Source organism: Phytomonospora sp. NPDC050363, assembly GCF_040655735.1.
GTDB lineage: Bacteria > Actinomycetota > Actinomycetes > Mycobacteriales > Micromonosporaceae > Phytomonospora.
In genome coordinates this window covers 27295-83082 of the sequence record NZ_JBFAKK010000007.1, presented here as the reverse complement: position 1 = coordinate 83082, position 55788 = coordinate 27295, and the positions used below count along the sequence as shown (strand labels likewise).

The following is a 55788-nucleotide window of genomic DNA, read 5'->3' as shown; positions in this document are numbered from 1 at the left end:
ACGGCGACTTCGTGCCGATCACCTCCGAGGCCATGGCCGCCGCCGCTCCCGACGTCATCCTGGTCATGACCAAGGGACTGGAGTCCGTCGACGGCGTCGACGGCCTGCTCGCCCTGCCCGGCGTCGCGCAGACCCCGGCCGGACTCGACCGCCGCGTCGCGGTCATCGACGACGGCGTCCTGCTCAACTACGGCCCTCGCACCGACCAGGTGCTCGCCTCGCTCGTCGCCCAGATCCACGCGGGCGCCTGATGGCCGTGCTGACCCGGCCGACGCCGTCCACAAAGGAGCCGGCGAGACCGGCGCGCACCCGCGCGGGACGGGCCTTCGCCCTCACCGCCGGCATGGCCGCCGCGCTCATCGCCGTCGCCGCCCTCTCGGCGGTGGTCGGCGCCTATGAGGTCGCGCTGCCCGACCTCTTCGCCTCGGTCCTGCACCGCGTCGGCGTCGGCGGCCGCGAACTCGACCGCGTCGCCGAGAGCGTCCTGTGGGACATCCGCTTCCCGCGCGTGGTCCTCGCCGTCCTCGTCGGCGCCTCCCTCGGCTGCGCCGGCGCCCTGATGCAGGGCGTTTTCGGCAATCCCCTTGCCGACCCCGGCGTCATCGGCGTCTCCTCCGGCGCGGCCGTCGGCGCCGTCGGCGCGATCTCGCTCGGCCTGACCTTCTTCGGCAACTGGACGATCGCCTTCTGCGGCTTCGTCTCCGGGCTCATCACCGTCGGCGCGGTCTACCTCCTCTCCCGCGGCGGCGGACGCGTCGAGGTCGTCACCCTCATCCTCACCGGCATCGCCGTCAACGCCTTCGCCGGAGCCGCGATCGGCCTGCTCATGTACAGCGCCGACAACGGCGCCCTCACCGGCATCACCTTCTGGCAACTGGGATCGCTCGCGCAGGCGACCTGGCCGAAAGTCCTCGCCGTCCTGCCGTGCGCGGCGATCGGCCTGATCGTCGCGCCCCGCTACGCCCGCCGGCTCGACCTGCTCGCCCTCGGCGAGCGCCCGGCCAAGCACCTCGGCGTCAACGTCGAGCGGCTGCGGATCGTGCTGATCCTGGTGGTGGCGCTGCTGACGGCCGCGGCCGTCGCCGTCGCCGGGGTCATCGGCTTCGTCGGCCTGGTCGTGCCGCACCTGCTGCGCATGGCCGCCGGGCCCGGACATCGTTTCCTCATCCCGGGAAGCGCGCTCGGCGGCGCGCTGGTCCTGGTCGCCGCGGACCTGATCGCGCGCACCGCCGCCGCGCCGGCCGAACTCCCCCTCGGCGTGCTCACCGCGCTGCTGGGCAGCCCGTTCTTCTTCTGGCTGCTGCGCGCCACCCGACGCAGGCAGGGAGGCTGGGCGTGAAGCTGCGGCAGGCCCTCCGGCGGCGAGCGCGCACGATCCCCGAGCGGCCCGCGCCGGGCACCGCATACCTTGAGGCGAGCGGGATCTCGGTGTCGCTGGGCGGCCGCCCGGTCCTCCACGACGTGGACCTGACGGCCTACGCCGGTGAGGTCCTTGCCCTGGTCGGACCCAACGGCGCCGGGAAGTCGACGCTGCTCGCCGCGATCGCGTCCGATGTGGACGCCTCCGGCCGGATCCGCGTCGGCGGCCGCGACATCGCCGACTGGAGCGTCGCCGAACTGGCCCTCCACCGGGCCGTCCTCCCCCAGCACCCCGTGCTCTCCTTTCCCTTCACGGTCGCCGAAGTCGTCGCCATGGGCCGCGCGCCCTGGTCGGCGACGGCCGCCGCCGAACTCGACGAGATCGCCGTGGCCGAGGCGATGGAGCTGTGCGAGGTCGACGACTTCGGCCGGCGGCCCTTCGGCGAGCTGTCCGGCGGCGAACGCGCCCGCGTCGCGCTCGCCCGGGTGCTCGCGCAGCGCACGCCGCTGCTGATGCTCGACGAGCCGACCGCCGCGCTCGACCTGCGCCACCAGGAACTGGTGATGCGCGTGTGCCGCGCGCGGGCCGGCGCCGGCGACGCCGTCATCGTCGTTCTGCACGACCTCGGCCTCGCGGCGGCCTACTGTGATCGCGTCGCCCTCATGCACGACGGGCGTCTGGCGGCGTGCGGTCCGCCGCGCGAGGTCCTCGACGCCGGCCTGCTGTCGGAGGTCTACCGGCAGCCGGTCGACGTGCTGCCCTATCCCGGCCGCGACGAACTGCTCGTCGTCCCCCGCCGGGACCTGTCCGCCCGTCCATCCCCTCAACGAGTCAGGACCAGCCCATGACGATCCAGGCACCACCCGAGAACTTCTCCGCGAGAGTGCGCAAGGCGTCCTGGGCCAAACACCAGGGCGTCGCCGACGATCCCCCCGCCGAACCCACTGAGCCCGGGGTGCTCGGCGCGCTCTTCGAGGGCGAGTTGCACCTCGGCGACTACACCGCCTGGCACGCCCAGCAGTACTTCGTCTACGACGCACTGGATTCGGGCATCGAGGCGCTGGCCGGCGATCCGGTCACGGGACGGTTCTTCTTCCCGGGGCTGTCCCGGCTGTCCGCCTTCGCCGAGGACCTGGCGCTGCTGATCGGCCCGGACTGGCGCTCGTCGATCACCCCGCTGCCCACCACGCAGTCCTATGTGGACCGGCTGCGGGAGGTCGCGGCGTCCTGGCCGGCCGGGCTGGTCGCCCACCAGTACACGCGCTACCTCGGTGACATGTCGGGCGGGCAGGCCTTCCGTGCCGCCGCGAACGACCTCTACGGCTTCGACGACGGTCCCGGCGTGCGCTTCTACAACTTCGACGGGCTCGGCGATCTGGGCGAGTGGAAGGCCGCCTACCGGACGCTGCTCGACGAGCTGCCGATCGGCGAGGAGGAGCGGCAGCGCTTCATCGACGAGGTGCTGGCCGCCTACGACTTCAACGGCGCCGTGCTCGGTGAGCTGGCCGCGAACATGCGGAGGTCGGTGTGAGCAACCCCTTCGGTCCCGACGTGATCGCCGCGATCACCAGGCACATGAACCACGACCACGCCGCCGACACCCTGGTGATCTGCCGGGGTGAGGGCGGGCAGCCGACCGCGACGGCCGCGCGGATGGACACCTTCGACGGCCTCGGCGGCGACTACACGGTGACCGTCGACGGCGCGGAGGTCGGCATCCGGATCCCCTGGGAGCGCGAGCTCAGCGGGCGGCCCGAGGTGCGGCCGGAGATCGTGCGGCTGTACCACTCGTCGCGGGCGAAGCTGGGGCTGGTGGACGAGGGGGCGAGGCACTAGGAGGTGTCGGGTGATGCGCTCGGGTCGGCCACCGCGAGCGCGGCCTCCATGTCCTCGGCGTTCTGGAAACGCTCGTCGGGCTCGCGGCTCGCGGCCTTGGCGATGATCTGGCGCAGCTCGGTTGACACGGGCAGTTCCGAGACGTCGATGTCCTCGTTGACGAGTCTGTACAGCGTGGCGGTCGCGTTCTGCGCGTCCCAAGGGGCGCGGCCGGCGGCACAGAAGTAGAGCACAAGGCCGAGCGCGTGGATGTCGGTGCGATGATCCGGAGCCAGCCCGAGGATCACCTCCGGCGCCATGTAAGTGGGGGTGCCGATCACGTCGCCGGTGCTCGTGAGCGAATCACCCTCCTCCTGCCGTGCGATGCCGAAGTCGAAGATCACCGGACCACGCCGAGGATCGATGACGATGTTCGACGGCTTGAGGTCGATGCGGATCACCTTTTCGCGCTGCAGATAGGACAGCGTGGAAGCCAGCTGTCGTCCGACTCGGCGGACCGCGGCCTCGGGAAGGGGACCCTGCGTCCGCACGACCTCGGTGAGGTCCGGTCCGTCCATCAGCTCCATGATGATCGCCGCGCCGGCTCCATGCTCGTCGTCGACGGGTTCGATCGCGTCGTAAGTACGCACGATCTGCGGATGGTCGAGCTTCAGCGCGATCTGCGCCTCACGACGGAGTCTGGCGAGTGCGACGCTGTTCCCACGATCGAAGTACCGCAGGGTCTTCACCGCCACCGGCCGTTCGAGCTGCCGGTCATAGGCCCGGTAGACCGTGCCCATACCGCCCTGGCCGATGACGTCGTGAAGTTCGTAACGGTCGGCGAGGACCCGCGACGGCGGCAGTGCACCCGCCACGATTCCGGTGTCGGTGGTGATCGTCCCCGAAGGCGCCGAGGCCAGAAGAGCGGCGCGTTCGCCCTCGTTGCTCGCGGCGAGCCCGAAGAGTACGCGACGGACGTCGGCGGAGAGCTTGTAGATCGGACCGAGAGGGCGCCGCTGCCCTTCGATGATGGTCACCGTCGCGTCGGGGCGCCGCACGTACTCGATGACGCGATGCTGTTCGAGGTGTGCGAGCAACCGCGAGATGCCGCGTTGCGATGTCCGCAGAAGCGGATCGAGCTCGACGTCGACGCCGTCGTGAACCAGATCGCTCGATGCGAACGGCTCGCCCTCGCTGCGCAGCACCCAGTCCATGAGGTGGTAGGCGGCCAGCCTGCGCCGGTCGTGATCGATCTCCACGGTGAGCATGCGGCTGCGCCGAGACTGCTCGTGTTCGAGGTGCTCACCGACGATGGACTCCAGGTCGGCGTAGAAGGCCACCCGTTCCAGGTCGTGGTCGGCTACGCGGGCGACGGGGCGGTTCTCCTCCCAGGAGACGAAGGAGTTGAACTCCTGCAGTAGCCGCCGAGGTATGCCGCGGGCCTTGAACTGCAGGTAGTCGCGGAACTGCCTCAGCTCGGCGGAGTCCCCGACCTCATCGGCCACCACGGCTTCCAGCAGGCGGTCCACGGCGTCCCAGACACACGGACGTACAACCGCCAGCCGAAGATGCTCTCGTAAATGCTATTGCCGCGTGCCGCGTCGGCCACCGCACGATCATGGAGGTCTGGTCCGGCCACGACCAGGAAGTGCACGCCGGGCATGGTCAGCACGTTCTTGATCCCGCTGAGAATGCGCTCGATCACCTCCAGCCCGGAGTCGGCGTCGGTGAGTTTGTCGGCCTCGTCGAGAACGACCACGAGGCGCAGCCGCGCACGTGCCGGTTTGTGCCAGGGCCAGAGCCGCCGGAACCGGGATTTCGGCGCGAGTCCCGCCGACCCGTTGCGGTGCAGAAGCGACACGATCCGCATGATGTCGTGTTCGACGTCGGTCTCGGAATACGCGAGGAACTGCGCCTCGGTGGCGAAGGAACTGGTCCTCTTCGCCGACAGCGTCGCCTTGACGAACGGCGCCTTCGATCCTGCGGGTGACCGCGAACAGGAGACGGTCGATATCGGTCGACCTCGCGACGTTGAGCACGATGGGAACGACGATGTCGCCGGCCGTCGGCCCGTCCGGCAGCTGCTCCAGAGCGCGAAGGACGACCGTGGACTTGCCGACGCCACGAAAGCTCCTCGACGATCACCGTTCGGCCGTGTCGAGGAATCGTTCACGTGAACCTTCACCATACCGATCGGGAACCGCCTGCCGAGCCCACTGGCTTCGCCCGGAGCGACGCTCGCCGCCGCTCCGGACTCCTTCCCGCTCGGTCAGAAGCTCTGCCACGCGCAGTTGGCCGGGTCGGTGGACCACGTCGCCGACATCTTCATCGCCCGCGCTGTCTCCGGCCCGTACTTACCGTCGACTTTCGCGCCGACGTACCCCTGCACGTTGCGCAGGGCGCCCGCCGTCGCCGGGCCGAAGCTGCTGTCGACGGCGATGTTCTGCCCGTAGCAGTCGCGCAGGGCGAATTGCAGTGCGCGAACGGCGGAGCTGTAGTTGCCGCTCTGCATCCAGCAGAGGCGGTTCCCGTTCGTCGCCGCGGGCACGTACAGCGGGCCCGCGCCGGAGCTGGGGTAGTGCGCCGCGGCCTGGGTGCACTGCGGGGTCGCGGCGGCCGCCGGGCCGGCCGTCGACAGTGTCACGGCCATGGCGCACAGCAGCATCGCCGCGAGCGCCGTCGCACGAAGTCTCAGTCGCATCCTCTTCTTCCTTTCCCCGTTGGGTTTCAGGAGAAGACTCGCGCCCCGGTCCGCCTCCGGAAAGGGGTTTCGGTCAGCGCCGAAGGCCCGGGCCGGCGCGGACCCGGCGCCCGCCAAGGTCACCGAAAGCCTCTGAAAGCTTTGCTTTCCGGAGTCGCCCTCTGGACAACGGCTCCACCGAGGCGCAGTATGGTCGGATCCTCATACGTCCCATGTGGACAGGCGCCCCGGTCGGGTCAGGTCCGGGGCGCCTTATGCCGCCCGGGAACCGCCGGGCCTTCCGCCGGCGGTACCCGGAGTCGTTTCGGCCGTTCAGCCGGTGAGCAGGTTCAGGGCGCTCAGCCGCGTGAAGGCGGGGTTGGGCTTGAACACCGGCACCGAGTCCGGATCGACCCGCAGTTTCGGGAAGCGGTCCAACAGGATGTTCAGCGCGACCCGTCCCTCCAGCCTCGCCAGCGGTGCGCCGAGGCAGAAGTGGATCCCGCGCCCGAAGGCCAGGTGGGCGTTCGGATCGCGCAGCGGGTCGTAGCGGTGCGGGTCGGCGAACTGGCGCGGATCGCGCCCGGCCGCCGACAGCCACAGCGCGACCATGCTGTCCTTCGGCACGGTCACACCGCCCAGCTCGACGTCCACAGTGGTCACCCGCACCATGTGCGTGATCGGGCTGAGCACCCGCAGCGCCTCCTCGATCGCGGCCGGCACCAGCGAACGGTCCGACCGGACCCGGGCGAACTCCTCGGGATGCGCGTCGAGGCACAGGATCGTGTTCCCCAGCAGCATCGTGGTCGTGATGTGCCCGGCGACGAACAGCAGCATCACGAAGTTGGCCAGCTGCACCTCGTTGAGGCCCTGCCCGTCGACCTCGGCCTGCACCAGCCGCGTCAGCAGGTCCTCGCGCGGATTCACGCGGCGGTCGGCGGCGTGCTCGCGCAGGTAATCCACCACCTGGCCGTTCATGTCCTGGTAGCCGTCGCTGTACTGCTGGAGGGTCTCCTCGTCGAGGGAGAACTCCACCGGCGGGTCGACGGCCATGTCGGTCCAGGCGCGAAAGAGCCCGAGATCGCTCTTGGGCACGCCGAGCAGGTCGGCGATCACGATGACCGGCAGCGGATGCGCCAGCGTCTCGACGAACTCGAACCCGTCGCGGCCCGACACGCCGTCGAGCAACTCCTCCGTGATCCGGTGGATGCGCGGTTCGAGGTCGGCGACGACCTTCGGCGTGAACGCGCGGCTCGCGATCGCGCGCAGCTGCCGGTGCTTCGGCGGGTCCATCTGGGTCAGGTCCCCGTCGAAGGAGTCGGTGGGATAGTCGGGAATGATCCGCCCGATCTCGGCCGAGAAGCGTTCGTGGTCGGACAGCACCGTGACCACGTCGGCGTGCCGGTGGACGTGCCAGTACTTCTTCTCCTCGTCGAACTCGACGGCCTTCTCCGGGTCCTGCCCGCGCAGCCAGTCCTGCCCCGGGTGAAGCCCCCACGCCTCGGGAATCAACATGTCCAAGCCCCTCTGTGTGCCACGATGGCGCCGTCCGGCGTCACTGTGACCAGGTTCGCGGGCGCGGGTACAGAACGGTTTCAGGCGGCTTTCAGTCGCCGAGTCGCAACTGCCGCAGAGTGTGCCCGTTGCCCACCGGGTCAAGGGACTTCGTCGCCTGCTTGAACAGGTACTCGGCCCGCTCGTACGACAGCCGCCCACGGCCGGTGTGCGGGCACAGGTCGGCCTCCTCGCGCATGCGCGCCGGCCCGGGCCTGCGGTCGGCCAGGAACAGCGGCCCGCGCTCGCGGCCGACGATCAGCGCCGGCAGCAGCCGCGCGGTCCCCGAGCGCCAGTTCACCCAGGTCCCGCCGACGCGAGCGCGGCGGTCGTCGAGGTCGAGTGCCTCCACGTCGAGGGAGAGCACGGTCTTGACCGCCGCCCCCGACTCGCGCAGCAGCAGCCACAGTGTGCGCTCCCGCAGCGGCACGCCCGGCCGTTCCAGCAGCCCGCCGAGTCCGGCGGGGTCGATCGGCGCCGGCCGCGAGCGCGTCTCGGCGCGCCGGGGAAGCGCCGCCGAGGGGTCGGGGATCGAGGCCCACGCGGCGAAGGAGCGGACCGCCGCGCGGTGCCGGTTCCACGTGCGCGCCGCCGCCGTACCCCAGGCGGTGTCGAAGACGCGCGCGACGGCGCCGGCGTCGAGGCCGTCGAGGGGGAGGCCGTCGCCGAGCGCGAGCCGCAACCGTCGCAGGGTCTGCCCGTAGGAGCGCAGGGTGCCCGCGTCGAGGTCGCGGCGGGCGAGGAAGTCGGCGGCGGCACGGCCGAGCGTGGGCCCGTCGGCCTCTACGGGGAGGTCGGCGGCCCGGCGCGTGAGGAAGGCGCGCTCGGCCTCGTTGGCCGTCAGCGACGCGGCCCGCTCGAACTCGCGGCGGGCCTCGCCGGCGCGGCCGAGCCGCAGCAGCAGGTCGCCGCGGATCGCGGGCAGCAGGTGGTAGTCGCGCAGCGCGTGGTCGGCGGCCAGCTCGTCGACGATGGTCAGGCCCGCACCGGCGCCGTAGGCCATGCCCACCGCGACGGCCCGGTTGAGCCGCACGATCGGCGTCGGCACCTTGGCGACCAGCAGGTTGTACAGCGAGGCGATGCCCGCCCAGTCGGTGGCCGCGGCGGTGCGGGCCTGGGCGTGACTGACCGCGATCGCGGCCTGGAGGACGTACGGGCCCGGCGCGCCGCCCACGTCGCGGGCCCGCAGCATCGCCGCGAACCCCCGGCGGATGCGCAGCTGGTCCCACAGCCCGCGGTTCTGCTCGTGGAGCTGGACCGGCTCGCCGCCGGGACCGGTCCGCGCCGCCGAGCGCGACTCCTGCACCTCCATGAGCGCGACCAGGCCGTGCACCTCGGCCTCCTGCGGAGCCAGCTCGGCCAGCAGGTTGCCCAGTCGCAGGGCTTCCAGGGTCAGGCCCGGGCGCATGAGGTCGTCGCCGGAGGTCGCCGAGTAGCCCTCGTTGAAGACCAGGTAGATGACTTCCAGGACCGACGTCAGGCGCTCGGCGAGCTCGCCGGGGCCGGGGAGTTCGAAGGCCACCCCGGCCTCGGCGAGCGTGCGTTTGGCATCGGCGATGCGGCGGGCGACGACCGGTTCGGCGACGAGGAACGCGCGGGCGATCTCGGCGGCGGTGAGGCCGCCGAGAAGCCGCAGGGTCAGCGCGACCCGCGCGTCGGTGGGCAGGACGGGGTGGCAGGACATGAACATCAGGCGCAGGACGTCGTCCTGCTCCGGTTCGGGTTCGGCCTCCCGCTCCTGCTCGCGGGCGATGAGTTCGTGCTTGCGCTCAAGGTTCTGGGCGCGGCGGATGTGGTCGACGGCGCGGCGCTTGGCGATGGCCGTGAGCCAGGCGCCCGGGTTCTCCGGGACGCCCGACTCGGGCCACTGCTCGAGCGCCGCCACCAGCGCGTCCTGGGCCAGTTCCTCGGCGAGGCCGACGTCGTGGACCAGGCGCGTGAGCCCGGCGATGATCTTGGCTGACTCGAGCTTCCAGACCGCGTCGACCGTGCGGCCGACGTCCATCAGGGGCCGAAGACCTGCTGGACGAGGCCCTTGCCGTTGCCCACGATCCGCCAGAAGCGGGTGGCCAGTTCGATGGCCTCCTCCTTGGAGCGGACCTCGATGAGGGCGAAGCCGACCACGGCCTCCTTGGCCTCGGCGAAGGGGCCGTCGGTGACGGTGATCTCGCCGTCCTTCGAGGAGAGCAGGACGCCGCCGGGCTCAAGGCCGCCGGTGGCCAGCAGGGCACCGGAGGCGCTGAGCTCCTGGATGAAGGCGCCCATCTCGCGGCCCATCTGCTCGGTGAACTCGGCCTGGTCGTCGGTGGGGAGGGTCGTCATCAGGTAACGCATGTCGTGCTCCTTTTTCGGTTTCGCTTCGGTCGGTACGTCAACACGTCGAACAGCCTATGTGACAGGGAACGTGCACGTTCCCTGTCACATCGACGAATCGACGTGTGGACGAGAAGCGATAACCGAACGAAGCCCCGAAAGGCATCGACATGACCACGCTCACCGCCACCGCCGCTCCTTCGATCAAGACCCGCACCCTCCTGGGCGTCCTGTCCACCGCCGGTCCCGCCTGGATCGCCGTGTCGCTGACCCAAGCCGCGACCCGCGAGGGTTTCGACCTGACCCGCCACCCGCTCAGCGCACTGAGCACCGGCTCGCTGGGATGGCTTCAGATCACCAACTTCATCGTCGCCGGGTTGCTCATCGTCATCGGAGCGGTGGGCCTGCGCCGGGCACTGGCCGACGGGCCCGGCGCGAAGTGGGCGCCGAGGCTGGTCGCGGCGAACGGGATCGGCATGATCGCCGCCGGAATCTTCACGATGGACCCGGGCGGCGGCTTCCCGGTCGGCTCGCCGGAGACGCCGACCACGCTGAGCTGGCACGCGGCCGGGCACATGTTCGCCGGCACCTTCGCCTTCGTCGCGCTGATGGCCGCCTGCCTCGTGCTCGGCCGTGTCTACAGCCGCGCCGGACGACGCGGGCACGCCATCGCCTCGCGGATCGCCGGGGTCGCGGTCATCATCGGCAACGCCTGGGCCATGAGCGGACAGCCGGGCGCCTCGCTCGGCCTCGCGGTCGGCGTCTTCAGCGGGATGCTGTGGGTCGCCTACACCGCCGCCCGGCTGCGCCGCTAGCTTCCCGATCCTCTGAAAGGGGCTCCCATGACCACCATCGAGCAGTACACCGCCGCCCTCCCCGCCGACCAGCGCGAGATCACCGACCGGCTCCAGCGGCTCATCGAGAAGGCCCTCCCGGGCGCCGGCGCCGTCTGGCACGGGCACCCGGTGTGGCGGGCCGAGGGAGAGCCGGCCTGCTTCTTCAAGGCCTACCCGAAGTACGTGACCTTCGGGCTCTGGCGGGGAGCCGAGATCGGCGACGAGCGCCTGAGCCTCAACGCCCGGGGAATGGGCACGGTGAAGCTGGCGACCGCCGCCGATGTCGACGAGGAACTCTTCGCGAGCTGGCTCGCGAAGCTCTAAGGAACCACCAGAAGCGCCGGGTGATCTCACCCGGCGTTCTTCTGTGCGGGGACCTCGCAGCCGTCGTCGGAGCACTCGGGGGCGCCGGGAGCGCCGTCGAGGGTGACCAGGGTGGGGTGCGAGTCGGCCCAGGCGGTGGCCAGGGCCTGGGTGAAGGTCTCGGCGGGCTGGGCGCCGGAGATGCCGTACTTGCGGTCGATGACGAAGAACGGGACGCCCGACGCGCCGAGCGCGGCGGCCTCGCGCTCGTCGGCGCGGACCTCCTCGGCGAAGGCGTTCGAGTCGGCGAGGACCTCGCGTACGCGGGTCTCGTCGAGGCCGGCCTTGGTGGCGGCGGCGACGGTCCCCTCGACGTCGTTGACCGGCACGGCCTGGGCGAAGTTCGCGCGGTAGAAGGCGTCGAGGACTTCGAGCTGGCGGCCCTCGCGCTTGGCGAGGTGCAGCAGGCGGTGCTGGTCGAAGGTGTTGCCGTTCACACGGTCCGTGGTGTAGTCGAGGCCCTCGCCCGCGGCCGCGTCGGCGACGCCCTGCTCGGCGTTCTTCGCCTGGGCGGGGGACATGCCGTACTTGGCGGCGAGCATCTCGGACACCGCGACGCCGCCGTCGGAGGACGGCGCGTTCGCGTCGAGCTCGAAGGAGCGGTGGACGACCTCGACCTCGGCGGCGTTGGCGAAGGCGGCCAGGCCGCGCTCGAAACGGGCCTTGCCGATGTAGCACCAGGGGCAGACGATGTCGGACCAGATTTCTACGCGCATGAACCTTGGCAACCGCTCGGGCGGGACGGCTATTCCGGTGACGGAGTGTGATCGCCGACGCGGCGGGCGAGGATCGCGGCGGTGTCGGTGAGCAGGCCGTCGGCGACGCGGCGGTGCACGGGGGCGAGCGCCGACCAGACCCACCTGCCGACGCGGTTGCGGTAGGTCAGGGAGGTCGCCAGGGAGACCTCGTCGCCGTCGACGTGGACGAGGAGGTGGCCGGTGGCGAGGGGCCCGGCGGCGACCAGCCGGATCCAGCCCTCGCCCGACCCTGCCACGGCCCAGCCGGCGATGTCGCCCGGCGCGCGGCGGTCGAGGCGCAAGGCGAGCAGGGCGCGCCAGATGAACTGGCCGCCGCGACCGGCGACGTCCTCGAAGGCGGCGCGCGCCCACTCCGCCGGGGACCAGCGGGCCGGGTCGGGCGCGGTGAGGGTGAAGACGTCGAGGTAGTCCGGGTCGCCCGACAGGGCGCTGATCTCGGGGGGAATCGGGTGGCGCCGGCGCACGTTCATGACCGCAAGCTAACATACATACGTGAATGTTTGTAAGTTCGGAGGCCGCGTATGACCACGCCACCCCGCCGGACCCAGGCCGACCGTCGGGCGAGGAGCCGCGACGCCCTCCTCGAAGCCGCCGCGCGCGGCCTCTCCCGCCACGGCTACGCCGAACTGTCCCTCGCCGAGGTCGCCCGCGAGGCCGGCTACACACGCGGCGCGCTCTACCACCAGTTCGCCGGCAAGGAGGAACTCGCGCTCGCGGTCGTCGCATGGGTCGAGAAGACCTGGAACGACGAGGTCCGGGCCCTCGGCGAGCGCGCCGCCGACCCCGTCGGAGCGCTGCTGGCCGTCGCGCGCGGGCACGCCGTCTACTGCCGCCGGGACGTCGCGGGGGTGATGATGACCCTCGGCATCGAGTTCGCCGGGCGCGACCACCCGGTCGGGAAGGCGCTCGGCCGGATATTCGAGCGGCTGGAGCGCGAGTGCGCCGAGCGCGTCGAGCGGGCCCGCGCGACCGGCGCGATCCCCGAGGGGCCGCCCGCGCGGGTCATCGCCGCCGCCTACCTGGGCGCGCTACAGGGCGTCGCGATGGAACTGGCCGGCCAGGCGCCCCACGACGAGGTGCTCGCCGAGCGGGCGGTGCGGGGAGTGCTGGGCCTTCCGCCGGTCTAGTCGCCGTAGACCAGGTGCTTGCGCGCGAAGGCCAGCGACTCCGCCAGGTCCGCCTCGCGGCGGGCGCGGCTGCCGACCTTGCGCGTCGACACCTCGACGGCGATGGTCCCGCGGAACCCGATCTCGCCGAGGTGCTTCAGCACCTCCGCGCACGGCTGCGTCCCCCGGCCGGGCACGGCGTGTTCGTCGCGGCCGGGGCCGCTGCCGTCGCCTAGGTGCAGGTGGGCCAGCGCGCCGCCCATGCGGGTGAGCAGGGCGAAGGCGTCGGTGCTCGACGCCGCGCAGTGCGACAGGTCGAGCGTGTAGTCGGGGAAGCCCTCGATCGTCGGGTCCCAGTGGGGCGCGTACGGCACGAACTTGCGCCCGGCCATCTTCACCGGGTACATGTTCTCCACGGCGAAGCGGATGGGCGCGAAGCGCTCGGCCATCCGCGCGAGGCCTTCGGCGAAGTTCTGCGCGTAGCCGCGCTGCCAGGCGAAAGGCGGGTGGATGATCACCGTCGAGGCCCCGAGCCGCTCGGCCATGATCGCGCTGCGGCGCAGGCGCTCCCACGGGTCGGGGCTCCACACGCGCTGCGTCATGAGCAGACAGGGAGCGTGCACGGAGCCGACCTTCACGCCGTAGTGCTTCGAGAGCCGGGCGAGGGTGTCGGCGTCCTGGCTGACGGCGTCGGTGAAGACCATCACCTCAACACCGTCGTAGCCCAGCTCGGCGGCCATTTCGAAGCCGACGGCGGTGGGTTCGGGGTAGACCGAGGACGTGGACAGCAGGATTGGCGCACCGTTAGCGGACGACACCCGACAAGGGTAGTCCGCGTTTGCCAGAGTGACATCGCCGGTGGTGTCAGTGGCGCACAAAAAGGGACGCACCGGTCGGTGCGCCCCTTCCAACGGCCTTCCCGACGGACCTCGGGTCACTCGTCGGCGGCCTGCTTCTCCTCGGTCTTGTCCTCGGTCTTGGCGTTGCGCTTGGCGGCCTGCTCGCGGATCCGCTCCAGCATCGCGGCCTTGCTGTCGGCGGCGTCCTCGCGGCCGGTCTTGTCGGCCAGACCCCCCTTGAGGTCCTTCTTCGACATCTTCTTGCGCTGTCCGCCCTGACCGAGCATGTCGTCGCGTCCCCTGGCCATGGTGTTCTCCCGTCCGTCGGTCCATGCGGCGAGACGTCTCGTCTCGCCGTCGTCGAGTATGCCGCGCTTGATCGTCTCCTGTCAAGACGATACGTCTCGTTCCGTTTGTTGCTATGGTGAAGCCGTGACCGTCAAACGACCCGCCCGGCGCAGTGAGCGCTCCCGACAGGCGATCTTGAGCGCCGCGACCGAACTCGTCGCCGAAGTCGGCTTCCCCAAGCTCACCATTGAGGCGATCGCGGCCCGCGCCGGGGTCGGCAAGCAGACCATCTACCGGTGGTGGCCCTCGAAGGGCGCGGTCGTCTTCGACGCGATGCTCTCCCAGATGGCCGAGGACGGCGACCTCTCCCTCCCCGACAGCGGCGACCTCGCCACCGACCTGCGCCTGCTCCTGCGCCAGACCGTCGCGGAGATGGGCGCCCCGGGATTCCAGGCCTCCGGCCGCGCGATGACCACCGAGATCCAGTCCGACCCGGCGCTGGCCACCGAGTACCGCGAGCGCCTCCTCGGCCCGAACCTGGAGGCGACCAAGCGGCGGCTGCGCTCGGCGCAGGAGGCCGGGCAGGTCGCCGCCGACGTCGACCTGGACGTCGCCGTCGAGCTGCTCTTCGGGCCGATCTACTACCGCTGGCTGCTGCGCCTGGGCCCGCTCGACGACGACTACGCCGACAAGGTCACCGACTTCGCGCTCTCGGCGCTGCGCTGATCCCACGCCGACCGGCGCCACGGCAGCAGCGCCGCGCTGGCGAACACCGCGACGGCGGCGACGGCCAGGGCCGTACGAGTGCTGGTCGCGGCGGCGAGGAGGCCGCCGGCGGCGATGAACATCGGCTGCACCGACTTGCTCGACACCGCCCACGCCCCGGTCACGCGCGCCATGAAGCCGTCGACGGTCACGCCCATCCGGTAGGTGGTGAAGGCCGGGTTGAACACGCCGGCGCAGAACAGCAGCGCCGTCTCCGACACCACGATCACCACCAGGCCGGCGGTTCCCGGGGCCGCGAAGGGCAGCGCGGACAGCGTCAGTCCACGTAGGACACCGAAACTCAGCAGGATCCCGCGCTGGCCGAAGCGCAGGGTCAGCCGGCGCGCGAGGAGCGAGCCGAGCACACCGCCGACGCCGGGGATCCCCAGCGCCAGGCCGTACTCCCAGGGCGTGAAACCCAGCTCCCGCAGCATGAGCACCGCCAGCAGCGGTGTGCTCAGCATCATCGCCCCGCCGAAGACCATCGCGTTCCAGAACAGGGCGTGCAGGCCGCGATGGGCGAAGATGTAGCGCCACCCGGCCGTCAGCTCGGCCGCCCAGTGTCCCTTGTGGACGCGTTTGGGCGGCTCGGGCTCGGGTGCGCGCAGCCGCCGGATCCCCAGTGCCGACAGCAGGAAGCTCACCGCGTCGAGGCCGACCGTCAGCGCCGCCCCGAACCAGGACACGAGCACGCCGCCCAGGGGTGGACCGACGCTGATCATCGTCCACAGTGTCGTCTCGAAGCGGCTGTTGGCCGCCATCCGCTGATCGGGCGTCACCAGCGCCTTGAGGTGCGCGCCGCCGGCGGCGTTGAAGACGATCGAGCACGCCGTCTGCGTCACCCCGACCACGCACAGGTGGGCGTAGGTCAGCACCCCGAAGACCATCGCGACGGGAACGCTGGCCAGGACGGCGAAGCGCACCAGGTCGGCGCCGATCATGACCGGTCTCTTGCGGCGGAACTCGATGAGGCCGCCGGCGGGAAGGGCGATCATCGCGCTCACGATCGCCGCCAGTGCGGCCAGCAGGGTGACCTCGAAGGTCGAGGAGTCGAGCACCGTCACCGCGATCAACGGAAGGGCGCCCATGCCCACCGTCGTGCCGAGCTCACTGATCGCGTAGGCGCCCCACAGGCGCCGGAAATCGGGTCCCAGGGAAGACATCCGCGCCGACACTAGACCCCGTGCCGGGCGGTCGAGATCGCGGGACCGAGGCGGGTCGCGGGATGGGAGATGGGCTCTGACCTGCGCGGAGAAAGTTTTTCTCGTTTCGCGGTCACATTCTGCGCGGCCCGCGGGTCAACCAGACGACCGACCGAAAACGCACCCCCGCGAGGAGCACCACCGTGAACACCGCCTACATCATCGTCACCGTCATCTCGGCCGTCTGGGTCGGCTTCTCGGCCTTCTCCCTGTACCGCAAGGCCGACTTCGTCGCCCAGCCCCTCAACGACTACGGCGTGCCCGAGTCGTGGTGGCCCTGGCTGGCCACCGCAAAGGCCGCCGGCGCCGTCGGCCTCCTCGCCGGTCTGTGGATCCCCTACCTGACCCTGGCGGCCGGGATCGGCATCATCCTCTACTTCCTCGGCGCCGTGATCACCGTCCTGCGGGCCCGCTCGTACAAGACCGTCGCCTTCCCGGTGCTGTACCTGGTGCCCGTCGTGGTGGCGCTGGGACTGGGACTGGCGGCCGGAAGCCTCGTCTGACGCGCACGGAACTCGCGGCCGCCGAGCGGCCGCGATTTCGTGCGTTCGGCTGGCGTCGGCAAGATCGGACAGCCCCTCCGATGTCGCCCGCCTCACGTGCCCACATCCTTTCGCCGACGACGCGCACAGGCTCGGTCGCGTTCGCCGCCGCCGCCGTCGACGCCTGCGCCTTCCCTGTTCTGCGCCTGCCCGAGGTCATCACCGTCGGCAGCAGCTATTCCTCTGACGAGCAGGAATCGCTCGGCGGAGCCTGCACGGACGTCTTCGCCCCGGGCAGCGGTCTGGTCTCAGCATGGGTCACCGACGACACCGCCACACGCACTGCGTCCCGGATCGGCGCCTCGGCCGTCGCCGCGGGCGCCGCCGCGATGTACCTCCAAGGCCATCCCGCGGCGAGCCCGTCGGAGATCTCGGCGGCCCTCACCTCGGCGGCCGTGCCGGACCGTCCGCGCGGCTACCGACTGCTCAACACGCGGTTCATGGAAGCCGCCCCCGCGACCGGCGACTTCTCCATGTCCGTCGATCGTGCGGCCGTCACCGTCGAGCGGGGCAGTTCGGTAAATTCACGATAAGTCTCTAACCCTCGATCCGCGGGTTCGCCCAGTGGTTGTGCAGGAACGCGGCCTTCCCGTCGGCCGTGTTCTCCAGGAACACCACGGGTGCCCCGGCGTCGCCGGGTTCGCCGCTCACGGCGACGAACAGGTCGCCGTCGAGCCGCAGCAGTTCCTTGCGCGGGGTCGGCGGCAGCAGCCCGGCCAGATCGGTCCCGTTGACCGAGTCCAGCCACAGCCGGCCGTCCTCTTCGACGACGTCGAAGCGCACCAGCCCCTGGTCGTAGGATCCGGCGTACCGCTCGGGATTCGTCACCGGCGAAGGGTTCTCGGGCACCGGGAGCGGCCCGGGCACCGAAACTCCGGCCAGTTCGCCCAGCACGTGCCCGAAGACCTCGCGGGCGAGGCCGCCGACGTCGCCGCCGTTGGTCAGCATCGCCACCGCCACGCCCTCGCCGGGCAGCAGCCGCAGGAACGCCGTCTGGCCGACGGTGTTGCCGTCGTGACCGACGACCTCGCGGCCGCCCTCCCAGTCGAACAGGTGCCAGCCGAGGCCGATGCCCATGGGCCGAACACTGCGCCGGGGCACGTCGACCTCGGCGACCCGCATGCGCTCCACCGACTCCGCCGACAGCAGGCGCGTGCCCCCGGGCGTCACGCCGCCGTCGAGGTGGAGGCGGGCGAAGGCGAGCAGGTCGCGCGCGGAGGTCGACAGCATCGCGCCGGCGGGACCGTTCGAGGCCGGCAGTCCCCACGTCGACTGCACCTCGAACTCACCGCCGGGCCCGGTGGCGAGGTGGCCGACGGCGGCGCGGTGCAGGATCGCCTCGTCGGCGTTGGTGGCGACGGTGACACCCAGCGGGCCGGCGAGTTCGTCGTGGACGGCCGCGCCCCACGTGGTTCCCCGCAGCACCTCGACGATCCGGCCGAGAACGCAGAACGCGGCGTTGTTGTAGGAGAACAGCCGCCCGGGCTGCAAGGGCTGCGGGACGGTCGGCAGGACCTCCTCGACGAGCTTGGCGACGGCGTCGTCGCCGCGCCCGGTGTCGCGGAAGACGTCGCCCTCGAAGCCGGCGGTGTGGTTGAGCAGGTGGCGGACGGTGATGCGGGCGGAGACCTCGGGGTCGGCGGTGCGAAACTCCGGCAGGTACTTCACCACCGGCGCGTCGAGCTCGACGAGGCCCTCGTCGACCAGGCGCATGACCAGCGTCGTCGTCCAGATCTTGGTGATGGAGCCGATCTGGAACAAGGTGTCGGCGGTGGCGGGGATGCCCGCGCGCAGGTTCGCCGAGCCCGCAGCCGCGTCGACGACCTCGCCGCCGGCCAGAACGGCGACGCTCGCGCCGGCGACCTTCCGCTCGGCGACCAGTTCCGGCAGGCGGTCGGTCAGCCAGGCCGCGATGTCGTCGAGCGCGCTCATCGTCTTCTCCTTCAGGCGGGAGCCACGATGCTAGCGGGATTTCAGCGCAGCACCCCGAGCGCCAGCGACCCCGCCGCGAGCGCCAGGAAGGCCACCGGCACGGCGATATTGGAGTAAGCGCTGGCGCGGATGTGCGCGACGACCGCTCCGATGAAGAACAGCACGAGGCCCACGGCCGCGGCGATGCCGATCCACTCGACGCCCAGCATCCCGATGACCAGCCCCACGGCCCCGGCGAGCTTCAGCACACCGAGCATCGGGATCCACGACTGCGGCACGCCGGCCCCCTGGGCGTTGTCGCGCACGTACCGGACCCCGGCGAGGTCGGCGATCGCGATCAAGGCGTTGAGCGCGGCGGTGAGGATCGTAATGATCAGGTAGGCGGTCTGCATGGCCCCAGTCTTCGGCGAGGCCTCCCGCGCGTCCAATACCTCTTTCCATAACCTGTGGGCATGGATGTCGACACCCGGCTGCTGCGCTACTTCGCGGCCGTCGCCGAGGAGGGAAACCTCACCCGCGCCGCCGAGCGCCTGCGCGTTTCCCAGCCCGCGCTGACCAAGCAGATCCGCCGGCTCGAAACACTCCTGAAGGTGCGCCTGTTCGACCGCTCACGCGCCGGCATGGCCCTCACCGACCCCGGCCGCACCCTCGCCGAACGCCTCCCGGCACTCCTCGGCGACTGGGACACCGCCGTGCACGCCACCCGTGCGAGCGCCGGACGCGCCGCCCGCACCCTCCGCGTCGGCTTCCTCGCCAGCGCCGCCAACGAGGCGACCCGGCCGATCGTCGCCGCCTTCACCAAGCGCCGCCCCGGCTGGCGCGTCGAGATGCACCAGGCGTCCTGGGCCGACCCGACCGGCGGCCTCGCCACCGGCGACGTCGACGCCGCCCTGGTCCGCCTGCCGTTTCCCGGGCAGGAGACCCTGCGGTTCGCGGTCTTGTTCGCCGAGCCGCGCATGGTCGCGCTCGCCGACTCCCACCCGCTGGCCGCGCGCGAGCGCGTGGACTTCGCCGAGCTGCTCGACGAGCCCTTCGTCGCCGCTCCCGCCGAGACGGGCGGCTGGCGCGACTACTGGCTGGCCGCCGAACGGCGCGATGGCCGGGCCCCGCGCGTCGGCGCCGTCACCGACCAGCCCGACGCGTGGCTCAGCGCCATCGCCAACGGGTACGGGGTCGCGCTGGCACCGGAGTCGGCGGCGCGCTTCTACGCCCGTCCGGGCGTGACGTACCGGCCGGTCGACGGCGTCGAGCCGAGCGAGGTGGGCGTGGCGTGGTCGCCGGGCGCCGAGGGCGACCCGGTCGTGCGCGACTTCGTCGAGTGCTGCCTGCGGGTCGTCAGGAGCGGCGGTCGGCCTTCTGCGACTTGACGCGCGCGTTCTCCCGGCGCACCTCGGCCTGGGTGTTGCGCTCGGCGCTGAGCCACTCGGGGTTCTCGGCCTTGATGGCCTCGATCTGCTCGGTCGTCAGCGCCTCGGTGACCCCGCCGCGCGCGAGCCCGGCGATCGACACGCCCAGCTTCGCGGCCACGACCGGTCGCGGGTGAGGGCCGTCGCGGCGCAGGTCGCGCAGCCACTCGGGCGGGTCGGCCTGGAGCGAGTTGAGCTCGTCGCGGGAGACGACACCCTCCTGGAACTCGGCGGGGGTGGCCTCCAGGTACACACCCAGCTTCTTCGCCGCTGTCGCGGGCTTCATGGTCTGGGTGGTCTTCTGCGACGTCATGGGCCAAGACTAACGAGCGCGACCGCCGCCCCGGACCGGGACCGGTAGCCTGACCTGGTGACCGGCCCCGAGGTACCTCCGACGTTCCGCCTCGCCTACGTCCCCGGGGTGACGCCCACGAAGTGGGTGCGGGTCTGGGAGGAGCGCCTCCCCGACGTTCCGCTGACGCTCGTCGCGACCCCCGCCGCCGAGGCGGAGGCCCTGCTCCGCGAGGGTGGCGCCGACGCGGCGCTGCTGCGCATGCCGGTCGACCGCGACGCCTTGCAGGCGATCCCGCTCTACACCGAGACGACCGTCGTCGTGGTCCCCAAGGACCACGTCGTGGCCGCCGTCGAGGAGCTGCGGGTCGGTGAACTGGCCGACGAGGCGATCCTGCACCCCCACGACGACGTCCTGGAGTGGGAAACCCCACCCGGACGGCCCGCCGTCGAGCGCCCCGAGAGCACCGAGGACGCCATGGCGTGGGCGGCGGCCAGCGTCGGGCTGCTGATCGTGCCGCAGTCGCTGGCGCGGCTCTACCACCGCAAGGACCTCGTCTACCGGCCGCTGACCGACGCGCCGGAGTCGCGGATCGCGCTGTCGTGGCCGGCGGGCGACACCGGCGACCTGGTCGAGGAGTTCATCGGCATCGTGCGCGGCCGGACGGTCAACAGCTCGCGGGGACGGTCGGCCCCACCGCCGCCGAAGGCCGCGCCCACCGCGAAGAAGAAGCCCCCGCCGCGTAAGGCAACGCCCGCGAAGAAACCGCAGGGTGGCGCCGCCAAGGGCGGCGGGAAGCGTGGGAAACCCCGCAAGCGCTAGTGAGGCATCATGGCGGCATGTCGGATACCCCCACGATCACCGAGTCCTGGCAGCGCATCGAGGCGTGGCTGAGCCGCCACGCGCCCGGCAGCCTCGCCAAACTCGCCCCGCCCGCGACCGATGAGGCCATCGCCACGGCCGAGAAGGCCATCGGCGTGGAGTTTCCCGCGCAGCTGGTCGAGTCGCTGCGCTGCCACGACGGGCTGAAGCGCTGGGGAAACATGTTCCCCGGCCAGCCGCCGCTGGAGGTCCGGCGCATCGTCGCGCACTGGAAGATGTGCATGGAGATCAACGAAGACCTCGGAGAAGACGCCGGCGAGGGCAACGCGAACTTCGCGGAGCCCTGGTGGCACCCCCTGTGGATCCCGTTCGCCGAGATCGACGGTGACTCGCAGATCATCGACCTGCGCCCGGGACCCGACCACGGACGCCTCGGCTGGGCCGTCCACGACAACGGCGGTGACTTCGACGAGGCGTGGCCCGACCTGGCCGCATACATGCACGCGGTCGCCGAGGCCTACTACGCGGGCGGCCCGGTCGAGCACAGTTACCCGTACCTGCTCGGCGACGAGGTGTGGTGGTCGCCGGCCGACACCACCGACGTCAACGGCAAGCCGGTGACACCCGCGCCGATCGGCGTCAGCTGACGCGCCGGGCCGCGAGCAGGCCCGGCCGGATGAACGCCACCGCGCCCGACGCGCCGGGCAGGAAGTCGACGTGCCGCCGGGGCGAGACCGTGCCGTCAACGAGGAAACGGTCGTTCCCGGCCGGTCGAGCGAGCACGGTCTCCCCGCCGGTCGTCACCCGCAGCGCCTCCCCGTCGACGCTGACCTCGTGCCGCGCCGACCGGCGCGCGTAGGTCCCGGCGTAGTCGGCGAGAGGTCGCGCCTGGTCGCCGATCGCCGGTCGCGGCTCCTCCAGGCCGGTGCTCGCCGCGATCGCGCGCGTCGCCACGTCGAGGACCACGTCCTCACTGCCCCTGCCGACCGCGAGCACCGCGACGGCCGTGCGCCGCGACGGCACCGACCACAACCGTGTCCGGAAGCCGCCGTACACACCGCTGTGGCCGGCCACGACCGTCCCGTCGGCCGCGCGCCACGCCTCCCAGCCGGGACCCCACAGGCGATCGCCGTAGGCGTCGGCGAAGTCGGCGGCGCCCAGGACGCCCAGGTCGCCGAGAGCACCGCCCGGCCAGGTCGCGGCGGCCAAGGCGAGAACGTCGTGGACCGTCGCCCGCACACCTCCCGAAGAGATGCGCGCCCGGGGCATGGACAGATACGACGACCGCCGGGGGTCGGCGTCGTCGTGCGCGAGGAGGGAGGCGTCGTCGGCCCAGGGACGGCAGTCGGCGCCGGTCATCCCCGCCGGTGCCAGGACGCGCTCGCGCAGCGCGGCCTCGAAGGTCGTCCCGGCCGCCACCGCCGCCCGATGCCCCACCAGCCAGTACCCGGGGTTGCCGTAGGACCAGGGCGCGCCCAAGTCCTCGATCAGGTCCGGGCGCGCGGCGTAGGCCGCGAGCGCGCCGTCACCGTTTCCCAGCGCCTCCAGGTCACCGCCCCAGTCCGGCCCGACCCCGCCGGTGTGCCGCAGCAGCGAGCGCACGGTCGCGGCACCGAGCACGGGCGCGTCGAGGTCGAGGAGCCCGTCGGCGGCCAGTGCGTGGAGCAGCGCCGACGTCGCCGGCTTGGTGATCGAGCAGACCGGAAACGGCGTCCCGTCCGTCAGAGGCTTCCCGCCCGGACCTCGCCGGCCCGCCGCGTGCGTGTCGACGCGCTCGCCGACTCGCACGCCGAGCACGATGCCGTCGGCGAGTCCGGTGGTCACGGCGGAGTCGAGCGCGTTGATCAAGTCGTCCACAAGAGGAATGTAGTCAGCTGGACGGCCGCGTCGGTGAAGCGGGCGCTAGTCGGGGAAGCGCTGGAGGAGTTCGGCGACGGACTGTTCCAGCGCCAGCGACACGAAGGCGTCGGCAAAGCCGAGCGCGTGGTTGATCCGGATCATGTGGACGTTCGCGGTCGCCGTCCCGGTCTGGATCCGCCGCACGCCCGGCCGGTCGTCCTCGATCCAGGCCAGCATCGCCGTCTTCATGCGCACGCCGAGCCCGAGCCCCCGGTGGCGCGGCAGGACCGCGGTGACCTTCTGGAAGGCGCGCTCCTGGTCGTCGGGGGTCAGCTCGACCACCGTCATGCCGGCGACGGCGCCGGTCGCCGACTCCATCGCGACCAGCCCTCGCTGCTCCACACCGCGCCCCAGCAGCCGCTCCTCCTCATCCCGCAGCCGCTCGACCGTCCGCGACGGAAAGCGCCAGGACGCCTGATCCCCCGGCCGGTCCTCGAAGGCGATCAGACCGTCCACATAGGACTCCACCATGTCGTCGGGAACCCGCCCCACCCACCGCCGCAACTCGAAACCGTCGGGCATCGGCCCCGCCAACGCCCGCCACCCACCACCCGCGATCTCAAGACGCTGCATCACAAAGCTGGCCGTGGTCCGAAACCCTTGCGCCGCGGCCCATCGGCTCCCCGGCCCGCCGCCCCACGCGCCACCGATCAGCCGGTCGTAGCCGCTGTCCCGGATCGCCGGAATCGCCGACTGCAACAAAGCCGTCCCCAACCCCCGCCGCCGATCCACCGGGCGCACCCGCACCCCGATCCGCGCCAAGCCGACGTTCTCCTGCCCCAGCAGGTCAAGCCGAGCCCCACCCACCAGCCGCCCACCCTCGCGCCCCAGCCACACCCGCGTCCCCACATCCGCCGGATTCGGGCGCAGCATCGTCTCGACTGCCTCAACCGTCGGCGGATCGATGTCGGGAAACTCCACGGCATAGAGCTCGCCCATCAGCCCGTGATAGTCGGCGATGTCGGCGGGCGAGACGGTGTCGAGGGCACGAATGTCGAGAGGCATGCGGCGCAGCCTATTGCCCGAAGGCTCCCGATTGGCCACCCTGTGCTCGGCCGCCGTCGCCGTCGCCGCCGGCTACGAGTTCCGGCCCGAAGTGACCGACGATCTTCTCCTTTATCGACCGCACCCCGGCCCACCCTTCTTCTGCTGGTAGCAACCCCATCTCGCACTTGACCCGCATGCGTACCCTGTCCTCACCTCGTGTGCCGATGGCACACACTTTGCCCCTCATCGGCGGAGGTGACCGCGATGAAATCCTTGGCCGAGGCTCTTCAGGCACTGTCGATCGCGGTGACGTCCCCGCGAGGCATGGCGAGGGTGACGGTCTCGGGCGGCGGCACCAGCGTTGTCGTACGCGGACGAGGGGTCACCGCGATCGGTGAGGCCGACATCGCCGCCGAGGTGGCCGCCGCCTGGCGCCGCGCCTTAGTCCGGCGGCTGAAGGCCACCGAGCTGTTACAGGAACAGTGGCGTGGCAACGAATCGCGCGCGCCCTCCCCTGAACTGGTCGAGCGGGCCCGGCTGCGCCGTCTCGCCCTCGACGGCGTCGACGTGACCGCCACATCCCCGCGCGGACTCGCCAAGGCCCGCCGCAAAGGGGACCTCGACGTCGCGCTCGCCTTAAGGCCGGGCGCCCTGGATTTCCTCGACGACGACGAGCTCGGCGCGGAGATCACCGCCGCCGTCCGGGCCGTCGACGGCGCACGGACCCTGGCGCGCCGCGCCGCACTGGCCGCCGTGTCCGAAGTAGACCGACCCCATCCCCCTCCTCCCGGCAGGTGATCTCCCCATGCCCGACAACCCCGGCTTCGGTTTCGACGCGCTGATCAGCGAAGGCGCGATCTGGAGCAAGTTCGACGAGTTCAAGCGCGCCTTCGTGGACGCCCTCATCGAAGACAGCGAGATCGAGGGCGCCGACGACTTCTACTCCGTCGGCGCACAGCCCAACCTCTGGCACCAGGTCCACATGAACGCCAAGTTCGTCGTCTCCGGCAACCCCTTCAGCCTCGAACCCGTGGTCGGCAAACTCTACGACGGGTTCCGCGACCTCCAGACGGCCATGGGCGAGTTCCGCGGCCTCGACACCGAACTGCAGGGCTGGTCGACCCGGGCCGCCGGCCAGTTCCGGACCGGCTACTACGACAAGTTCGAGCGCGTCAACCTCAACCAGCTCGTCGTCACCAGCGAACTGGCCGGCCTGGTGGGCGGATACCGGCAGATCATGGCCGCCGGCCGCAAGGACTTCGACGCGATCCTCGACAGTGCCATCGCCGCGTGTCGCGGTTACCGCAAGGAAAGCGGGGGTTCGAGTGCGTGGAGCACCGGCTTCAAGGTCGCCGGGATCGTCGCGACCGTCGCGGGAACCGTCGCCGCGGTCTTCGGAACCGCGGGACTGGCCGCCCCGGAGGCCGTCGGCGGCGGCATCGCCATCGTCGGCGGCCTGGCGAGCCTGGGAAGCTCGGCGACCGAGTCGTCCGGCGGATCCACCACCCGGACCTTCGGCTCGCCGTTCGAGATCCTGTCGCAGTTCAACAGTGTCAGCGACTCCTTGTGCGAGCGCATGGTGACCGAGGCCGACCGGCTGCTGGCGGTGCTGACGTCCGATGTGGACGAAGTCGGCGACGGGTCTGCCTTGGTCGTACCGCGCCCCGACGTGGCGACCCTCAACGCGAACCAGTATCTGACGGAGTTCCCGTTCTACGGTGACAGCAACGACCAGACCGTCGACCTCCTGGAGCTGTGGATGGCCGGCACGAGGCGCCTGCCGATCGTCGCGGCGACCTACGGGGAGGCCGGATCCCGGTTGCCCTACAGCGGATCGAGCCTGACCGCCGGGCTCAGCGACGCCGAGTTCATCGGCGCCGGGGCGGTGGCCTATCTCGACCACCTGCTCGACGTCCTGGTCCACCGCATCGGCCAGACCCGCGACGATCTCGTCGACGTCGGCGGCATCCTCGTCGACATCGCCTGGGCCTACGCCGAAACCGACCAGGACAGCGCCGCCGGTCTCCAGGCCCTCATCGACGACGAGCGGCAGCGCGGCAACCTCGACGACGTCCCCACCCAAGTACCCGACGTCGCCGACGTTCCCATCAGCCCGCTTCCGGCCACCGCCCCCGAATCGGGCCAGGCCCCCGGCAGCTACAACCCGGTGATGCCCGACACCGTCGTCCCGATGGGCGACGGCACATCGATCATCGTCGAGTCGCCGCCCGCCGACGATCCCGTGTGGACCACTGACGACGAGTACGACCCGGACGGTCCGCACGGCGGTTACACGCAACCGCCGCCGAGGGACGGGGGCTGATCCGACGCCGATGACCAGCGGCGGCGCGGGGAAGGAGGCGGCGCGGACCGCCTCCTTCCCCGTCAGGAGCCGCCGAAGCGGTCGCCGTTCTCGGCCGTGCCCGCGATGCCCGGCGTGTCCTGGGAGAGGTAGTCGGAACCGGAGGCGGCGAGTCCGGTGCTGGTGGAGTAGATGACGGTGGCCGCGCCTTGAGCCCCGTTCTCACCCGGGGCACCGACGACCAGGGCGTGGTACCCGGTGCCGGTGATGTCGAGGAATCGCAGGGTCGCCCCCCAGTCGTCGCCGGTCTCGGTCGATCCCGGGATTCCCGCGGTGTCCTGTGTCCACACCTTCGCCTGAGCGGGAACCACACCGCTGCCGGAGCCCGGGAAGACGGTCACGAGAGTGTCGGCGGGGCTGTACACGGCGAGGTCGGCGATCCGGTCCCCGTTGACGTCGGCGGAGGCGAGGGTCTTGCCGAACTTGTCGTCGGCGCCGGTATTACCGGGGACGCCGCTGGTGGCCTGGGTGATCTGGACGGCCCCGGCAGGGCCGATCTTCTTCCCGTCGGAGTACAGCACGTTGAGGGTTCCGGCGTCCGCCTTGCGCTTGCCGTCGGTACCGGTGACCGCCGCGCCGGGCGCGGTGACAGCCAGGTCGGCTTTGCCGTCGCCGTTGAGGTCGCTCAGGGCGACCTGGGCGCCGAAACGGTCGGGATCGTCGCCCTTGGCCGAGTCGTAGCCTCCCGCCGTGCCGGGGACCCCGGGGGTCGCTTTCGACAGCCGGGAGCCGCCTCCGGGACCGGACCCGCTGCTGCCGTACATGAGGGTCACGACGCCGGTAGCCCGTCCCGTGTCCTCCTTGTCGCCCGGTGCTCCGATCACGAGATCGTCGTTGCCGTCGGCGTTGATGTCTCCGGCGGCCAGGGCTTCACCGAAGCGGTCTCCGGTCTCGGCCTTCCCAGGCACGGATCGGTCTCCTTGCTTGATCACCCGGACCGATGTCCGCTCAAGGGGGCCGTTGTAAAGGAATGCCTGGCCGGCGCCCTTCCCGGGAGCCCCGACGACGAGATCGTCGAACCCGTCGGCGTCGAAGTCGCCGACCGTCAGGGCAGCACCGAATGAGTCGCCGGCGCCGGGGGCGATGAGGTTGAGGGCCGTCGGGTACTGCTGCAGACTTCCATCCGGTCGGCCGAAGAACACGATGACCTGCCCGGCGTCACGTGCCGACCCGAGGTCCTCGCCGGGTGCGGCCACGGCCAAGTCGGCGTGCCCGTCGCCGTTGAAGTCCCCACTGGCGGTGGTCTTGCCGAATCCGTCGCCGGTCTCGCCGGAGCCCGGGACGCCGGTGCTGTCCTGGTTGATCGCGATGCTCGCGGTGCCAGCCGCCCCCGAGGCGGTACCGGGCAGGATGTGGACCGTCCCGGTGTCCTTGTCCGACCCGATGTCCTCACCTGGCGCGGCGACCACGGTCTCGGCGAACCCGTCACCGTTGAAGTCGAACGGAAGCGGGTTGACCCGCACCGTGCTCCCCCCTTGCGCCGGCAGATGTCCGGCGTCACCCGCCCATGTAGCGGTGTAGGAGTACGGGCCGGAGGCCCCGGGAGTGTCGGTGAACGTGAAGGATCCGTTCGCGGCCACCGGTACCGAGCCCAGCTCCACCGGGTTGGCCCACCGGTACGACCTGGTGATGGAGACGGTCGTCTCCACGCCCGGGCCTCTTGACAACGCGCCCGTCAACCGCACGGCCTGCCGGTAGTCGACCGCGTAGGGCGCGCCCATCGAGATCGAGGTCTGGATCCGGGTCGGTTCCCGCAGGATCCGAAGCTGCGGCGCGACCACGCGGTCGCCGTAGGAGAACGAGTAGGCGGCGATGAGCCAGCCGTTGGCCGCGAACTCCAGCGAGCGCGGGTGCAGCTTCCAGCCCCAGGTGGTGACCGCCCGGTACCGCCGAATCTCCTGCTGCGGCGCCCCGTCGGCGATCCTGCGCACGGTGATGACCGGGAACACGCCGGTCTCGGCCGTGGCCATCAGCCGCCCGTCGGTGTCGACCGCGACCGCGCTGGGCTTCCCCTCGGCGACGCCGAGCACCCGCGTTCGGGACAGGTCCGCCGTCTTGAAGAACTCGTAGCCGCTTCCGCAGGCGCCGACAACATGGTCGCCGCCGTTCAGCAGCGCGGCATCGACGCAGCCCGCGTGATCGGCCGACCCGACCTCGACCGGAGCGCCGGAGGACACGTCGAACACGTGGAACGCACCCGCCGTTTCGACCCGTTCGGTCACGAACAGCCGATCCGGGCGATCCGGGAGGGCGTGGACATCCGCCCGGGGTGCGTCCACTCCGGTGTCGGCCGCTTGGCCCGTGGCCGGGTCGACCGTGCCGAGCCCTCCGCCGGTGTGCGTCGCGCAGTCCTCGAAGCCGTACCAGATCCGGCCCCCGGTGGACGCCAGCGACCGTGCGCACTGCCCGGAAGGCAGCGCGATCGTCGACAGCGCGAACGTCCGCGCGTCGATCACCGTCAGCTCGGACGCCCCCAGCTCGGCGACATGGACGCTGCCCCCGTCGGGCCCCAGGACCATCGCCGTCGGCGTCCCGTCCAGCGCGATCATCTGCCGCGCCGTGCCGTCGAAGTCGACGACGGCAACCGAATCCGGGGCGGTCAAGGACACGAAGACCTGGCCGCGCTCGTCATCGACCAGCACATCCGAGACGGTTCCCAAGGGAAGGTCGGTGACCGTGTCCGGCGGGTTCGGCGTTTCCTCGGCTGAGGCGCTCGCCGAAGAGACGACGACACCGGACATGGCGAGGGCGACCGCGATGAGGGCGGCGTGGAGCCTGGAAGGCATGGGCGATCCTGCGGGCAAGAAAAGGGGCGTGCGGGCTCGGCGAGCATACTGGTGAACCCCGAGGTCCGCACGCCGAGGTTCACCGGCCGTGCCCGACTTGATAGAACACTCGGGTGACGGATCGCAGCATTGTCGTGGTCGGTGCCGGCATCGTCGGGTCGTGCCTGGCGTACCGGCTGGCCGGGCGCGGCCGGCCTGTCACGTTGATCGACGCGGGGCTGCCCGGTTCGGGCGCCACCCGCGCCTCTTTCGCCTGGATCGGGCGACCGCGCATCAGCGACCTGCCCTCGGCACCGCTGCGATACCTCGCCCTCGACGAGTACCGGCGGCTGGAGGCCGAGCTTCCCGCGTTGTCGATCCGCTGGTCGGGATCGCTCAGCTGGGACGGCTTCGACGAAGAGCCCGGGCCGCGCACCGGCGATGTCGCGGCACTGGAACCGCACCTGCTCGACCCACCGGCCGAGGCCGTCCATCGCCCCGAAGACGCGGCACTCGACCCCGTCGCGGCGGCCGAGATCCTGGTCGCCGCCGCACGCGACCGAGGCGCGCGGGTGCTGACGGGGACGCCGGCCACGGGCCTCGACCACCAGGCGGGCACGGTCGGCGGCGTCCACACGACCGGCGGCTTCGTTCCCGCCGAGACCGTCGTCCTGGCCGCCGGCACCGGCACGGTCGCCCTGTGCTCGACGATCGGCGTCACCGTGCCCGTCGAGCCGTCACCGGCCATCCTCGTCCGCCTGCGCGCGGATCCCGGCCTGGTCAAGACGATCGTCGCGACACCGCGGCTGGAGGCCCGGCAACTCGACGACGGCACGATCCTTTCCCCCACGGCCTACCGCGGCGAGGCCGACCAGGCCGCGCTGCTGGCGACCGCCCACCGCGTCCGCGACCGCATCGCCGCCACCTTCACCGGCGCCGACGACACCGAGATCGTCTCCGCCGAGATCGGCTGGCGCCCCATGCCCGCCGACGGCGAGCCCATCGTCGGCCGCCCCACCGGAACCCGGGGCCTGTACGTCGCCGTGATGCACTCGGCGATCACGCTGGCCGCCGCGGTCGGCCGCCTCGCCGCCGGCGAGATCCTCACCGGGCAACCGGCCCCCGAACTCGCCGGTTGCCGGCCGGACAGGTTCCGCTGAGGTCGAGGGGGACGACCCGACCGCTAGATCACGTTCACCTCACCGTTTCGGAGAGCCGAGAGCGCCGCGTCGATCTTGCGGCGGTGCCCGTGAAACAGATTCAGCGCGGCGATCTGGTCCGGATCGAACCAAGCGACGGCCCTGGCCTCGGCGGTCGTCACGGCCTGTGCATCAGGGTCGACGAGCCGCGCCGCATATACGGCGATCATCCGGATGGCGGCCCCGCCGGCGCCGACACGCCTGTTGTCGAACACTCCGACCAGTCGATCGACGGTCACCTTGAGCCCGGTCTCCTCCTCGGTTTCCCGGACGGCGGTCGCATCGGCGCTTTCACCGACTTCGCAAGCACCGCCGGGCATCGCCCACTCGCCGGTGTCCGGACGTTGCAGCAGCAGGATCCTGCCCCGCCCATCGACGACGAGTGTTTCGGCACCCACCGTCGGAGTGTTCTGTGCTGTGTCGACGGCCGTTCGCGGCAGCGTCAGCTCGTTTCGTCCGGCCGGTGCGACCGTCTCATCGATCACGCTGGTGATCCGCGTGAAGCGCTCGACGTTGAACGAATCGTGAGACGAGAGCCCTTCCACGGCGAGCGCTCGCACTCGCTCGCAGATGCTCAGGACCTCGGATGGAACGTCGATGGGGCCCGAGGTCTCGGTCGCGGCTCCATCCGGGTTGAGAACACGGTCGGTGAGGGCGTCCAGTGGCGTATTCGCGTCGGTCGACCAAGAACCCCTGCTGGACACCGCCCGACTGGCGTCGTCCGACAGCTCGAAGGCGAGATGGAGGGTGTGCCGGCCGAGTTCGCCCGCGGTCATGCCGTCGCAGATGCCGACGAGGACGGGCTCGGCGACGGGTGTGAGCCGCAGGTCCGCCATCATCCTTTTCAGCGTGTCCAGCGGATGCCCGTCCACCGCCACAAGGTCCCGCGGTAGTCCGACAGCCCCCGGCGCCGTGGGCACCAGGAGGCGGGCACCGTCTGCTCGGGTGACCAGAAGGACAACTCCCAGGCGGGGCGTCTGGGGTCCGGCATCGGTGCCGAACTCGGCCTCGATCTCATCCGCCGCGCGGGTATCGATCCGGGCCGACAGTTCGGCGGCGAGGCGGCGGAGAGCGGTGAAGCGTCGCTCGTCGACCGCATCGGGGAAGTAGTGGAGCCCGTTGACCGCTTGAGCGCGCAGGAACTGCACCAGCGCGCAGATGCGTAGAACTGTCGAGGTCGATGCTCTGTCGTATCGCAATGAGGCTCCGTGAACGTTCGGGATGGTTGCCAAAGCTGCTATCGGAGGATATGGGCGACGGCGTCCTCTGCGGTGTACGCCGACAACCGCCCCGACCACCACGCGGCTCGACTGAGAGCGGACCGGTCGCCGCGCAGCCTGTCGAGCTCAGCGCGGACGCTCTCCCAGGCGACATCTTCCTCAAGCTCTGCGGCGGTCGTCCCCGGTGAGTCGACGGTGGCGCCCGAGGACAGACTTCGGCCGACCCCGAGACGTTCCAGCGCCTGCGCGTTGGCGGCTCGTTCCGGGCTGCTGTCCGGAAGTACGACACTGACGAGCCCGGCTTGCAGCATCGTCAAGCAGGTGCCGTGGCCCCCGTGGATCACCGCGGTGGACGCGCGTTCCATGACGGCGGACATGTCGACCATGTCGAAGGCGCGCATGCCGGCCCGGCCGAGTTCCCGGTCGAGCAGCGGCGTGAGGTGAGGTTCGCCGGTCGCGATCACGACCGAGTCCGCGATGTCGGCGAAGGCGTCGATGAACTCGTCGATGCGACGCAGATCGTTCACCGTCCGGTAGAGGAATACTCGATCCCGGTTCTCGCCTCCGAGACCGCGAGCCCTCTGCGGGTGACGTCGTTCGAGATCCGTCATCCGCGTCAAAGGTCCGATGTAGGCGGTCGTCTCGTCGTTGAAGGTGTCGGGCCGCGGATCCACTTCAGGGACGCTCGCGATCAAGAGCTTCCCCTTGAGGTACACCTCCCGGGCGTCGTCGCCGATCTGCGCCAGTCCCGCGCCTTTCAGCCAGGCGTTCAGCGGCGGTGCCGCTCGTGTCCACAGTGGAGGTGGTTTGGACCTGCCGGCGAAGGTCTGTCCTGGGAAGTGGACGTACTGGCCGATGCCGAAGCTGGGGACTCCGAGGGCCTCGGCGGCCACCGGTGAACTCAACCGCCCGTCGTGCACCACCGCGTCCGCGCCCGAGTCCCGGATGAGGGCGAGGTCGGACTCGATCGCGGCCGTGACGAACGCCGGATCGTCCCAGTGCCCCCACGGCCGGGATGTCAACGCCGGTTCGGGGTAGCGGATCGCGGTGCAATCGCCGTCGAGAATGAGCTCGGCGTGCCTCCTGGCCGGTTCGGCCGCGACTGTCACGTGGGCGCCGCGTCTGGCCAGGGCCGTGGCCAGCACCATGCATCTGGCGATGTGGCCCATGCCGTTTCCCCAGGGCAGGACGAGGATCTTGCGGACGGCCGTCACCGGCGTTGGTCCTCCTTCGGTTTCGGCTCGACTGGTCGGTAGCTCCTGCGGGCGGCCGCGTTCTCCGGCTTCGGTGCCGCCGCGGTCGGCTTTCTGGTGGCACCGGCGACGATCAAGGTTCCCGCCAGCACCCACAGGGACGCGATCGCGAACGACCAGCGCAGGTTCAACGCGCTGCCGATGATCCCGCCGGCGGTGCTGCCGATCAGGTGCCCACTGATGCGGGCGGTCTGGAAGACGCTCGTGCCGAAGCCGATCGCGCCCGGCGACATGTCCTGTACGAGGCTGACGGCCACTCCGACCGCGGCGGCCAGCACGAAGGCGTCGGCGATCTGGAAGATGATCAGATGCCAGAGTCGAGTGGACACGGCGACTCCGAGCAGACTGACCACGCATACGGCTCCCCCCGAGAGGACGACACGACGCGGCCCCCAGCGCACCGCCGCCGTGCCGCACAACGGCAAGAACACCAGCTCCATGATGGGAGTGACGCCGAAGATGGCCGCGACGCTCGTGAAGGACATGTCGAGTTCGTCGATGACGAAGACGCCGAGGTAGGCGGTCTTGAGGATCGGCGCGGTCAGGAGCAGAGCGAGCCCGGCACCCGTGACGTAGAGGCGCACCCTCGTAACCCTTGGACGCGATGCTGTCTCGGGATGGGACGCCTCTCGCGCCGGCCCGCGCCCGGCTGGGGTACGGAGCATGGCGATTCCGATGGCCGCGGCGTAGACCCCGCCGAAGATCGCGAACGCCGCGCCGGTGTCCAGGAGCAAGACGATGCCCCCGAGCAGTACGGGACCGATGGTGTACCCCAGCGAGTATCCGGACCGCAGGCTCGTGAGCACCCCGCTCGCCTGGTGGTCGGGTAGGGACACGAGTTCTCTGCCGACGGCGAGGAGCTGTCCGTTGGTGAAGTCGATGAGAGAGATGAAGACGACACCGACGACGACAACGGCGACATAGCCCTCGACCAGATTCAGCGCGATCATGCCGATGGCGACCCAGCACGCACCGGCCGCGGCCAACCTGCCTCGTGAGCGAACACGGTCGGAGTAACGCCCCAGAACCAGCGTCACCGGGATGGCGGTCAAGCTCGCCGCGGCGAAGTAGAGCCCGATGCCCCGCGGCCCGCTCGTCGTCGTGGCGTCCAGGTGAACCGGCAACGCGTAGACGTATCCGGAGATCGCGGCTCCGGAGATGATCAGGCAGACGAAGGTGGCACGAGTATGGCGTTGTGCGAGTACATCGCGGTACGTCTGGATGACGACGCTGAGCATGTGGGTTCCTGACTCCGCTGATCTAGGGCGAGCGGTACGGGAGGCTCATACGAGCGCGGGGAGGCTCCCCCAGCGAGACCGATTGCGCGCGAACCACTCGATCGTCCGCAGGATTCCGTCCTCCCAGTTCACCGTCGGCTGCCAGCCCGTCACAGAGCGGATCTTCCCGTAGTCGACCTTGAGCGCCAGGACCTCCGTGCCTCCCGGCCGCATGAGGGAGCGGTCCTCGACGATCTCGCACTCACCCCAGTGCCCTTTGGACCGCCCGACGGCGAGGATGAGTCGCGCCCACTCCCGGATACTGATGTCCTGTCCGTTGCCGTAGGTGTACACATCGCCCGAAGCGACGGTGGCCGCCGTGGCCAGATGGGCGCGCACACCGTCGGTGCAATAGGTGAAGTCCCGGCTCGGCCTGGTGTCCCCGAGGATCACGGTGTCGCGCTGTAGGGCTTGGGTGATGACCGTTCCGGTGATGAAGTCGTATGTCTGACGTGGCCCGAAGTGGTTGAAGAGGCGGACGACCGTGACCGGAACCCCATATGCGGCGTGGTAGTTCCGCGCGAGGAAGTCCTGCGCCACCTTGGTGGTTCCATAGATGCTGCGCGGGTCGAGTGGCGACTCTTCGTCGAACGTGACCTCGATGCGCTGGACGTCCTCGGTGAACTGGCGGCCGTGACTGTTCCCGTACTCCTCGGAAGTGCCGACTTGGTCGAAATGCTGTAGTTCGAGGCCGTGGTCGACGATGGACTGCAGGAGGTTCAGGGTCGCGATGATGTTCGAACTGACGGTTTCGTAGGGCTGCGTCCAGGACCGGTGGACGTGCGGCTGGGCGGCGAAGTTGAAGACGAAGGGCTTCTCGTCATCGGCGGCCAGGGCGCGGACGGCCCTGTCGACGGTGTGCCTGTCGGACAGATCGCCCCACGTGATCGTGACGTTCTCACGCAGGTGTTCCAGGTTGGTGAGACTGCGACCGGATCGCGCCCTCACGACCGTGTGGACTCTCGCGCCCAGGCTCACCAGCGCGTCGGTGAGGTGGGAACCCAGAAAGCCGTCGGCGCCGGTGACCAGGGCCGCCCGATCACGATAGAGGTCGCCGAACTCCGCGAGGAGGCCGGCTCGCTCGGCCTCGGACCATGACTGTTCCAGCATCGGTGCTCCCGTTCTGTCGGTTGGTGGATCCGGCCCTTATCGGGGCTCGCGACCGAGGTTCGTCAGCCGATGCGTACCGCTGTGCCGGTCAGCTGAGACTCGACGGCCGCGTCGGCGAGGATCTGCGCGCGCAGGCCGTCCTCGCCGGAGGGGGCGATCGCGGTCCCGGCGAGGACGGCGGTGATGAACGCGTCGATTTCGGCCCGGAAGGCCTGGGAATAGCGCTCGGGGAAGAACGGAAGCAGTGGTGCCCGGGTGAAGCCCCCGGCGCCGGCCTTCTCCACCGTCGAGGTGTGCAGGTTCTCGGCGCGCAGCATGCCCTCCGATCCGTGCACTTCGATGCGCTGGTCGTAGCCGTAGGTCGCGCGGCGCGAGTTCGAGATGTGCGCGATGCGTCCACTCCTCGTCGTCAGCGTGACCGATGCAGTGTCGATGTGACCTGTGGTTCGCAGGTCGGGGTCGACGAGGGCGGAACCGACGGCGTAGACGCTGACCGGCTCCTCGTTCAGTAGGTGCCGGGCCATGTCGAAGTCGTGGATGGTCATGTCCCGGAACAGGCCACCGGAGCCGGGGAGGTACTCGGCCGGTGGTGGTTGGGGGTCGCGCGAGAGGATGGTGACCATCTCGCAGTCGCCGACGGCCCCGGCGTCCAGTTGTCGTTTCAGTTCGGCGAAGTTGCCGTCGAAGCGCCGGTTGAAACCGATCATGAGCGGCACCTTCGCCGACTGCACCGCGCGCAGGCAGGCTCGGGTGCGTTCGACGTCGAGGTCCACGGGCTTCTCGCAGAAGATCGCCTTTCCCGCAGCCGCCGCTCGTTCGATCAGCCCGGCGTGGGTGTCCGTGGGTGTGGCGATGATGACCGCGTCGATGTCGTCGGCGTCCAGGACCGCCTCGACACCGCGGTGCTGGGCACCGCTGCGCCGGGCGACCTTGCCCGCGGTGGTGCCATGGAGACTGGCGGCCGCGACGAGGTGGGCGAGCGGGTGGGCGGCGACGTTGAGCGCGTGCACCTCGCCGATGTGGCCGGTGCCGACGATGCCGATTCTGAGCATGCTTCTCCCTTTCGAGTGCGCGGTGCGAGGATCAGGCCTTGACCGTGGCGTCTTGGCGGGCGGCCACGGGCGAGCGTGTCGAGGCCCAAACGAGGATGGCGCCCGACGCGACCCAGATCGCGGCGACTCCGAAGGAACAGCGCAGCCCGACGGCGCCGGCGACCAGCCCGGCGGCGCTGCTGCCGATGAGATGCCCGGAGATGCGGGATACCTGGAAGACGCTCGTCGCGTAGCCCAAGGCGTTGGACGCCATCTCCTGGACCAGCCCGACACCGACCGCGACCACCGAGGCGAGGACAAGTGCGTCCAGGGCCTGTATGGCCACGATCTGCCAGAGCTCTTCGGCGAGCCATGTTCCGGCGAGACTGGCCACGGCGGCGACGCATCCCCAGAGCACCACGGTCCGTGATCCCCATTGAGCGGCGGCCAGGGCGCACAGCGGCATGAGGATGAGTTCGAGCGCCGGTGAGACGCTGAAGACCAGGACCATCTGGTTCATCGGCCGGTTGAGTTCGTCGACCACGAACAGACCGAGGTAGGCGGTCTTGATGATCGGCATGGACAGCACGAGTGCCAGACCGCCGCCGAGGAGATAGAGCCGTAGTGGCCGGTCGAGCCTCGGTGCCGACCGATGCGCTGTGGCCGCCGTCGTCGCGCGCCGCCCGCCACCGATCAGGGCCATGCTGACGACGATCGGAACGGTGTAGAGCACCCCGAACCCGATGAAGACGGCGTGAATGTCGACGACCGCGATCGCGGCGCCGAGCACCACCGGGCCCAGTACGTATCCCAGGGAGTAGCCCGAACGCAGGTTGGCGAGGAGGCTGGTGGCTTCCTTACCGCTCAACACGCAGATCTCCCGGGCGAGTGCGAGCATCTGGCCGTTCACGATGTGCTGGAACGACACGAACGCGAGGCCGACGCACAGCAGCTGCAGGAAGGTCCCGGTCAGGCTGATGACCGCGAAGCCGAGCCCGACCCAGATACTGACGACCGTGAGCAGGAACCGTCGTGACGCGAGCCGGTCGGAGTACTTCCCGACCACCAGCGTGATGGGGATAGCGGTGAGGGAGATCGTGGCGAAGTACGCACCGACCTCGGCGGGTCTCGCGCCGATGACCTGGGAGGCGTAGATCGGCAAGGTCACCATGTAGCCGGAGATCGACACTCCGGAGATAACCAGGCAGATGAAGGTGAGGAGGAGCGCGCGGCTGTGCGCGATGGCCTTGTAGGGCGCGAGCAGGCGTCCGATCAAGGGGTCACGCCTTTCCTGACGGAGACGCGTTCGCCCACTCGTCGCCAGTCGGGATCCGCGAAGGCCGCCGCCTGCTCGCGTCGCAGCTGCTCGCCTCGCGTCAGCCCGGCGAACAGGAACGGTTCGGCGACTTCGGCGAGGTGCGCCAAGGCCGTCGCGGAAAGTACGCGACGCAGCGGTCCTTGGACCAGTGTCCCGACCACATTGGACACGACGGATGGCCGGGACCCGTCGGGATGCATCCGGTCAGGCGGGACCGACATCCCCAAAGCCGCGGCGGTGAGCCAGGATTCGTGCAGGAACGCCGGGCTGACCAGACGGCCGAGGCGGTCTGAGAACTCGGCCAGCGATTCCCCGAACTCGGCCTCCAGACCCGACAGGTCCACCCCCATCGCGGCGAGCACCTCGGCCGTGTGGCCGTAACGCCAGTGATTGTCGGCGTCGCGCGCGAAAGCGGTCATGGCGCTGAGCGACTTGTACGAGTGATAGGGGATGAACGGCGGCAACGCCGAAGGGCCTGCCCTGAAGTCCCACGGTCCGGCCACGTCGTCGGCGAAACACATCGACCTGCGCAGGCCTTTGGTGACGTTGCCGGGCCAGATGCTCGACGTAGCGAAGAGATCGTGCTCGACGAGGTTCGGGACGCAGACGTGCGGTACGACTCCGGCCGAGTTCAGGTACTCGTAGAGCAGCTGGGAGTCCCGGTCCATGCCGGGCCGTGCCGTCGACGAAATGAAGTCCGCGAAGCCGAGCGCGAGCTCTCGGGAGAGCACGATGCCGACCGGCGGTACCGAGTGCTCGGCGACCGGGGTCCAGGTGCGGCCGAGCAGGGCCGCCAGGCGGCCCACTTGCCCGGTGGGTCCACTCCACTCGCTGAACAGGACGATCGCCTCGCTCGGCCGGGTCCCGATGGCGAACGTGACCAGGTGCTCGAAGCCGCGGCAGAGCGTGACGTCGTCCTGCAGGACCAGGTGGTGCGTCGCGGCGGGACCGACACGACTCCAGGCGACCGCGGCTGTGCGCAGCGCAGACGGCGGCCCTTCCGGCTCCGGATCGAAGACGACCGAGATATCGAGTCGAGGATGCCGGCCTCGAAGCCCTTCGGCCTGCGCTCTTCTGCTCGGGTGAGCCATGACCACCGTCGAAAGCGTCGAAAGCCCGGTAGCGCCGGACATGGCCTTGCTCCTCTCTGCGTTTCAGGGGACCGGTCCTCGCCTTGAGGAGTGACAGCGGCCGTCAGGCACCGGGCAGGAGCCCACGTGGTTCGCAGTCGTCGAAGAGGTGCGTCGTGATCGGAAGCGTCGACAGCGCCGATCGAATACTCGCGACCGCGTCCGGCGGTGCGAGTGCGAACAGACAGCCTCCGTAGCCCGAACCGGAGAGCTTGGCGCCGAATGCTCCGGCGTTCATCATGCGGGCGGCGCACTCGTCGATGAGCTCGGTCGAACATCCGACCAGGCGTCGGAGCAGCTCCTGTGCGTGGCTGACGAGCGCACCGACCGCGTCGTGCGCGATGCTGGTCGACGCCAGGCGCCCGGTCAGTTCGCGCACGACATGGCCGACTTCGTCGACATAGGTGTTGAGTGCCGGGTCCGCCCGCTCGAACCGGGCGCGTTTCGTGGCCAGCACCGTCGGCGTCTTACGGCGCTCCATCGTGTCTACCAGCACGATCGAGCACTGCAGGCTTTCCGCCAGCCGCGTCACCTTCGGACCCGCGTTCGGCTGGATGCGGACGACACCGCCGTGCCCGCAGGCGAGGAAGTCCATCCAGCCGGCGCCGGTGCCCAGGTGGACGGTCTCGGCCGAATGCGCGTGGGCGACGGCGGTGTCGAGTGACCTGTCCAGAGCCTTGACGAGGCCGAGGATCGCGGCGGAGGCCGCGACCGTCACCGCGGCACTGCTGGACGTGCCCGCCGCGACCGGAAGGTCGGTCTCGGACGAGAGCGTCAGCCCACGCAAGTCCACAGTGGTCGCCGTGGCCAACTCGTACGCCGTCGCCTGAAGGTATCGGGCGGGGGTGTTCGAGAGCCGTCCGAGTTCGGGCAGCAGAACCCGCTGTGAAGCGTTGAACGGCTCACCGACCCGGAACGTGACGACGTCGCTGTCGCCGCCGCGGGCGGCCCGCACCGTGGTCCGTGCCGGGATCGCCGCGGTGATCGAGGCGTCTCCCGTCATCCAGTCCAGGGACTCTCCGGCGATGCAGATCCGGCCGGGCACGGAGGCCGCACAGGCGGCGGCTTCGCCGGTTTCGTCGTTGACGGAGGGCCGTGAGGCATGCCGGCCCTTCTCTTGCGACGTCACGAGAGCAGCTCGCATGCCGTCTCGACGACCATGTCGGCAGGGGCCACCGCCAAAGGCACGCCCGCGGTCGTGACGGGAACGCCCAACCGGTTGAGCAGCACCATCGCCACCTGATCGTCGGCGGAGCCGATGTACCCCCGTTTGTTGTCGCAGATCAGCTTCCCCCGCAAACGGTCCGCCGTCATGAATTCGTCCTCGTACGTCGGGATGCCCAAGGGGAGGCCGGCTCGGCGGAGAAGCCTGTCGTGCATCGCGACGGACTGCTCGTCCAGGTGACCGAGACGGTGGGATACCCGAGCGGCGACCCGCATGCCCAGGCCCACACCGAAACCGTGGGTTATTCGATTCGACGAAAGTGCTTCCAGGGCATGACCCACGGTGTGGCCGTATTCGAGAACGAGCGCGCGGCCGCGTTCGCGTGGATCGTGCTGAAGCACCAGCGATTTGCTCTCGATGGCCATTTCGAGGAACTTCTCCAGCTGGCCCGCTGTGTACTCGGCCGCCGGGTTCAACGTGGCGAGCAGGACGTCGACGTGGTGGGGCGTGAGCACCAGGGAGTTCTTGATGATCTCGGCCAGACCCGCCCTGACCTCCTGCGGAGGCAGTGTCGTCAGGACCTGCGGATCCGCCCAGATGAGTTCGGCGACGTGATAGGTGCCGAGCATGTTCTTCATGCCGGTCAGATTGACGCCCTGCTTGAGCGAGAGGACGACATCCGACATCGCCATCAGGGTGGTCGGAACCTGGACGAGACGTATCCCGCGAAAGAGCAGGGACGCGCACAGTCCGCCGATGTTGCAGGCGTTTCCGCCGCCGACCGTGACCATGACCGACGAACGAGTGGCGCCGGCCTCCACCGCCTTCTCGCAGAGCCGTTCGACGGTCGCGATCGACTTGAAGCGTTCGCCGTCGCCAAGAGTGATGACGCTGCTCGGCGCGATCGTGGACAGTGCTTCGGCAAGGTCTTGGGCATACCTGCGCAGAGTAGGCTGCTCGCTCGCGACCACGATCCACTTGTCGGCATGGAGATCCTTCGCGGCGGCGAGGAAGGCGTCCACTCCACCGATGAGGTACGGGATTCGAGTGTCGCCGATGCGCAGGGCAACGGTCTCGGCGGGCAAGGACTCGTCTACTACTGTGGGCATACTGGAACCATTCCTCGATGACTGGCTTACTGTTGCTTCGACCTTCGGACGCAACCGGGCACGGGCAGCTCGACGAGAACCGAGACTAAGAGGGCTTGACTGGCATTGTCAACCGCTCGTTCATCTCTCGACATCGCATTTTCGACATTGACGCAGGTGGTGCCGCGAATTCTTTTTTCGCACCGGAACCGACCCCGTCGAACACAAGCAGTGCGGCCATCTCCGCGCATGGACCGTCGGCCCCATACGGATCTACCAGGCAGAACATCCCCGGGACGGGCCGAGCCCACTGCGCACCTTCCAGTCCGAACACGAAGTCGCCGGCCTGCACAAGCCAAGTCAGCGCATTCATCGTATTGCTCGGACCTCACGCCCACTGTGAGCCGTGGATCGTTTTCTCGATAGGGCACGCGTACCGCGATGTGCATAAAAGTAGCTCGACGGTAGTGGGCCGATAGGCGCACATGACACCGTTTACACCAAGGCCCGTCGCCGCCGAGATGCGCCGATTATCGCGACGCAGAACAGCAAGCACGGTAAGTGCTTTTTGGGCCATCTCCTGCGGAGGCATGGCGACCGGCGACCCGCGCCTGATCCTGTTGACGCTTCGCTCCCGCGGGGCCATCCACCGAGGAATGTGACCCGGGCCCTCATCAGTGCGACGTCGGCCGGCACCTCTGGCGCCAACGGCCCGGGCACGGTGTCTTCCCGGCCGGCCTGAGCTCACCCGCGGCGCGGGCCTGTCATAGGAACACGGCGAGATGCAGTCCGCCCGAAGGTGTTGGGACACCAGGGTTTCGGGCCGGGCCGATCGTGGTCTCGGAGTCCGCCGCGCAGATCCGTCGTGCCACTGCCGGGTGTCCGGCCACTCGCATCACTGCCACGTCCATGGGACCCCGATCCCTTGGCCGACGCATGATCAGGAAGGTTTCCCATGCGAGACCGCTGTGTGATACTAGCCCGCGCGATCAGCTGATCATGTGATCCGGCTGAAGCGGTATGAGCGGAGGTCCGGTGCAGCAGGAGGATCCGATCGTCGTCGAAGCCGAGGAACCAGACGGGCTCCAGTTCCGCCTGCTGGGCCCGTTGGAAGTGACAACGGCCGGGGATCGGCTGGATCTCGGTGGCCTCCGCCAGAGCAGACTCCTGGCCCTCCTGCTGCTGAATCGCCAGCAACCGACATCGGTCGCCCGCATCGTGGACGTCCTCTGGGAGACGCCACCGGAATCCGCCCGGCAGCAGGTGCACAACTCCATCCGGGGAATTCGTCGCGCGCTCTCCGTCGTGCCCGGCACCGAGATCATCACCTCGGAGGCGGGGTATCGCCTCGACGTTCCCGATGAGTCCATCGATGTCGCACGGTTCGAATCATCCGTCGGCAGAGCGGAGGACCTCGAACTGCAGGGCCGTCTGGAGCCGGCGGCCGACACCCTGCGGAGGGCCCTCGCGTACTGGCGCGGCGCGGCGCTGGCGGGACTGGACAGTCCGTACCTGCAAAGCGTTGCCGGCCGCCTCGAAGAACAGCGTGTGGTGGCCATCGAGCGGCTCGTCTCCATCCGCTTGCGGCTCGGCGACGCGAGCCGTCTCGTCGTCGAGCTCCTCGCACTCGTCGAAGAGCATCCTCTCCGCGAGTCGTTTCGGCGCAACCTCATGCTGGCCCTCGGCCTGCTGGGCCGGCAGGCCGAAGCCCTCGCCGTGTACGAGGACGCGCGCCGATTCCTCGCCGCCGAACTCGGCCTTGACCCGAGTCCGGAGTTCGGTGAGCTGCACGTGCGAATCCTGCGGGGTGACCCCCTCGACGTGCCCCCGGCGCCGGTCGCGGGACCCGCCGAGTCGGCCACAGAAGCGCCGGCTCTTCCCTCGCGTTGCTTCCTTCCTCGGGATACCAGTGAGTTCACCGGACGCGGAGAGGAGATCTCCCAACTGCTGACGGGTATTCGAGACTCGCCCTCTTCCGCGCTCGTCATCTCGGCCATCGACGGGATGGGCGGGCTGGGCAAGACGACACTGGCGGTTCATCTGGCGCATCGACTCACCGACGAGTTTCCCGACGGCCAGTTGTTCGTGGACCTTCACGGCTTCAGCATCGGCCGGGATTCGGTCCCACCGGGGCAGGCATTGGAGGACCTGCTTCGACAGTCTGGGGTTCCGATCGAGCTGATCCCCAGCGACCTGCTGGCCAAGGAGGAACTCTGGCGCTCCCGCCTGGCCGGCCGACGTGCCCTCGTGCTGATCGACAACGCCAAGGACGAGGCCCACGTACGACCGCTGATCCCCGGATCCTCCGAAACCCTCGTCCTGGTCACCAGCCGGCGAAAACTCGCCGCGCTCGAAGGTACGGTTCCGCTGTCTCTGGACGTTCTGCCGCGTCGAGACGCGATCGAACTCTTCAGGCAGGTCGCCAGACGACCTGACGTGACGGACGACTCCGTCCTCGGCGACGTCGTCGACTTGTGCGGCCGGTTGCCCCTCGCGATCCGGATCGCGGCGGCGAGATTCCGGGACCGCAGGCACTGGCGGCTGGACGAACTGCTCGCGCAGTTGCGGACGCACAAGCGGCGCAGTCGTTTCCTGCGTGTCGGCGACCGCAACGTGCTGGCGGTCCTCAGCCTCTCCTACCAGTACCTTTCCAAGGCGGAGAAGCGGATGTTCCGTCTCCTGTCGCTTCACCCCGGCCCAGAGTTCGACGCCCCGGCTGCGGCGGCGTTGTGCGGAATACCGCTCGACGACGCCGAGGACTGCCTGGAAGCGCTGTACGAACACAGTCTGGTCGTCGCGGCGTCCGGGGGGCGATACCAGTTCCACGATCTCGTCCGTGACTGCTCGACGGAACTCGCCCAGCAGCACGACTCCGAGGTCCACCGGCAGGCGGCTGTTCACCGCGTACTCGACTACTTCCTGTACATGGCGCACAGCGTCTGCCAGAGCAGTGCGCTCGAACCCCTGAAGTTCGACCTGAGTCTCGTCCACGTGCCCGACCTGCGGATTCCCTCCGCGCAGTCGGACGGCTACGGGCTCCTTGAAAGCAACTACCCCGGCCTTCGCGCCGCCTGCCGCCTGGCCGTCGAGCAGGAGTGGACGCCGCACCTCTGGCAGCTTCCGTGCGCTTTGGTGCCTTTCCTCTCGCACATGAACTATGGCCCGGATGTCTTCGCGCTCTTCCAAGCCAGCCGTTCGGCGGCCCGCTCCACCGGTGACACGCACGGGGAAGTCGCCTCGCTGTCCGCGATGGCGCGAATCGCCCGCGACTACGATTCGGCCAAGGGCAGCGCGGCTGAGTTGTACAGGGAAGCGATACAGCTCAGCCATGGACACGACGACTGGCGACTGCTTCTGTCGATCAACCTCGCGATGGCCCTCGGAGAGGGGGGCCGGTATCAGGAAGCGCAGGACATCTACACCGAGATGGGACAGCTCGCATCACGGCTCGGTCGAACGCAGGAGTTGATCGCGGTCAGGAACAACCACGGCGCCGTATTGCGCGCGATGGGCAGGCTGGACGAGGCGCTCGAACAGTTCGATCACCTGGAAGCACTCCCCGGCGACGACATGCCACCGCGGGCGAAGGCCGCCGTCGCGTACAACCGAGGCAGCCTGTTCCACCTGATGGGGCGACCGGAAGCGGCCTTGTCGGCGACACTTCGATCGTTCGAGATCAGCGAAACCCACGCACTGCGTCCCAATGCGACCGCGGCGCTCGCCGTGCTCTCCGAGATCCATCGGTCGAGGGGTGAGTTCGACAACGCTCTCGGCACCGGCCGCGATGCCCTGACCAGGGCGCGGGAAATGCACCTGGTGGAACACGAGTCCATGTCCCTCAATGCGCTCGGGGAGGTGTACACCTCCATGCGGGACCTACGATCGGCCAAGGCGGTCTACACCGAAGCACTGAAACTCACCGAGACCTATCGCGAGAACAAACAGAACGCGAGGGCACTTGAGGGTCTCGCCCACGTATGTCTCGCGGAGGGCGACATCGCGGCCGCACGGCGAACCTGGGAGCGAATGCGCATGGAGCATCCGCAGATGGCCACCTCCGCCGAAGGCGCCAGGATCCACTTGGACGACTTGACATCCGAAGACGTCCAGTGCCTGCGATGCAGAGTGTTCCAGTAGAGCCGACCAAGGCACCTTACCGACAGACCACGGTGGCCCGTCCTCGAACTTCCCGCCGCCGGCCACGCTGTCGATACATCACCCCTTCCGAGGAAATGAGCACCAGCAACAGGAGCATGGTCAGCTCAAAACTCGCCAGACCCATGAGAAACAAGATTGAGCAGTGCAGCAGGCCTCCTATGACCAGCACAACTCTGCGCGCACGGGGCCCGAACCACACCAGCACCCCGATGGCGACCTCGATCCAAATGGTCGACCAGCTCACAACGGTGGCCACTGCCTGCCACCAAGTTCCCTGCTCGAGAAACTGGAGGACAGGCTCAGGGAAGCCGTTCCTGGGATTCCTTGCGATTATGTCCAACGCGGTGCCCTCGCGCCATTCCGGTGTGGCCAGCTTCGACAGGCCCGCAGTGAGGTAGAGCACCGTCGCCTGTAGACGGAGCACGAGATGTGCCGCATATGCGGCTCCACGCCATCGACCGGGCAGAAGCGCGACCGGTCGGTCCCATTGCCAACGACGCGAATCGCCAAGGCAGACGGGGACCAGGAGCATGACGACGATCTGGGCGACATGCTCGCCGCCGTTGATCACGGGGATGCTCGCCGCGATACTCGCGGTCACATACAAGTGAGGGATGGCGGTCCATCTCGGGCGATAGCCGCTCGCCACGAGCAGGAGCACGGCCATGGCGATGTATCGAAGCGACTCCCGGGGCATGTGGGCCGAGTCGCCGGCACACCACATCGAAGCCGCACGGATCCCGTAGCAGTCCAGGCCGGCCGGACTCGCCGGCGTAGACGGCATCAAGAGATCGCCGGGGTTGGCGACGACCAGAGCGAGTTGCACGAGAGCCAGGCCGGTACGCGCCAGCGCGAGTCTTGCTCTCCTGGGATCGAATCCTGTCATCGCCTCGGCGTGGCGCTGCCGCACCGAGGCTGTCAAGGCTCCTGTAAGTCGCACTGGACCTCGGTCAGGAGCCCCCGAGTCGCCACGTTGGCGTCGGGCAACGGGACCTGCGTTATCAGTGCGGTGAGTCCACAGATGCTCTGATAGCCCGGCGGATGGCGAAGCATGTAGGGCGCGAGATCCTTGACCAGCGCCAGGCAGTCCTCAACCGAACCGTCGCATCGTTCCCAGGCGCTCGCTGGAACAGCGCCCAGCAGACTGTCCAGTTCGTCCACTTGCGCATAAGTTGACTTCCGCAAGCCCCACAAGGCTTCCACGGACGCCTCCCTTTCGGACAGCGGAGTCGTGGCGCCGCGCGGATCCAGGTGGTAGGCCACGACCACTGGTTCGGCTATTCCGGAACTGAAATACGACCAACCTTGCGGCCAAATCGTTCTGAAGGTCAACCGTTGCGCACCGAATCCGCCTTCGGCCGGGACGAACTGTTGCATGGTGAACGACAGCAACAGACAGACGAGCAAAAGGGAGCCGGTGAAGTTGAAGGACCGCCCGGCCGCCTGGTCATCGGCATCGACCGTTTTCATTTCCGTGTCCGGGATCTCGATGGCGTGGACCTAGCGGCACGTGAGCTTCTGGGTGGCACAGTCGCCCGCACGATCGATCGAGTCCTTGTCCGTAGGACTCATCGCTCCTACGACCGCCAACGCGGCCAGGATGAGAACCGCCACGGCCACACCAGCAAGAACAGCCTTCTTCACCGAAACTCCTAGAATCCGAAAATCGCGTCGAGGCCGTAGTGCCGGCCGCGAGCTCGTTGGCATCCTCTGAGAACCCTCTACTTTGACGCTACTCACCTGCTACTTTCGTTTGAGGGTTCCCCGGTCCCGGCCGGCCTGACAGGTCGATGCTCCAGGATCTTGCGGAGTCGGGTTTTCTAGGCATACTTGTCGCCATGCTCATCCGTTCAGTGACGCCGCAGGATACTTCTGCACGCGTCAAGCTCATTCACGCTTGTGTCGACTTCGCGATGGTGACCGCGGAGATGATCGACTCGGCGCCGGTGAATCCCGCGACGCTCACACGGCGATGGGTCGCCGAGATAGACGGCGACCTCGTGGCCACCGCCATGGCCGAGCTCGCGATCTATGACGGCGCGGGTGCCGCGAAGGCAGATGTCATGGTCGCTCCAGAACATCGGGGCACCGGGATCGGAACCGCTCTCCTCCAAAAGGTCGACGGCCATCTCAAGGAAATCGGCGCGCGACTTGTCACTTCGCATGCTTTCGACGAGATCGGAGTGCGCTTCGCCGAACGAAATGGTTTCACCGCGGGACGACGTACCCGCGTGTCCAAAACGGACCCTGAGCGTGCACTGCCGATGGCCGTCCCGTCCGACATAAAGCTGCTCGCGGTCAGTGAACTGCCCGACTTGCGAGCCGCCCACGAAGTGGCGCTGGCCTTCGGCCCCGATATTCCCAGCGACACGCCTTACGTCGCGCTTCCCTACGATAAGTGGGTGGCGGCACGGCATGGCAATGCTCGCCTCGCATTGGACTGTTCGTTCCTGGCCTTCGCCGACGAGATCCCGGTCGCCTTCACCCTCACAGAGATCATCGGGGATCGCATGATCTCCTTGTTGACGGGGACGCGTCCGGGTTACCGACAGCGGGGGTTGGCCTCCCTCATCAAGGCCGCCGCTCTATCGACCGCGGCCACAAGGGGTGTCCGTCATGCGTACACGTTCAACGACACCGAGAACGTCGCGATGCTCGCCGTCAACGACAAGTTCGGCTATCGTCCCGACACCGTCGCGCGCGAGCTCACCCGCGTTCAGCGTTGAGGAGCGTCCGAAGGCTCCGTGGAGCTGGCCGCCAGAGGCGGGCAAGGGACGTGTCGCGAACAGCTCAGTCGTCGAGCGCGTCAAGGTCGCGAAGCGCCTCTCGCGCGCGGCGCAAACGATCCGCCTCGGGTTCGTCCCACCAGTACGGTCCGCGCTCACCGAGACCGTGCTTCGCGAGGTTGACGCGCGCGCGGGCGGCGGCGACGGCATCGGCGTCACCGTCGCGCTTCGCCGAGCGCACGCCCGAGCGGCCCCGGCCCAGGTGCGATGTGAGGGCCGCGACCAGGTCCTCCGGCAGCGACGGGTCGGTGCGTCGCCACCGTCGCCCGTCGATGACGAGCCAGCGCTCGTCCTCCGCAGCGTCGGCCATCATGCCTCCTGGAGTGCAACGGACACATTCGCCCCACGGTAGCGAAGCCGCAGGTCGGCGAGGCCCTAGATGTACCCGAACGCCACGAGCACCGTCCCCGCCATGCCCAGCGACGCCAGCGCCGCCAGGAAGGTCAGGCCGATCGCCTTCCCCCACCGGCCTTCGTCGGCGCGCAGCTTCGTACCGGGGTCGGCGGGGTCGTACTGGACCTCGATCTCCTTCGGCGCCCACGCCCCGGATGAGGAGTACAGCCCCGAGAACGCCCGGGTGTTCCCGTCCTTGTCGACGTAGAGGTGGATTCGCCGATAGGTTCCGACGTGCGAGAACGTCGCGGTCGCCTTGAGCGCGCGCCGGGGCAGGCTCCAGGCGAGCATCGCCGGCTCGAAATGCACGATCGCGCCGGCGAAGACGAAGGCGGTGATGCCGCCGACGATCGCCACGCCGACGGCCGACCAGAAGCCGCCCATGATCCCCGCGTAGACGGCGAGCCCGATGATCGCCAGCAGGGTGACGACCGCGCCGACCAGGAACCCGTTGGACCCCTCTTGCGGCTCGGGGCTGATCGTGCTGGTGGCGACGATCCAGGCACCGTTCACCTGCTGGTCGTTGCCCGGCTCGGGGAGCGCCGCGGTCAGGTCGCCGGCGAACGCGGCCGCGGCGTCCTCGTTGACGTCGCCGATCCGGAAGACCGTCGGCTCGTCCTCCCACCGCGCCTTGAGCGTCACGGCGAGCGAACGTCCCTCCGCGTGCACCTCCGCGATCGCCTTGAGCGGGATGCGGTGCTCGAAGTCCACCTGCGTGAGGAGGAGGTCCGTGCCGTCCAAGCGCATGGAGGAGTCCCCCGCGCTCTTCAAGACCGTTGTGGAGGGAGAGATCGACATGGCGCGATCCTAAGAGGAACATCGCGTCCCGTCGATGTCCGATCGGACCGCGCGATCAGCCCGTGAAGGTGAAACCGCACTCGGTCCGGAGGACCCCTCTGTGGACAGCGGGCTCGAAGTCAGTGCTGCGACTCCGAGGATGCCCGCAAAGCCTGGCGGACATGGACATCCCGGCGCTGTGCCGGCGGATCGGCGACCGGTCGGGCGAACATTCGGTGGTAGCTTTGCGCGGCCGGGAGCCCACCCGGCCCTCACCCACGGGACCGCACACATATGAATAGACGCCTCTTGGCGGGTGCCCTCGCTTTCGCGATGACCGCCACCGGTGCCTCTGTCCTCATCGCCCAGCCCGCCACGGCCGACTATGGCGCCTTTCTGGACGGCTTCCACCAGGACTTGGTCGTCGACGACGCCCACCGGAGGATCTTCGTCAGCCAGGAGGGCCCTGACGCCGTCGTTGTGATCGACTTCAACGGCCGAGTCGTGCAGACCCTCACCGGCTTCACCAAGCCGAGGGACCTGTCCATCAGCCCGGACGGCTCGACGGTCTACGTCGCCGAACACGACACGCCGTCCCTCGGCGTCATCGACGCGGAAACGTACACCGTCGACAAGGTCGAGCTTCCAGCCGAGCAGTGCGTGTGGTCGACGGCCTGGACCGGGGGGAAGCTCTGGTACTCCTACCGCGACTGCGCCGCCGAGACCGGCTCCATCGGGTCCTACGACCCGGCGACCGGTGAGACCACCGGTGGAGCCGTCTCGGTCCAGGCCGGCGAACTCCAGGCCCGCCCGGATCGGCCGGACCGCCTGTTCCTGCTGGAGCGCCCGAACACCGACCGCGCGATGCACGTCCACGACGTCTCGGGCGGGTCGCCCGTCCAGGTCAGCGCCAGCGCGCCGGGATCGATGAAGGGCTGCATGGAGGCCGCCCTGTTCGCCGGTGGCGACAAGGTCGCCCTGGCCTGCCCGTCCCGGGGGAACTATCAGGTGTTCAACACCGCCGACCTCTCGCCGCTGCCGCAGCCGCCGGGTGACAAACACGTCATGACCGTCGCGGTGAGCCCTGACGACCGCTTCGTGGCGACCGGGACGATCAAGGAGGGCGGCAAGGAGGATCCCGCCGCCGTCTCGGTGTGGGATCTCCAGAACAACGCGTTCGTGACCCGTCGAGCCGAGTACGACTCCTACTACTCGCGCGAGAACTCTCTCGCCTTCACCGCCGACGACAAGCTCATCCGGGTCCTTCACTACTCCTGGGCGAACCGGTACAGCGTGGAGATCATGGACCGGATCGCGACCGGCGCCACGGCCCTCACACTTGAGACCCGGGGCCCCTCCGTCGTCGGTGTCATGGACACCGTCCGGTTCTACGGCACCCTCCACCGAGGTCCCGGTGCCGGGACCACCCTTTCGGTACAGCGCAGGGACCCCGCCGGCACCCACACGCTGCCCGCCGTCACCGTCGACGAGAGCGGAATGTTCGCCTTCGTCGACAGTCCCGGACAGGCGGGCGCCGCGCAGTACACGGTGTCCTTCGCCGGCGACGCCGACCATCGCCCTGCCACGAACTCCACGTCGGTGCACTACCGAGGTCTGCGCGGTGACGTCAACCGTGACGGCTACGTCGACGTGGTCGCCGGCGCCCCGGGCGAGGACATCGGAGACGACACCGACACCGGCCAGATCCACCTGCTCTTCGGTTCGGCGAACGGTTTCACGACCACGGGGAACAAGGCCGTCCACCAGGACACCGCGAACGTCAGCGACTCCAATGAGGACGGTGATCGCTTCGGTCACGCCAGTGCCTTCGGGGACTTCGACGCCGACGGGTACAGCGACCTCGCCGTGTCCGCCCCGGGCGAGGACATCGGCTCGGTGCGCGATGTCGGCATGGTCTTCGTGTTCCGCGGCACGCCGAGCGGGCTCCAGCCCGACTGGAGCACCGTCTACCGGCCGCAGACGCCCGTGGCGAACATGGCCTACGGGACCTCGCTGACCGTCGGCGACTTCGACGGCGACCATCGCGACGATCTCGCGGTGGGCGCACCCGGGGCAGGGGCGGGCTCGGTGTTCGTTCACTCGGCCGACTTCAAGGTCACCGAGTACGACCAGGACTGGTTCGACATGCCCGGCTACGGATACGAAGGCGAGCAGTTCGGACGGGCCCTCGACGCCGGTGACGTCGACGGTGACGGGCTCGACGATCTCGCCATCGGCGAGGTCTACGACGAGGACCTGGGGCGGACCACCGGCGCGGTGACCGTCCTCATGGGCAGGCCTCTCCTGGGTCTCGGGACCACCGAAGGCCAGCGCTTCACCAAGGACACCCCCGGCGTCCCCGGCGCACCCGGTTCCTTCAACACCTCGAAGGGCGACCTCCCCGACCTGTTCGGCCACGCCGTCGCGCTCGCGGACTTCAACGGCGACGGCAAGGACGACCTCGCCGTCGGCGCGCCCGGATCCGCCGTGACCGGGACCGACGGGGAGCGGAAGGCCGATGCGGGCACCCTCACCGTGCTGTACTCGGACGGTTCCCGGATCGGCACGGCGGGCGCTGTCGAGCTCACCCAGAAGTCGGCGGGCCTGCCGGGCAACCCGGGTGCCGACGACCGCTGGGGCACCACCATCGCCGCGGGCGACAGCGACCACGACGGCCGCGACGAGCTGGTCGTCCACGGCGCCGGCGAGGACTTCGTCTCCGTGATCCCCGGTGGCACCGACGGCCTCGTCTACACCGGCGCCAAGGCCTGGAGCCAGGACTCGCCGGGCGTCCCCGGTGGCTCCGAGGCCGGCGACCGCTGGGGCACGAGCCTTCGGTTCGCCGACGTGAAGGGCACCGGCCACCTTTCCCTGATCGTCGGCGCACCCGGTGAGGACACCGGCGCCGGAGCCTTCACCGTCCTGCACGCGACGGCTTCCGGTATCACCGGCACCGGCGCGCAGTTCTTCTCACAGGACACCACCGCGATCCCCGGCGCCGAGGAGAAGAACGACGGCTTCGGGGCATTGTCCTAGGACGCGAGAACGCAGGCCACAGCCCCGGTCCGGTGACCTACCGGACCGGGGCTTCGGTCCGCCGGAGAAGATTCAAGGTGGAGAGACCTCGTTCGCCAGGTCTTCGCCGAAGCCGAGCTGCATGAGCCGGCGCCTTCGCCTTCCTGAGCGAGACGAACGGAGTCGAGGACGAAGATCTCACCGGGATCGTGTGGCCGGTGGAACGGATCGTCGAGGACGACCTGGTGGTTGGTGGAGTAGTGGTTCTTCGACCGCTCGGCCACCGTGTGGTCGCGGGTGGGCACCGGGGTGCCGTCCACGATCAGCACGGTGTCCTTCGCGAACCGCTGCCTCGGCCGGAGCGCCGGCAACGGACCGATGCGGTCGATGATCCGGTAGGCGGCGGACTTTGAGACGCCGAACAGCGGGGCGAGTTGGCGCAGCGTCAGGTTGGTGCGCCAGTACGCCGCAACCAGCAGTAGAGGGTCGCGCAGCCGATACCGCGCCCGCGTTACGTTCGCGGGATGCAGCAGCCCCCGGAACAGGTCCCCGCACTCCTCGATGGCCCGGCCGTTGACGTCTCCGACACCCATGAACTGCTTCTCGGCTACCTGGAGTGGTATCGCGAGGCCCTGATGCGCAAGCTCGACGGACTCTCCGACGACCGACTGCGCACGCCCGTCGAACCGCTCGGCTGGTCGCCGCTCGGCCTGGTCCAGCACCTCGGCTGGGTCGAACGCCGATGGTTGCGCTGGGGATTCGGCGCCCAGGACATCGTCGCCTATCCGCCCGGCGGAGATGCCGAGGAGTGGACGATCGCCGCCAACACCTCCACCGCCCAGGTCATCGCCGACTACCAAACAGAAGTGGCCATCGCGAACTCGCTGACGGCACCTGTCCTGTTGAGCGACAAGGCACGTCTCGGAGGCCGCTTCAAGGCACCCGACCAAGCCCCCTCGCTCGGGCGGATCCTCTTTCACCTGCTTCAGGAGTACGCCCGCCACGTCGGTCACCTCGACGTCGCGCGCGAACTCATCGACGGCCAGACCGGAGAGTAGTCACCCGAGACTGCCAAGGCATTTCACGTAGCTCGGGCTCTGCCACAGAGAAGCCCACCGACGTAGAACATCCCGTCGGTCTCGGCTGAACGGTCATCAGTTGCCGGATTTCCGCAAGGTAGGTCCGGGCACGCGGTCCCGCCACCGTCCGAACCTAACTTTTCGGATCGCAGGTCATAGCGTTGACCGCCAACGCCGCGGCGAGGACTCAGCCGACGGTGACGGGCTCGGGTGAGGGCCGCCAGTCGCGCCGGAGCAGCCCGTAGACCCACGAGTCGGAGACCTCGCCGTTGACGACGCAGTCTTCCCGCAACGTCCCCTCGCGCACGAAACCGAGTTTCTCCAGCACGCGGGCGGATGCCCCGTTGCGCGTATCGGCCTCCGCCTGGACCCGATTGAGGTCCAGCGCGTCGAATGCCCATCGCAACAGGGCACCTGCGGCCTCCGTCGCGTAGCCCTGACCCCACCCCGCCTCGTTGAGGCAGTAGCCCAGCGACGCACTGCGGTAGTCCGGATTCCACTCGGTCAGGCCGCACCAGCCGATGAAGGCCCCGTCGGAAACACGATCCATGGCCACCCGCGCCCCGGTGCCCTCCTCTTCCATCCGCCGGCAAGCCGCGATGAATCGCCCGGAGCGCGCGGGATCGCTCCACGGCGCCGAATCCCAGTAGCGCAACACGTGGGCGTTGCTGTGCAGTGTGAAGAGGCCGTCGGCATCCGTGTCGGTGAAAGGACGCAGTCGAAGGCGAGGGGTGTGCAACGTCGGGGTGGGCAGCGACATGAGTCTCAGGTCCCTCTCGTGATCGGTGGCCGATCGATCAGACCTCGGATGCGGGCCGATCGCAACGGACTTTCTCAGACGGAGGGTGTTGCCGACATCCTGCTGCGGGCGCCGGCGCACCCGAGGCACACCTCCGGGAAACCGACAGATCAATCCGGACGATCGCGGGCTCGACTGACCGCAGCTACTTGTCGGATGCCTGTTCAGCAACTTGATCGTCCGCCACCTTCGATCGGACCGGGCACAGGAGATCTCGGTTTCGCGCGACCCCGCCAGGGGCCAGGATGACCTGTCGGGGGGGTGTCGGAATCACGTGCTGCGGGTCGGGCGGCGACGATCCGAGGGACCGTTCGTTCCATGCTCCGCCTGACTCCCACGCCACAGCCACCGCGAGATGCAAGCCTGCCTCAGAGGGTGAGGCGTTTGGCGATGTCTCGGTGCAGTTCGGCCTTGGTGAGAGCAGCCTGTCGAGTCGCCTCCATAAAAAGCAGGTCAGACGCCTCATGCGCCTGACCTGGAACCTGCCGAAAATCGGTGGGCCCCCAGGGACTCGAACCCTGAACCTACGGATTAAAAGTCCGCAGCTCTGCCATTGAGCTAGAGGCCCGCGCATGCCGAGGCACGCGCGCGGATGAGCATACCTGGGGTGGTCTTGCGGGTGGTATCGAGTATCGTTTAGTACCGGTTTAGCAGTTACTATCCGTTTTTGGATCCCAGTTCCAGGGTGCAGGCACAGGCCCACCAAGCGCGCGGCACAGTCACGGCACGCCCACCGCCTGAAGCTTCATCCGGTTCGTGTTCTACCGCCTTGTGACATCCCATGTCATGCCCTCCTCGTGCCGATGAGCAACGATCGAGCAACCGCCGATCTGGGTTTAACGCCTGCCAGGACTTGGTCCTCGCCCGTGGGCGAAGCACGGGCGCAGCTTGACGGCGCAGCAACGCCCGAGGAGCCCGATAGGTTGCGATCCTCGCCCGTCGCGGAGCACGGGCGCAGCGCATGCCCGATGGAACACCCCATCCCAGTGCGAACATGTTGCGATCCTTGCCCGTCGCTGAGCACGGGCGCAGCAGTCACAAGGCCAGCACAAGACGACGCAGCGAACTGGTTGCGATCCTCGCCCGTCGCGGAGCACGGGCGCAGCACATCCTGCTGGTACTCCCTACGGCAGGGCCAAGTCGTTGCGATCCTCGCCCGTCGCGGAGCACGGGCGCAGCACAACCGCGGCTACCTCGCGGCCACCGATCAGAAGTTGCGATCCTCGCCCGTCGCGGAGCACGGGCGCCGCGCCGAGTTGGGCGCTGTCCCGATCGACGAATTCGGGTTGCGATCCTCGCCCGTCGCGGAGCACGGGCGCAGCCCGGCGGCACCGGTGATCTCGCGCGAGATCGACTTGTTGCGATCCTCGCCCGTCGCGGAGCACGGGCGCAGCGCGCACCGAGGACGGCCGTCGACTCCGTGTTCCCGTTGCGATCCTCGCCCGTCGCGGAGCACGGGCGCAGCGGCGGGCGGCGGCTTCCTCGCCGAAGACGTGCTTGTTGCGATCCTCGCCCGTCGCGGAGCACGGGCGCAGCACGCGTGCGGCGTGAACCGATATGCCAGTGTGGAGGTTGCGATCCTCGCCCGTCGCGGAGCACGGGCGCAGCTCAACCGCTGGGAAGCGCAGTACGGCCGGCGGGTGTTGCGATCCTCGCCCGTCGCGGAGCACGGGCGCAGCGGATTCTCGCCTGGTCGCGGACGGTGGATGAAAGTGTTGCGATCCTCGCCCGTCGCGGAGCACGGGCGCAGCTACCCCGGCTGATCGAGGATGGTCCCCGCCCCCCGGTTGCGATCCTCGCCCGTCGCGGAGCACGGGCGCAGCCCTGTCCCGCAACGCCCAGATCCGTGAACCCGCCCGGTTGTTGTTGTGATCCTCGCCCGTCGCGGAGCACGGGCGCAGCGCGAGGGTTGGCCATGTACCGCGCGCACCGGAAGTGTTGCGATCCTCGCCCGTCGCGGAGCACGGGCGCAGCGTCGGCCCGCGCATGTTCATCATGTTCGAAGAACTGTTGCGATCCTCGCCCGTCGCGGAGCACGGGCGCAGCGTCGGCCCGCGCATGTTCATCATGTTCGAAGAACTGTTGCGATCCTCGCCCGTCGCGG

The 55788-nt window shown here is 69.5% G+C and carries 53 protein-coding genes, 1 tRNA gene, 1 pseudogene and 1 CRISPR repeat array (1 of these 56 only partly in view); of the genes and pseudogenes, 22 read left to right on the top strand and 33 right to left on the bottom strand.

Going from position 1 to position 55788, the window contains the following annotated elements; genetic code table 11:
* The 5 genes in view from AB0I28_RS20065 to AB0I28_RS20045 are tightly spaced (each overlapping or abutting the next) and all read left to right on the top strand, a layout consistent with a single transcriptional unit that may run on beyond the window.
* Positions 1–251, top strand: the 3' portion of a protein-coding gene (locus AB0I28_RS20065; protein ID WP_357495317.1) for an ABC transporter substrate-binding protein. 736 nt of this gene lie to the left of the window's left edge; only the last 251 of its 987 coding nucleotides appear in the window; its start codon lies off the left edge, out of view; its stop codon occupies positions 249–251.
* Positions 251–1339 (top strand): iron ABC transporter permease, encoded by a 1089-nt coding sequence (locus AB0I28_RS20060; RefSeq protein WP_357495315.1) that lies wholly within the window; start codon positions 251–253, stop codon positions 1337–1339. Before AB0I28_RS20065 ends, AB0I28_RS20060 begins: the two co-directional genes overlap by 1 nt.
* Entirely contained in the window at positions 1336–2208 is an 873-nt protein-coding gene (locus AB0I28_RS20055) for a heme ABC transporter ATP-binding protein (RefSeq protein ID WP_357495313.1), read from the top strand. Before AB0I28_RS20060 ends, AB0I28_RS20055 begins: the two co-directional genes overlap by 4 nt.
* Positions 2205–2891, top strand: a complete 687-nt coding sequence (locus AB0I28_RS20050; protein WP_357495311.1) for a biliverdin-producing heme oxygenase — start codon at positions 2205–2207, stop codon at positions 2889–2891. Before AB0I28_RS20055 ends, AB0I28_RS20050 begins: the two co-directional genes overlap by 4 nt.
* Complete coding sequence (locus AB0I28_RS20045; protein WP_357495309.1) at positions 2888–3196, top strand: DUF2470 domain-containing protein; 309 nt, start codon at positions 2888–2890, stop codon at positions 3194–3196. The genes AB0I28_RS20050 and AB0I28_RS20045 overlap by 4 nt, the downstream gene beginning before the upstream one ends.
* Here AB0I28_RS20045 and AB0I28_RS20040 read toward each other — a convergent pair.
* Positions 3193–4704 carry a serine/threonine-protein kinase gene (locus tag AB0I28_RS20040; RefSeq protein WP_357495307.1) on the bottom strand — a complete coding sequence of 504 codons (1512 nt, stop codon included), beginning with the start codon at positions 4702–4704 and terminating at the stop codon, positions 3193–3195. The genes AB0I28_RS20045 and AB0I28_RS20040 overlap by 4 nt on opposite strands.
* On the bottom strand, positions 4647–5036 hold the full coding sequence (locus AB0I28_RS20035) for a hypothetical protein (RefSeq protein ID WP_357495305.1): 390 nt from the start codon (positions 5034–5036) through the stop codon (positions 4647–4649). Before AB0I28_RS20035 ends, AB0I28_RS20040 begins: the two co-directional genes overlap by 58 nt.
* Positions 5037–5094: 58 nt before the next feature.
* On the opposite strand from AB0I28_RS20035, the gene AB0I28_RS20030 reads away from it, so the two are divergent.
* Entirely contained in the window at positions 5095–5352 is a 258-nt protein-coding gene (locus AB0I28_RS20030) for a hypothetical protein (protein WP_357495303.1), read from the top strand.
* 92 nt (positions 5353–5444) lie between these two features.
* On the opposite strand, the gene AB0I28_RS20025 is transcribed toward AB0I28_RS20030, so the two are convergent.
* The 4 genes from AB0I28_RS20025 to AB0I28_RS20010 all read right to left on the bottom strand — a co-directional run bounded on the left by AB0I28_RS20025 (position 5445) and on the right by AB0I28_RS20010 (position 9743).
* A complete protein-coding gene (locus AB0I28_RS20025; protein WP_357495301.1) occupies positions 5445–5876 on the bottom strand; it encodes a peptidoglycan-binding domain-containing protein in 432 nt (143 codons plus the stop codon).
* Between the two features lie 312 nt (positions 5877–6188).
* A complete protein-coding gene (locus AB0I28_RS20020) occupies positions 6189–7370 on the bottom strand; it encodes a cytochrome P450 (RefSeq protein WP_357495300.1) in 1182 nt (393 codons plus the stop codon).
* 91 nt (positions 7371–7461) lie between these two features.
* The gene (locus AB0I28_RS20015; protein WP_357495298.1) at positions 7462–9414 is read right to left on the bottom strand and encodes a sigma-70 family RNA polymerase sigma factor; all 1953 of its coding nucleotides are present in this window, start codon (positions 9412–9414) and stop codon (positions 7462–7464) included.
* The gene (locus tag AB0I28_RS20010; RefSeq protein ID WP_357495296.1) at positions 9414–9743 is read right to left on the bottom strand and encodes a YciI family protein; all 330 of its coding nucleotides are present in this window, start codon (positions 9741–9743) and stop codon (positions 9414–9416) included. Before AB0I28_RS20010 ends, AB0I28_RS20015 begins: the two co-directional genes overlap by 1 nt.
* Before the next feature lie 149 nt (positions 9744–9892).
* On the opposite strand from AB0I28_RS20010, the gene AB0I28_RS20005 reads away from it, so the two are divergent.
* Together AB0I28_RS20005 and AB0I28_RS20000 are read left to right on the top strand one after the other, a co-directional pair.
* Complete coding sequence (locus AB0I28_RS20005) at positions 9893–10537, top strand: DUF998 domain-containing protein (protein WP_357495294.1); 645 nt, start codon at positions 9893–9895, stop codon at positions 10535–10537.
* Positions 10538–10564: 27 nt separating this feature from the next.
* Positions 10565–10882, top strand: coding sequence for a DUF1801 domain-containing protein (locus AB0I28_RS20000; protein ID WP_357495292.1), 318 nt, complete (start codon positions 10565–10567; stop codon positions 10880–10882).
* 26 nt (positions 10883–10908) lie between these two features.
* Here AB0I28_RS20000 and AB0I28_RS19995 read toward each other — a convergent pair whose 3' ends face one another.
* Together AB0I28_RS19995 and AB0I28_RS19990 are read right to left on the bottom strand one after the other, a co-directional pair.
* A complete protein-coding gene (locus AB0I28_RS19995; protein ID WP_357495290.1) occupies positions 10909–11637 on the bottom strand; it encodes a DsbA family oxidoreductase in 729 nt (242 codons plus the stop codon).
* A 29-nt stretch (positions 11638–11666) separates the two neighbouring features.
* Positions 11667–12149 carry a hypothetical protein gene (locus AB0I28_RS19990; protein WP_357495288.1) on the bottom strand — a complete coding sequence of 161 codons (483 nt, stop codon included), beginning with the start codon at positions 12147–12149 and terminating at the stop codon, positions 11667–11669.
* Positions 12150–12200: 51 nt separating this feature from the next.
* Between AB0I28_RS19990 and AB0I28_RS19985 the strand changes: the two genes are divergently transcribed.
* Positions 12201–12806 carry a TetR/AcrR family transcriptional regulator gene (locus AB0I28_RS19985; protein ID WP_357495287.1) on the top strand — a complete coding sequence of 202 codons (606 nt, stop codon included), beginning with the start codon at positions 12201–12203 and terminating at the stop codon, positions 12804–12806.
* Here AB0I28_RS19985 and AB0I28_RS19980 read toward each other — a convergent pair.
* Positions 12803–13525, bottom strand: coding sequence for a sugar phosphate isomerase/epimerase family protein (locus AB0I28_RS19980; protein ID WP_357495942.1), 723 nt, complete (start codon positions 13523–13525; stop codon positions 12803–12805). The two genes, AB0I28_RS19985 and AB0I28_RS19980, sit on opposite strands and share 4 nt — an antisense overlap.
* Before the next feature lie 194 nt (positions 13526–13719).
* On the bottom strand, positions 13720–13932 hold the full coding sequence (locus AB0I28_RS19975) for a DUF6243 family protein (protein ID WP_357495285.1): 213 nt from the start codon (positions 13930–13932) through the stop codon (positions 13720–13722).
* 124 nt (positions 13933–14056) lie between these two features.
* On the opposite strand from AB0I28_RS19975, the gene AB0I28_RS19970 reads away from it, so the two are divergent.
* On the top strand, positions 14057–14638 hold the full coding sequence (locus AB0I28_RS19970; protein ID WP_357495283.1) for a TetR/AcrR family transcriptional regulator: 582 nt from the start codon (positions 14057–14059) through the stop codon (positions 14636–14638).
* Here the strand turns inward: AB0I28_RS19970 and AB0I28_RS19965 are convergent.
* Positions 14593–15840, bottom strand: a complete 1248-nt coding sequence (locus AB0I28_RS19965) for an MFS transporter (protein ID WP_357495281.1) — start codon at positions 15838–15840, stop codon at positions 14593–14595. The two genes, AB0I28_RS19970 and AB0I28_RS19965, sit on opposite strands and share 46 nt — an antisense overlap.
* A gap of 182 nt (positions 15841–16022) precedes the next feature.
* On the opposite strand from AB0I28_RS19965, the gene AB0I28_RS19960 reads away from it, so the two are divergent.
* On the top strand, positions 16023–16382 hold the full coding sequence (locus tag AB0I28_RS19960) for a DoxX family protein (RefSeq protein WP_357495279.1): 360 nt from the start codon (positions 16023–16025) through the stop codon (positions 16380–16382).
* Between the two features lie 80 nt (positions 16383–16462).
* Positions 16463–16954: a hypothetical protein gene (locus AB0I28_RS19955; RefSeq protein WP_357495277.1), complete on the top strand. Its 492-nt coding sequence runs from the start codon at positions 16463–16465 to the stop codon at positions 16952–16954.
* Between the two features lie 4 nt (positions 16955–16958).
* Here AB0I28_RS19955 and AB0I28_RS19950 read toward each other — a convergent pair whose 3' ends face one another.
* Complete coding sequence (locus AB0I28_RS19950; RefSeq protein WP_357495275.1) at positions 16959–18353, bottom strand: serine hydrolase; 1395 nt, start codon at positions 18351–18353, stop codon at positions 16959–16961.
* A gap of 41 nt (positions 18354–18394) precedes the next feature.
* Positions 18395–18745 (bottom strand): DoxX family protein, encoded by a 351-nt coding sequence (locus tag AB0I28_RS19945; protein ID WP_357495273.1) that lies wholly within the window; start codon positions 18743–18745, stop codon positions 18395–18397.
* 60 nt (positions 18746–18805) lie between these two features.
* Here AB0I28_RS19945 and AB0I28_RS19940 point away from each other — a divergent pair, with 60 nt between their 5' ends.
* On the top strand, positions 18806–19720 hold the full coding sequence (locus AB0I28_RS19940; RefSeq protein WP_357495271.1) for a LysR family transcriptional regulator: 915 nt from the start codon (positions 18806–18808) through the stop codon (positions 19718–19720).
* Here AB0I28_RS19940 and AB0I28_RS19935 read toward each other — a convergent pair.
* Positions 19689–20072 (bottom strand): DUF5997 family protein, encoded by a 384-nt coding sequence (locus AB0I28_RS19935; RefSeq protein ID WP_357495269.1) that lies wholly within the window; start codon positions 20070–20072, stop codon positions 19689–19691. The two genes, AB0I28_RS19940 and AB0I28_RS19935, sit on opposite strands and share 32 nt — an antisense overlap.
* A 57-nt stretch (positions 20073–20129) precedes the next feature.
* Between AB0I28_RS19935 and AB0I28_RS19930 the strand changes: the two genes are divergently transcribed.
* On the top strand, positions 20130–20873 hold the full coding sequence (locus tag AB0I28_RS19930; protein ID WP_357495268.1) for a LysR substrate-binding domain-containing protein: 744 nt from the start codon (positions 20130–20132) through the stop codon (positions 20871–20873).
* Between the two features lie 17 nt (positions 20874–20890).
* Entirely contained in the window at positions 20891–21520 is a 630-nt protein-coding gene (locus AB0I28_RS19925) for an SMI1/KNR4 family protein (protein WP_357495266.1), read from the top strand.
* Here AB0I28_RS19925 and AB0I28_RS19920 read toward each other — a convergent pair.
* Positions 21513–22730 (bottom strand): serine hydrolase domain-containing protein, encoded by a 1218-nt coding sequence (locus tag AB0I28_RS19920; RefSeq protein ID WP_357495264.1) that lies wholly within the window; start codon positions 22728–22730, stop codon positions 21513–21515. The two genes, AB0I28_RS19925 and AB0I28_RS19920, sit on opposite strands and share 8 nt — an antisense overlap.
* A gap of 45 nt (positions 22731–22775) precedes the next feature.
* Positions 22776–23777: a GNAT family N-acetyltransferase gene (locus tag AB0I28_RS19915; RefSeq protein WP_357495263.1), complete on the bottom strand. Its 1002-nt coding sequence runs from the start codon at positions 23775–23777 to the stop codon at positions 22776–22778.
* A 246-nt stretch (positions 23778–24023) separates the two neighbouring features.
* Between AB0I28_RS19915 and AB0I28_RS19910 the strand changes: the two genes are divergently transcribed.
* Positions 24024–24557, top strand: coding sequence for a hypothetical protein (locus AB0I28_RS19910; RefSeq protein ID WP_357495261.1), 534 nt, complete (start codon positions 24024–24026; stop codon positions 24555–24557).
* 7 nt (positions 24558–24564) lie between these two features.
* Entirely contained in the window at positions 24565–26082 is a 1518-nt protein-coding gene (locus tag AB0I28_RS19905) for a hypothetical protein (protein ID WP_357495260.1), read from the top strand.
* Positions 26083–26144: 62 nt separating this feature from the next.
* On the opposite strand, the gene AB0I28_RS19900 is transcribed toward AB0I28_RS19905, so the two are convergent.
* Complete coding sequence (locus AB0I28_RS19900; RefSeq protein ID WP_357495259.1) at positions 26145–28907, bottom strand: FG-GAP repeat protein; 2763 nt, start codon at positions 28905–28907, stop codon at positions 26145–26147.
* A gap of 113 nt (positions 28908–29020) precedes the next feature.
* Here AB0I28_RS19900 and AB0I28_RS19895 point away from each other — a divergent pair, with 113 nt between their 5' ends.
* Positions 29021–30046, top strand: coding sequence for an FAD-binding oxidoreductase (locus AB0I28_RS19895; protein WP_357495257.1), 1026 nt, complete (start codon positions 29021–29023; stop codon positions 30044–30046).
* 23 nt (positions 30047–30069) lie between these two features.
* Here the strand turns inward: AB0I28_RS19895 and AB0I28_RS19890 are convergent, their stop codons facing one another.
* The 9 genes from AB0I28_RS19890 to AB0I28_RS19850 all read right to left on the bottom strand — a co-directional run bounded on the left by AB0I28_RS19890 (position 30070) and on the right by AB0I28_RS19850 (position 40674).
* The gene (locus AB0I28_RS19890) at positions 30070–31284 is read right to left on the bottom strand and encodes an NUDIX hydrolase N-terminal domain-containing protein (RefSeq protein WP_357495255.1); all 1215 of its coding nucleotides are present in this window, start codon (positions 31282–31284) and stop codon (positions 30070–30072) included.
* A gap of 38 nt (positions 31285–31322) precedes the next feature.
* Positions 31323–32519, bottom strand: coding sequence for a nucleotide disphospho-sugar-binding domain-containing protein (locus AB0I28_RS19885; protein ID WP_357495253.1), 1197 nt, complete (start codon positions 32517–32519; stop codon positions 31323–31325).
* Positions 32516–33796: an MFS transporter gene (locus tag AB0I28_RS19880; protein ID WP_357495251.1), complete on the bottom strand. Its 1281-nt coding sequence runs from the start codon at positions 33794–33796 to the stop codon at positions 32516–32518. The genes AB0I28_RS19885 and AB0I28_RS19880 overlap by 4 nt, the downstream gene beginning before the upstream one ends.
* Positions 33797–33841: 45 nt before the next feature.
* Positions 33842–34945: a GDP-mannose 4,6-dehydratase gene (locus tag AB0I28_RS19875; protein ID WP_357495249.1), complete on the bottom strand. Its 1104-nt coding sequence runs from the start codon at positions 34943–34945 to the stop codon at positions 33842–33844.
* Between the two features lie 62 nt (positions 34946–35007).
* Positions 35008–35997: an inositol 2-dehydrogenase gene (gene iolG, locus AB0I28_RS19870; RefSeq protein WP_357495247.1), complete on the bottom strand. Its 990-nt coding sequence runs from the start codon at positions 35995–35997 to the stop codon at positions 35008–35010.
* 31 nt (positions 35998–36028) lie between these two features.
* Complete coding sequence (locus AB0I28_RS19865) at positions 36029–37252, bottom strand: MFS transporter (RefSeq protein WP_357495245.1); 1224 nt, start codon at positions 37250–37252, stop codon at positions 36029–36031.
* Positions 37249–38427, bottom strand: a complete 1179-nt coding sequence (locus AB0I28_RS19860) for a hypothetical protein (protein WP_357495243.1) — start codon at positions 38425–38427, stop codon at positions 37249–37251. Before AB0I28_RS19860 ends, AB0I28_RS19865 begins: the two co-directional genes overlap by 4 nt.
* 61 nt (positions 38428–38488) lie before the next feature.
* A complete protein-coding gene (locus tag AB0I28_RS19855; protein WP_357495241.1) occupies positions 38489–39553 on the bottom strand; it encodes a hypothetical protein in 1065 nt (354 codons plus the stop codon).
* On the bottom strand, positions 39550–40674 hold the full coding sequence (locus AB0I28_RS19850) for a hypothetical protein (protein WP_357495239.1): 1125 nt from the start codon (positions 40672–40674) through the stop codon (positions 39550–39552). The genes AB0I28_RS19855 and AB0I28_RS19850 overlap by 4 nt, the downstream gene beginning before the upstream one ends.
* A 1038-nt stretch (positions 40675–41712) precedes the next feature.
* Between AB0I28_RS19850 and AB0I28_RS19845 the strand changes: the two genes are divergently transcribed.
* On the top strand, positions 41713–44814 hold the full coding sequence (locus tag AB0I28_RS19845) for a BTAD domain-containing putative transcriptional regulator (RefSeq protein ID WP_357495237.1): 3102 nt from the start codon (positions 41713–41715) through the stop codon (positions 44812–44814).
* A gap of 16 nt (positions 44815–44830) precedes the next feature.
* On the opposite strand, the gene AB0I28_RS19840 is transcribed toward AB0I28_RS19845, so the two are convergent.
* Both AB0I28_RS19840 and AB0I28_RS19835 read right to left on the bottom strand, forming a co-directional pair.
* Positions 44831–45757, bottom strand: a complete 927-nt coding sequence (locus tag AB0I28_RS19840) for a hypothetical protein (RefSeq protein ID WP_357495235.1) — start codon at positions 45755–45757, stop codon at positions 44831–44833.
* Entirely contained in the window at positions 45754–46305 is a 552-nt protein-coding gene (locus tag AB0I28_RS19835; protein ID WP_357495233.1) for a hypothetical protein, read from the bottom strand. The genes AB0I28_RS19840 and AB0I28_RS19835 overlap by 4 nt, the downstream gene beginning before the upstream one ends.
* 368 nt (positions 46306–46673) lie before the next feature.
* Here AB0I28_RS19835 and AB0I28_RS19830 point away from each other — a divergent pair, with 368 nt between their 5' ends.
* Entirely contained in the window at positions 46674–47561 is an 888-nt protein-coding gene (locus tag AB0I28_RS19830) for a GNAT family N-acetyltransferase (protein ID WP_357495231.1), read from the top strand.
* 64 nt (positions 47562–47625) lie between these two features.
* On the opposite strand, the gene AB0I28_RS19825 is transcribed toward AB0I28_RS19830, so the two are convergent.
* Together AB0I28_RS19825 and AB0I28_RS19820 are read right to left on the bottom strand one after the other, a co-directional pair.
* The gene (locus AB0I28_RS19825; protein WP_357495229.1) at positions 47626–47931 is read right to left on the bottom strand and encodes a hypothetical protein; all 306 of its coding nucleotides are present in this window, start codon (positions 47929–47931) and stop codon (positions 47626–47628) included.
* Positions 47932–47996: 65 nt separating this feature from the next.
* Positions 47997–48812, bottom strand: coding sequence for a hypothetical protein (locus AB0I28_RS19820; protein WP_357495227.1), 816 nt, complete (start codon positions 48810–48812; stop codon positions 47997–47999).
* A gap of 312 nt (positions 48813–49124) precedes the next feature.
* On the opposite strand from AB0I28_RS19820, the gene AB0I28_RS19815 reads away from it, so the two are divergent.
* A complete protein-coding gene (locus AB0I28_RS19815; protein ID WP_357495225.1) occupies positions 49125–51827 on the top strand; it encodes a hypothetical protein in 2703 nt (900 codons plus the stop codon).
* 209 nt (positions 51828–52036) lie between these two features.
* Here the strand turns inward: AB0I28_RS19815 and AB0I28_RS19810 are convergent.
* Positions 52037–52399 (bottom strand): annotated as a pseudogene (locus AB0I28_RS19810) (transposase family protein); the annotation flags it as partial.
* On the opposite strand from AB0I28_RS19810, the gene AB0I28_RS19805 reads away from it, so the two are divergent.
* Positions 52331–52864, top strand: a complete 534-nt coding sequence (locus AB0I28_RS19805; RefSeq protein ID WP_357495223.1) for a DinB family protein — start codon at positions 52331–52333, stop codon at positions 52862–52864. The pseudogene AB0I28_RS19810 and the gene AB0I28_RS19805 sit on opposite strands and share 69 nt — an antisense overlap.
* A gap of 208 nt (positions 52865–53072) precedes the next feature.
* Here AB0I28_RS19805 and AB0I28_RS19800 read toward each other — a convergent pair whose 3' ends face one another.
* Both AB0I28_RS19800 and AB0I28_RS19795 read right to left on the bottom strand, forming a co-directional pair.
* Positions 53073–53645 (bottom strand): GNAT family protein, encoded by a 573-nt coding sequence (locus AB0I28_RS19800; protein ID WP_357495221.1) that lies wholly within the window; start codon positions 53643–53645, stop codon positions 53073–53075.
* Positions 53646–54180: 535 nt separating this feature from the next.
* Positions 54181–54252, bottom strand: a tRNA-Lys gene (locus AB0I28_RS19795).
* A gap of 283 nt (positions 54253–54535) precedes the next feature.
* Positions 54536–55730: a CRISPR direct-repeat array (repeat unit 37 nt; unit sequence GTTGCGATCCTCGCCCGTCGCGGAGCACGGGCGCAGC).
* Positions 55731–55788: the final 58 nt, after the last annotated feature.

What these genes read in the sequence shown, in the direction of transcription:
- AB0I28_RS20060 (WP_357495315.1), top strand. Translation starts at nt 251, where the DNA reads ATGGCCGTGCTGACCCGGCCGACGCCGTCCACAAAGGAGCCGGCGAGA.
- AB0I28_RS20050 (WP_357495311.1), top strand. Translation starts at nt 2,205, where the DNA reads ATGACGATCCAGGCACCACCCGAGAACTTCTCCGCGAGAGTGCGCAAG.
- AB0I28_RS20025 (WP_357495301.1), bottom strand. Translation starts at nt 5,876, where the DNA reads ATGCGACTGAGACTTCGTGCGACGGCGCTCGCGGCGATGCTGCTGTGC.
- AB0I28_RS20020 (WP_357495300.1), bottom strand. Translation starts at nt 7,370, where the DNA reads ATGTTGATTCCCGAGGCGTGGGGGCTTCACCCGGGGCAGGACTGGCTG.
- AB0I28_RS20015 (WP_357495298.1), bottom strand. Translation starts at nt 9,414, where the DNA reads ATGGACGTCGGCCGCACGGTCGACGCGGTCTGGAAGCTCGAGTCAGCC.
- AB0I28_RS20010 (WP_357495296.1), bottom strand. Translation starts at nt 9,743, where the DNA reads ATGCGTTACCTGATGACGACCCTCCCCACCGACGACCAGGCCGAGTTC.
- AB0I28_RS20005 (WP_357495294.1), top strand. Translation starts at nt 9,893, where the DNA reads ATGACCACGCTCACCGCCACCGCCGCTCCTTCGATCAAGACCCGCACC.
- AB0I28_RS20000 (WP_357495292.1), top strand. Translation starts at nt 10,565, where the DNA reads ATGACCACCATCGAGCAGTACACCGCCGCCCTCCCCGCCGACCAGCGC.
- AB0I28_RS19995 (WP_357495290.1), bottom strand. Translation starts at nt 11,637, where the DNA reads ATGCGCGTAGAAATCTGGTCCGACATCGTCTGCCCCTGGTGCTACATC.
- AB0I28_RS19990 (WP_357495288.1), bottom strand. Translation starts at nt 12,149, where the DNA reads ATGAACGTGCGCCGGCGCCACCCGATTCCCCCCGAGATCAGCGCCCTG.
- AB0I28_RS19985 (WP_357495287.1), top strand. Translation starts at nt 12,201, where the DNA reads ATGACCACGCCACCCCGCCGGACCCAGGCCGACCGTCGGGCGAGGAGC.
- AB0I28_RS19980 (WP_357495942.1), bottom strand. Translation starts at nt 13,525, where the DNA reads ATGGCCGCCGAGCTGGGCTACGACGGTGTTGAGGTGATGGTCTTCACC.
- AB0I28_RS19975 (WP_357495285.1), bottom strand. Translation starts at nt 13,932, where the DNA reads ATGGCCAGGGGACGCGACGACATGCTCGGTCAGGGCGGACAGCGCAAG.
- AB0I28_RS19965 (WP_357495281.1), bottom strand. Translation starts at nt 15,840, where the DNA reads ATGTCTTCCCTGGGACCCGATTTCCGGCGCCTGTGGGGCGCCTACGCG.
- AB0I28_RS19955 (WP_357495277.1), top strand. Translation starts at nt 16,463, where the DNA reads ATGTCGCCCGCCTCACGTGCCCACATCCTTTCGCCGACGACGCGCACA.
- AB0I28_RS19950 (WP_357495275.1), bottom strand. Translation starts at nt 18,353, where the DNA reads ATGAGCGCGCTCGACGACATCGCGGCCTGGCTGACCGACCGCCTGCCG.
- AB0I28_RS19945 (WP_357495273.1), bottom strand. Translation starts at nt 18,745, where the DNA reads ATGCAGACCGCCTACCTGATCATTACGATCCTCACCGCCGCGCTCAAC.
- AB0I28_RS19940 (WP_357495271.1), top strand. Translation starts at nt 18,806, where the DNA reads ATGGATGTCGACACCCGGCTGCTGCGCTACTTCGCGGCCGTCGCCGAG.
- AB0I28_RS19935 (WP_357495269.1), bottom strand. Translation starts at nt 20,072, where the DNA reads ATGACGTCGCAGAAGACCACCCAGACCATGAAGCCCGCGACAGCGGCG.
- AB0I28_RS19925 (WP_357495266.1), top strand. Translation starts at nt 20,891, where the DNA reads ATGTCGGATACCCCCACGATCACCGAGTCCTGGCAGCGCATCGAGGCG.
- AB0I28_RS19915 (WP_357495263.1), bottom strand. Translation starts at nt 23,777, where the DNA reads ATGCCTCTCGACATTCGTGCCCTCGACACCGTCTCGCCCGCCGACATC.
- AB0I28_RS19910 (WP_357495261.1), top strand. Translation starts at nt 24,024, where the DNA reads ATGAAATCCTTGGCCGAGGCTCTTCAGGCACTGTCGATCGCGGTGACG.
- AB0I28_RS19905 (WP_357495260.1), top strand. Translation starts at nt 24,565, where the DNA reads ATGCCCGACAACCCCGGCTTCGGTTTCGACGCGCTGATCAGCGAAGGC.
- AB0I28_RS19900 (WP_357495259.1), bottom strand. Translation starts at nt 28,907, where the DNA reads ATGCCTTCCAGGCTCCACGCCGCCCTCATCGCGGTCGCCCTCGCCATG.
- AB0I28_RS19880 (WP_357495251.1), bottom strand. Translation starts at nt 33,796, where the DNA reads ATGCTCAGCGTCGTCATCCAGACGTACCGCGATGTACTCGCACAACGC.
- AB0I28_RS19875 (WP_357495249.1), bottom strand. Translation starts at nt 34,945, where the DNA reads ATGCTGGAACAGTCATGGTCCGAGGCCGAGCGAGCCGGCCTCCTCGCG.
- iolG (WP_357495247.1), bottom strand. Translation starts at nt 35,997, where the DNA reads ATGCTCAGAATCGGCATCGTCGGCACCGGCCACATCGGCGAGGTGCAC.
- AB0I28_RS19860 (WP_357495243.1), bottom strand. Translation starts at nt 38,427, where the DNA reads ATGTCCGGCGCTACCGGGCTTTCGACGCTTTCGACGGTGGTCATGGCT.
- AB0I28_RS19835 (WP_357495233.1), bottom strand. Translation starts at nt 46,305, where the DNA reads ATGAAAACGGTCGATGCCGATGACCAGGCGGCCGGGCGGTCCTTCAAC.
- AB0I28_RS19830 (WP_357495231.1), top strand. Translation starts at nt 46,674, where the DNA reads ATGCTCATCCGTTCAGTGACGCCGCAGGATACTTCTGCACGCGTCAAG.
- AB0I28_RS19825 (WP_357495229.1), bottom strand. Translation starts at nt 47,931, where the DNA reads ATGGCCGACGCTGCGGAGGACGAGCGCTGGCTCGTCATCGACGGGCGA.
- AB0I28_RS19820 (WP_357495227.1), bottom strand. Translation starts at nt 48,812, where the DNA reads ATGTCGATCTCTCCCTCCACAACGGTCTTGAAGAGCGCGGGGGACTCC.
- AB0I28_RS19815 (WP_357495225.1), top strand. Translation starts at nt 49,125, where the DNA reads ATGACCGCCACCGGTGCCTCTGTCCTCATCGCCCAGCCCGCCACGGCC.
- AB0I28_RS19805 (WP_357495223.1), top strand. Translation starts at nt 52,331, where the DNA reads ATGCAGCAGCCCCCGGAACAGGTCCCCGCACTCCTCGATGGCCCGGCC.
- AB0I28_RS19800 (WP_357495221.1), bottom strand. Translation starts at nt 53,645, where the DNA reads ATGTCGCTGCCCACCCCGACGTTGCACACCCCTCGCCTTCGACTGCGT.